Raw genomic sequence first — 56,374 nt, 5'->3', positions numbered from 1 at the left:
CGGGACGGTGGCGTTCATGGCCTCATTCTCCCTTCTGTCCGGTGAGGGGGTTCGTGCCAGAATCCGGCGGGTGGTCACAGTCAACGGAGCACCGGCTCCCTTCGCGTACCTGCAGTCCCTTGCCCTGGCGAACTACGGGCATTTCACCACGATGCGCGTGGAGAACGGAGGAGTCCGGGGCCTGTCCTTGCATCTCGGCCGGTTGCAGCGCGACTGCCGTGCCGTGTTCGGAGCGGATCTGGACCCCGAGCGTGTCGTCGCGTACGTGCGCCAGGCTGTCGGCGAGCACGGGGCCGGGCCGGTCACGGTGCGCGTCACCGTCTTCGATCCGCACCTGGACATGCTCGATCTCGGTGCGCGGGCGGACCCTCACGTCATGGTGACGCTCCGGCCCGCCGGAGGGACGGCCCCGCCGCCGTTGAGGGCGAAGCTGTGCGCCTTCAGCCGTGATGCACCCGCGGTGAAGCATGTCGGGCTGTTCAGCCAGTTCAGGCTGCGGAGGGAGGCACAACTGGCCGGTTTCGACGACGCGTTGTTCGTCGGGCCCGGTGAGTGCGTCTCGGAGGGCGTCACGTGGAACGTGGGGTTCGTGGACGCGGCGGGGCGGGTGGTGTGGCCGGAGGCCGATGTGCTGGCCGGGGTCACCCTGCAGTTGCTGCAGGGTGCCGGCGCGGGTTTCGTCACGGCTCCGGTGACGGTCCGGGATGTTCCGCGGATGCGGGCGGCGTTCGCCACGAACGCCTCGGTGGGGGTGCGGGCGATCGGTGCGATCGACGAGACGGCGTTCCCGGGCGACGACGAGACCGTCGGGCGGCTGCGCGAGCTGTACGCACGCGTCCCGCTCGAATCCGTCTGAACGTGGCGACGGCATTTGCGGCGGGTGTTCGCGCCCGGGAACGCGGGGGCTAGAGGACAACCTGGTCCGGGCCCGACTCCAGGCGGGTGATCGCCGTGCGGCAGGCGGCGGTGAAGCGCCAGAACGTGTCGGTGGTCGTCGTCGGGCGGCCCTGCCGGGTGAAGGTGCCGAACATGCTCCGGCGCAGCTCCGTCGTGAGCTCCAGCTGGCCGCCCTTGCCCAGCATGGTGCGGTTGCAGAGGTTGTCGGGGTGGTCTCCGTTGAGGCCGGGAACCCCGGCACCGTCGATCGTCCGGAAGCCGGCGTTGCGCAGTGCGTCGTGGAGGTGGCGCTGGAAGTCGGTGTTGAGGCCGCCGACGACCACCGCTTCGGGGCGCGAGGCCGGGGCGCCGGCCTGGGCCGCGGTGCAGCCGTGCAGGCTCAGGACGTTGAGGCTGCTCGCGGCCATGGAGAGGGCGACGCGGTCGTCGCAGTGCTTCGCGGTGACGTGGAGTTCGCGGTTGTCGGACGTACGCAGGCCTTCGAACATCCAGTAGTCGTGGACGGGGCCGTCGGGGCCGTCGGCCCGGGCCGGTTCGAGGGTGGCGGGGTGGTAGCCGGCGATGCCGAGGCAGAGTTCGGACGTGCCGGCCTCGATGCCGCCGCCATGCAGGGCCATGACGGTGGTGCGGTGGAAGGGGTGCCGCCGGTCGGGGCTGCTGTCGAGCATCTCGTGGCGCCTGTACCGGCGCGCGTACTCCGTGCCTTCGCCGTCCGGAAGCCGGGTGTACAGCTCGGTGTTCGACTTGTACGTGTCACTGGTGGCGGCGGCGAACGCCGTGCCCGTACCCAGGCCGGACAGCAGGGGTGCGCCTGCTGTCGCCGCCGCGAGGGCGGTGAGGAGCGTCCTGCGGCGAGTGGGGAACGGGGCGGAGTGGGGCGATTGCTGCTGCGACGGGGGCATGCGATTCCATTGCGTTTGCTTGACCGATTGCTGACCGTTCAGTTTCCTGTTCAAGGTGACCACGGGTCAAAACGGGCCTGATGGGGGCGGCTTCGTCAGATGTCGAGGCGGAAGCGCAGCCGGCAGATGACGGCGTCGGTGTGGCGCCGGAGCGCGCGGTCGAGGACGGCGCCGCGCTGGTTCTGCAGCAGGCGGTGCCAGGGTCGTGGCAGGTGGGCCTCGGGGATGAGGACCACCAGGCGGTCCTGGGTGCTCTGTGCCCGGAGGGCGTTCAGGTGGTCGACGACGGGCCGGGTCAGGGAGTGGGTGCGGCTGTGCAGGACGGTCAGCGGGACGTCCGGGTGCCAGGCGTTCCAGGCCGCCGTCACGTCGTCCGCGGTCGCGGGTTCCTCGGGGTGGACGACCGTCACGGCACGCACTTCGTCGCCGAGGGAGAGGGCGGCGCTGATGCCTTCCCGGGTGAGCCGGTTGACCGCGCCGACGGGGACGACGACCAGCGCGTGGCAGTGCTCGGGCGGGCCGGGCACCTCTCCGAGGCGGAGGGCGGCGCCGATGCGCGCGTAGGTGCGGTGCACGGCTTCGAAGAGCGTCACGAGTACGGCGACGGCGAGGAAGACCAGCCAGCCGCCCTCGTGGAATTTCGAGACGAGCTCGATGACGGTGGCGGCCGCGGTGAGCAGCGCGCCCAGGCCGTTGAGGGCGGCGCGGCCGTGCCAGCCGGGCGAGCGCTCCAGGTACCAGTGCCGGACCATGCCGGCCTGGGAGAGGGTGAAGCCGATGAAGACGCCGATGGCGAAGACCGGGACGAGGGCCTGGGTGTCGCCGCGGGCCACGACGAGCAGCAGCAGGGCGAAGGCCGCCAGCACCGCTACGCCGTAGCGGTAGACCTGACGGTCGGCGCGCAGCCAGAAGACGTGGGGCAGGTGGTGGTCGCGGGCCAGCAGGGAGGTGAGGACGGGCATGCCGCCGAAGGAGGTGTTGGCCGCCAGTGCCAGCAGCACCATCGTGGCGAACTGGACCACGTAGAAGGCCGCGTTGTGGCCCAGCGCCGCGTCGGTGAGCTGGGCGAGGACGGTCTTGGTGGGGTTCGGTGCGACGTGGAACTTCCCGATGAGCAGGGACAGGCCGATGAGCATGGCCCCCAGCAGCGCACCGAGCGTGATCTCGGTGCGCTGGGCGCGCCGGACCCGTGGGGTGCGGAAGGTGGGCACCGCGTTGGCGATGGCCTCCACTCCGGTCAGCGCGGAGCAGCCCGAGGCGAAGGCGCGCATCAGCAGGAGTGCGCCGACCGTGGAGGCGCCGGCCGCGGCGGGGTGGGTGGGCGCGGTCACCGGGTGGGAGCGCAGCAGTCCGGCCGCGATCACGGCGAAGACGGCCGCGAGGAAGACCACGGTCGGCAGGATCATCACCTTCGCCGACTCGGCCACCCCGTAGAGGTTGACGGCCGTGATGAGCGCCAGCACGGCTGCGCACAGCCACACCCGGTCGCCGTACAGGCCGGGGAAGGCCGAGGTCAGCGCGGCGACGCCGGCGGAGACCGACACGGCGACGTTGAGGACGTAGTCGATGATCAGTGAGGCGGCCGCGACCAGGCTGACCCGGCGCCCGAGGTGCCGGCCGGCCACCGCGTAGGCGCCGCCGCCGTTGGGGAAGGCCGCGATGACCTGCCGGTAGGAGGCTGTGAGCGCCGCGAGCAGCACCACGATGGCCAGGGTGACCGGCAGGGTGTAGCCGAGCCCGTGGCTGCCGGCCACGGCCAGGACGACCACGATGGCCTCGGGTCCGTAGGCCACCGAGGCCATGGCGTCGAGCGACAGCGCCGCCAGCCCCTGGGGAACGGTCAGCCGGTCCCGCTCCCCCGGCAGGGGTTCGGCGCTCCGTGTCGGTTTCACCCCGCATCACCCGTCCCGTCACCAGGCCACGCATCTCATTGCACCGTGTCAACGCTAGCGACGGTGCGTACACGGATGCGACAAGGCGCGGTCAGGGGAATCCCGAGGAGTCTTCGCCGCCAAGAGGGCATCACGACCGGAAAGAAGCGAATACAAGGGAGAAATTCTGCGTTGCACCGGACGTGGAGGTGAGCCTCATGCTTCGGTACCTCTCGCGGGACCGGGTGACCGCGGTGGCCGCCGTCGTGGTGCCCCTGGCCGTGTGCGCGGCGCTCGTGCCGTTCCGGACGGGGATGTCCAACACCAACGCCGCGCTGGTACTGGTCGTCGCCGTGGTGGCCGTGGCCGTCCTGGGGAACCGCCTGGCCGGTGCTCTGGCGGCGCTGTCCGCGGCCGTGTGGTTCGACTTCTTCCTCACCCGCCCCTACGAGCAGCTCACCATCTCCCGGGGCTCCGACGTCACCACGGCCGTGCTGCTCCTGGTCGTGGGCATCGCCGTCTCGCAGCTCGCCGCGCGGGCGCGGAAGCTGAAGGTGATCGCCATCACCGACGACGACTACCTGGCACAGATCCACCACACCGCCCGCCTGGCCGAGGGCTCCGCCGCTCCCGACACGGTCGTCGACCACGTCACCCGGCAGTTGGTGGGCCTTCTCTCCCTGCGCGGCTGCCGGTTCGAGTACGGCACCCTCATCGGGCACCCGCCGCGGCTGGAGAAGGACGGTACCGTCAGCCGGGGGCACCGGAAGTGGGACGTGGACCGCAACGGACTGCCGGACGAGGAAGTGGAGCTGCGGGTCTTCCACCACGGCCGCTATCACGGCCGGTTCATGCTCCGCCCCACCCCCGGAGCCACGCCCCCGCCGGCCGCCCGGCTGGTCGCGGTGACCCTGGCCGACCGGGTCGGGAGGGCGTTCGGCACGGCGGGGCCCACCGGGACGGCGGAGGACTGATCGGCTCCAGGCATTCCCCTCCACTCCCCCGCAATTCGGTTCGCGGCCGCAGGAGTCGAAAAGCTGCCGCATTCCACCGAACACCTGACCGCGGAATTCGGGGATCCCTGGTTCCCGGGCTGACGGCACGTTAGGAACGTGACATGACCGTTCCGTAGCCTGGCTCGGGATCATGGCCGGTGCTATCACTGTCGAATTGTCGCTCGTCGCAGGCCTTTTCCGAAGGAGGGGGCATATGAAGTTCTGCATCCTGGGGCCGTTGGCCATGGATTCGGATACGACTTCGCTGGCGCCGAGTGCTGTGAAACCGCGAACACTGCTGGCTCTCCTCGTGCTCCGCGCCAACACCGTCGTGCCGACGACGGAACTGGCCCAGGAAATATGGGCGGACGAACCACCGCGTTGTGCCGTCAACACACTGCAGAGCTACGTCGTCCAGCTGCGGAAGCTGATCTGTTCGCTCGCGGATTCCTCGGCACCGGGCACCGACGCCAAGCAGATCCTCTCGACACGGTTCGGCGGATACCTGCTCAGAGTGCAGCAGGACGAGACCGACCTGGACGTCTTCAACCGGAGCGCGAAGCGGGGCACGGACGCCCTGCTGGCCGGGCAGTACGACAGCGCAGCAGCCGAGTTGGCCTCGGCGCTCGGCCTGTGGCGCGGGCCCGCGCTGGCCGACGTGCAACGCGGCCGGCTGCTGGAGCTGCACGCACGCTGCCTGGACCAACGCCGCATGAGCGTGCTGGAGCAACGCATCGAAGCCGATCTGCACCTCGGCCGGCACCATGCCGTGCTCGACGAACTCATGGCGCTGACCGCGGAACAGCCCCTCAGCGAGAACCTGCACGCCCAGTTCATGCTCGCGCTGTACCGCTGCGGGCAGCGGTGGAAGGCCTTGTCCGTCTTCCACGACCTGCGCCGCGCGCTCGTCGAGGAACTGGGCCTGGAACCCGGTGCCGAGCTGGCCCGGCTGCACCACGCCATGCTCAACTCCAGTACCGCCCTCGACGTGGCCGGCCGGACAGGCACCTCGTCCCCCGTGCGCTGAGTGCACCCCGGCGGGGTGCGGTACCCGTGGAGCACCGCACCCCCTGCTGTCGGCCCTCTCAGATGTCGTCCCTGATGACATTGCGGCGGCGCACCGACCAGGTGCCGCCGCAGCGGCCCAGCTCGTCCTCGACGACGGCACTGCCGTGCGTCACGGTCCGGCCGTCCTGCGTGTGCAGGACCAGGGCGTAGAAGCGCGTGCGCACGCTGCCGTCGTCCGACGGTGTCACCGTCAGCATGCCCGTCCAGTGCCGGCGGACCACCTTGGCCTCGATCAGTTCGGCCGTTCCGGCCTGTACGGCCTCCCTGATGGCCGCCCGACCGACCGTGGGACGGTCGTGGGCATTCGTGGTGAAGATGCTGTCCTCGGCGAAGGTCTCCGCCCATTCGTCGACCCGGCCGCAGTCGATGATGTGCATCTGCTGTGTGTAGAACTCCTCGATTTCCGCCCGTATAAGGCCGTCGTCAGCGGCCGGCTCTCCCTGGCTCACCCGGTAGGACACGTTTTCCTCCTCTTCCTCATCGCGATACGGCACTGCCGCACGGAGGCTAACCCCGGGATCTTTGGCGGGGATTGAGCGACGACCGAAAGGGCTTCAGCTCCCTTTCATTCCCGTTCCAGGCCGGCGGGGCACAGTGAGGACATGCCCCACTACCCCGAATCCACGCTGGACGGCCTTCTTTCGGCTGCCGCGTCGTCCGATGCCGACCGTCCGGCAGTCATTGCACCAGCGCAATCGGTGAGCTTCGGTGTGCTGAATGCCCGGGCCGGCCGGTGGGCCGCCGTGGTACGCGACGTCCTGGGCCTGGAACACGGCTCGGTGATCGCCGTCAGCTCCGTCCTGGATCCCTGCTTCGCGGTCTGCTACTACGGCACCTTGCGCGCCGGGAGCATCGCGGCCGTCCTCAATCCCCACCTGCCGCCGCAGACCGTGGTGCGCATGCTGTCCACCGTGCGGGCGCAGGCCGCCGTGGTGACCGCCGACATGGCGCGCCACCTGCAGGACGTCGCAGGAGAACTGCCCGAACTGCGCCACCTCGTACTGTCGGAGCCGAAGGCCGACGGCCCGCTGCCGACGGTGGACGAACTGACCGCCGTCGTGGACCCCGCCGGGGACGACGAGCACTTCTTCACGGCCGCTCCGGACGACGTCGCCTGTGTGCAGTTCACCAGCGGCACCACCGGGACGGCCAAGGCCGTGATGCTCAGTCACCGCAATCTCACGGCCAACGCTCTGCAGACGGCCTGGGCCCACGGGCTGTCGCCCGAAGCGGTCATGGCCAACCATCTGCCCGCCTACCACCCGATGCACCTGAACTCGGCGGTCTCCGCGGGAGCGACCCAGGTCCTGTGCACCACGCCGGACCCGGTGGCGGCGCTGGAGACGGCCGCCCGCCATGGTGCGACGCACTTCTACAGCCTGCCCACGAGGCTGACACGGCTCGCCGACGACAGCCGCATACAGACCCTGCGGGTTCCGACACTGCAGGTCATCGCCTCGGGGGCCGCGCCGTTGCCCCCCTCGGCGGCCGTCGCGCTCGGCACCCGTCTCGGTGTGCCGGTCGTCCAGGGCTACGGCCTGACCGAGGCCTCCCCGCTGACGCACTCGGACAACCCCTCCGCCCCGAAGGCAGGTTCGGTGGGCCGCCCGGTGGGCGACACGGAGTGCCGGGTGGTGGACCTGTCCACCCGCCGGATCCTGGGCCCGGACGCAGCCGGCGAGGTCCAGGTCCGCGGGCCCCAGGTCATGCGCGGCTACCTCGGCGGGGACCAGGGCACCGGCGTCGGCCCGGACGGCTGGCTGGACACCGGCGACGTCGGCCGGATCGACGCGGAGGGCGCCCTGTTCCTCCTCGGCCGTACCGAGGACGTCTTCACCCGCGAAGGCCACCTGGTCTCCCCGGCCGCCGTCGAGGGCGTGCTGGCGGAACGCCCGGAGGTGCAGGACTGCTGCGTCGTCGGCGTGCCCGACGCGGCCGGGACCCCGGCCGCCCACGCCCTGATCGTGCCGAGCGCCGCACAGCCGTCCGACACCGGACTGCGGGATGCGGTGGCGGCGGCGAACCGGCAACTGCTCCGCCACTGCCACATCCAGGACTTCGACATCGTCCCCGAGATCCCCCGGTCCGTCACCGGCAAGGTCTCCCGCGCCGAAGCACGCAGCCGTGTGCTCCACCGGCTCCGCGACCGTACTGCACCCCCGGAGGTTCCGAGCATGGTCACCATGGTCAACAAGTTCGTCGTGCACGGCGATTGCGCGGAATTCGAGAAGGTCTGGCTGGACAGTGCACACTTCATGCGCAACCAGCCCGGCTTCGTCGGCTTCCGGCTGGTGCGCTCGCTGGACGACCCGAAGGTCTACATCAACATCGCCGAGTGGACCGACGCCGAGTCCCACCGCCGCGTGATACGGGGCGCGGAGTTTCAGGCGCACATCGGTGAACTGGCCAGGGTGGCACGCCCGGAGCCGCACCTGTGCGAGGCCGTGGTCGAGCATGGCGCGCTCTGACCACGGCCCCGCGCCGGATACCGCACCGTCCGGCGGCTGGGTGTTCCTCGCCGGTGCCACCGGACGTATCGGGGCCGTGGCCGCCGAGACGTTCGCGCGGCAGGGGGCCGATGTGGTGGTCCACGACAGCGGGCGCACGCCCGCCGCCGGACTGCTCGCGCCGAAGCTGAGCGAGCAGCACCAGGTCCGGGTCCTCGCGGAGACCGCCGAGATCACCGACAGCGGGCAACTCACGGGCCTGCGGCACCGGCTGGAGGACCGGGGCGTGACGGCGCTGCGCGCGCTGGTGGTCTGCACGACCGCGTACGCGGGAACTCCGGTCCCCGTCACCGCCCTGTCGGCCGGAGAGTTCCGCCGGGTCGTCGAGACCGACCTGATCGGGCCCTTCCTGCTGGTGAGGGAGCTGCTCCCGCTGCTGTCCGCGCACGGCGCAGCCAGGGTGGTGCTCTTCTCCGCCCTGGGCGGGTTGCGGGGACGCACCGGTGCGGCCCATGTGTGTGCGGCCAAGGCCGGTGTGCTGGGGCTGACGCTGGCCCTGGCGAAGGAGCTCGAACCGCACGGTGTGGCGGTGAACTCCGTCGCCCCGGGGCCCGTCGCGGACCCCGGCGACGCCCCGCCGTGGCAGCTGCCGGACGGCGTGGCGGTCAGCACGCCGCAGCAGGTGGCCGACATCGCGGCGTACTTGGCGTCCGGCGCCAGTTCCCCGCTGCAGGGCCAGACGCTCGTCGTCAACGGGGGCCGTTCGCAGCAGTTTTGATCACCGTTCCACACAAGGAAGGGGATGTCGCATGACGACCAGCACGCTGGGTCTCGAGGGGAAGGTCGCGGCGGTCACCGGGGCGAGCAGAGGGCTGGGCCTCGCGGTCGCCCGCAAGCTCTGCGCCGGCGGCGCTCACGTCCACCTCAACTATGCGGAGTCCGACGCCGATGCCCGCGCCGCGGTGCAGGAGCTGGCCTCGCTGCCGGGAGGCGTGACACCGGTCAAGGCCGACGTCGCCGACCCCGACGGCTTCGCCCTGCTGCTCGACACGGTACGCGAGCGGCGCGGCCGGCTCGACGTCCTGGTGCACAACGCGGCGGTCTTCCGGCCGATGTCGGCGGTCGCGGCCGACCTTGCGGCCTTCGCCGCGGCACAGGCTCTGGCGCTCAACCCGCTGCTGTACGGCACGGCGGCGCTGACGCAGCTGATGCCCGACGGCGGCAAGATCGTGCTGATCTCCAGCAACGGGGCGGCCAGGGTCGTGCCCGGCTACGTCGGCGTGGGGGTGGCCAAGGCCGCGCTGGAGAGCATGGCCCGCTACCTCGCCGTCGAACTGGCGGGCCGGGGCATCGCGGTCAACGTGGTCTCCACCTCGATGCTGGACAAGGGTGCGGACACGGCCGACCGGCAGACGGCGGCCCTGCTGGCCGCGCGGACCCCGGCGGGCCGGCTGACCAGACCGGCGGATGTGGCCGATGCGGTCGCCCTGTTGTGCGCCCCGGAGGCGCACTGGATACACGGCCAGGTCGTCACGGTCGACGGAGCACTGGGTCTGAGGGCATAGGAGACGGACATGACTCCATCGACCATCGATCTGTACCGGCAGATCGCCAGCTTCTACGCCCGGCAGATGCAACTGCTGGACGACGGCGAGGCCGAGAGGTGGGCGGGAACGTTCACCGAGGACGGCGTCTTCAGCGTGACCGGCGCGGCACCGCCGGTGCAGGGCCGCTCGGACATCGCCGTCGCGACGCGCAGGGCGCTCGACGAACGCACCGCCCGCGGACTGCGTCACCGCCACTGGCTGGGGCAGCTGTTCCTCGACACCGACGGCCACGGCACGGTGCGGGCGCGGTCGCTCGCCCTGGTCTTCGAGATACCCCACGGCGGGGAGCCGAGGCCGCACCGGAGCACGGTGTGCGAGGACGTCCTCGTCCGGCGCGACGGACGCTGGCTGGTACGGGAACGGTGCATCAGCCGTGACGACCTGGCCTAGCACCGTGGAACGGCGCATCGTCATCACCGGCATGGGGGCGGTGGCTCCCGGCGGCATCGGCGTGAAGAACTACTGGGACCTGCTGGTCCATGGGCGCACGGCGACGCGGACGATCAGGGCGTTCGATGCGTCCGCCTTCCGCTCGCGCATCGCCGCGGAGTGCGATTTCGACGCAGAGGCAGAGGGGCTGACGCCCTCTCAGGTCCGCAAGTGGGACCGTGCCACCCAGTTCGCGGTCGTGGCGGCGCGCGAGGCCGTCGCAGGCAGCGGCCTGGACCTCACGAGGGCGGCGCCGGAGCGGATCGCGGTGTCGCTGGGCAGCGCGGTCGGGTGCACCACGAGCATGGAGGCCGGCTACCGGGCACTCAGCGACGACGGGCGCCGCTGGCTGGTCGACCCGTCCCGTGCGGCCCCGGGCCTGTACGAGCACTACGTGCCCGCTTCGATGGCCGCCGAGGTGGCGCGCCTCGTCGGCGCGCAGGGGCCGGTGGCCCTGGTGTCCGACGGGTGCACGTCCGGGCTGGACGCGGTCGGCCACGCAATGGACCTCATCCGTGACGGCAGCGCCGACATCGTCGTCGCGGGAGCGTCGGACGCACCGATCTCCCCGATCACCCTGGCGTCCTTCGACGCGATCAAGGCGACGTCGCCGCGCAACGACGACCCCGGGCACGCCTGCCGCCCGTTCGACGCCACGCGCGACGGACTGGTACTCGGCGAAGGTGCCGCAGTGCTCGTCCTGGAGGAACTGCGCGCCGCCAGAAGGCGCGGGGCGCGCATCCACGCGGAACTCGCCGGGTTCGCCTCGCGGTGCAACGCCCATCACATGACCGGGCTCCGGCCGGACGGTGCGGAGATGGCGGAGGCGATCCGGGCCGCGCTGGACGAGGCGTCGCTGGCCCCGGAGGCGGTCGGTTACGTCAACGCGCACGGCTCCGGTACCCGGCAGAACGACGCGCACGAGACCGCGGCGCTCAAGCGCGCGCTCGGCCCGCACGCCCATGACGTGCCCGTCAGTTCCGTCAAATCGATGATCGGGCATTCGCTCGGTGCCATCGGCGCTCTGGAGCTGGTCGCCTGTGTGTGCGTCATCGAGCACGGCGTCGTTCCGCCCACGGCGAATCTGCACGTCCCGGATCCCGGACTCGGCCTCGACTACGTTCCGTTGCGGGCGCGGGAGCGCCGGGTCGACACCGTGCTGAGCGTGGGCAGCGGATTCGGCGGCTTCCAGAGCGCGGTCGTGCTCACCCGGCCGAAGGGGGCCGCGCCATGCGCACGACCGTGGTGACCGGCATCGGGATCGTCGCCCCGAACGGCGTCGGCACGGAGGCGTGTTGGGAGGCGACGCTCGACGGCCGCAGCGGCATCGGCCCCCTCACCCGCTTCGACACCGGCCCGTATCCGGTGCGGCTGGCGGGCGAGGTGTCGGGCTTCGTTGCCGAGCAGCACCTGCCCGGCCGGCTGCTGCCGCAGACCGACCGGAACACCAGACTGTCGCTGGCCGCGGCGGCGTTCGCCCTGGAGGACAGCAGGATCGGTGCCGCCGCCGGTGCGGGGCCCGGGGTGGGCGTGGCCACGGCCGCGTCCATGGGAGGGTTCGCCTTCGGGCAGCGCGAGCTGCAGAACCTGTGGGGCAAGGGACCCGGGCACGTCAGCGTCTACCAGGCCTTCGCCTGGTTCTATGCGGTCAACACCGGCCAGGTGTCGATCCGTCACGGCCTGCGCGGCCCGGGCGCCGCGCTGGTCTGCGACCAGGCCGGCGGGCTGGACGTGATCGGCCATGCCCGGCGCCGGATCCGCCGGGGTACCACGGCGATGGTGGCGGGCGGCGTGGACGGTGCGCTGTGTCCGCTGGGGCTGACCGGGCAGCTCACCACCGGGGCGCTCAGCCGCTCCGAGGACCCGTCCGCGGCCTACCTCCCCTTCGCCGAGGCCGCCTGCGGGCATCTGCCCGGGGAAGGAGGGGCGTTCCTGGTGCTCGAGGACGCCGTGGCGGCGAACCGGAGGGGTGCCCGGATCCTCGGGGAGGTCGCCGGCTATGCGGCCGCCTTCGATCCGGACCCGGACGACCCGGCGCCGACCGGACTGCTTCGGGCGCTCCGCGGGGCACTCGCCGATGCGCGGGTGCGGCCGTCGCAGGTCGACGTGGTGTTCGCGGACGGTGCGGGCCGCAGGGGGCCGGACCGTCAGGAGGCGGGGGCGCTGGCGGCCGTCTTCGGCGCCGGCGCGGTTCCGGTCACCGTCCCGAAGAGCATGACGGGGCGGCTGTGCGCAGGGAGCGGGGCGCTCGACGTGGCGTGGGCCCTGCTGAGCATGCGCGACGGGCTCGTGCCGCCGACGGCGAACGTGGACCGGCCTGCCGCCGGCTGCCCCGTCGACCTGGTCACCGGTGCGGCCCGCACGGGTGACATCCGTTGTGCCGTGGTCCTCGCCCGGGGGCACGGCGGGTTCAACGCGGCGGTGGTCGTCCGGCGGCCGCCCGGGAGGAGGAGCGTGTGAAGGAACTGACGCTCGGCGAGCTGACGCGCATCCTGCGCGAGTGCGCCGGCCAGGACGAGACGGTGGATCTGGACCGGGACATCCTCGACGTCCCGTTCGCGGACCTCGGCTACGACTCGCTGGCGCTGCTGGAGACGGCGGCGCGTATCCGGCGCGACCACGGGATCACCCTCGCCGACGACGGGCCGGGGCGCCCGACGACCCCGCGCGCTCTTCTCGACGAGGCCAACTCCGGTGCGGACGGCGCCGATTGCACAGGACGGGAGGGAGCGGTCTCATGACGGACAAGGAGCGGCGGGTCGCCTTCGTCACGGGCGCGACGAGCGGCATCGGTCTCGCCGTCGCCAGGGCCCTGGCGGCCGAGGGCATCGCGGTGTTCGGCTGTGCCCGGTCCTCGGACGACGTGTACGCCATGGTCAAACGACTGCGCGAGGAGGGCTTCGAGGCCGACGGGGCCGCCTGCGACGTGACGTCGGCCCATCAGGTGCACGCCACGGTCGACGGAGTGACCCAGCGGTACGGGACCATCGACATCCTCGTCAACAATGCGGGCCGCAACGGCGGCGGCGACACGGCGAAGATCGACGAGGCCCTGTGGCTCGACGTCGTCGACACCAACCTCAACAGCGTCTTCCGGGTCACCCGTGAAGTCCTGCGCAGCGGCGGCATGCTGGCGGCCGGCCAGGGACGCATCGTCAACATCGCCTCCACTGCGGGCAAGCAGGGGGTGGCCCTGGGTGCGCCCTACTCCGCCTCCAAGCACGGCGTGGTGGGGTTCACCAAGGCGCTCGGTCTGGAGCTGGCCAGGACCGGCATCACCGTCAACGCGGTCTGTCCGGGCTATGTCGAGACGCCGATGGCCCGGCGGATACGCCTCGGTTACGCCGACTACTGGGACGTCTCCGAGCAGGAGGTCCGGGAGAAACTCGAGGCGAAGATCCCGCAGGGCAGGTACGTCACCCCCGAGGAAGTGGCCGGTCTCGTCACTTACCTCGTGTCCGGCACCGCTTCCTCGATCACCGCCCAGGCGCTCAACGTCTGCGGCGGGCTGGGAACGTACTGACGTGGAAAGGAAGGTACGGACGATGAGCGGTTCCGAGCCGGCCGGCCGGATCCACACCACGCGGCACACCGTCACGGTGCAGGCGGAGCCTGCCGCCGTCTACGGTCTGATCGCCGACGTGGACCGCTGGCCCTGCGTCTTCTCCCCCACGGTCCATGTGGAGCGGCTGACTCCGGCGGGGCCCGAGGAGCGGCTGCGGCTGTGGGCGTTCGCCAACGGCGAGGTCCGCAGCTGGACTTCGCGGCGCTCCCTGGAGCCCGACCGCCACCGGATCCGCTTCTGGCAGGAGAAGTCGCCCGCACCGGTCCAGGCCATGGGCGGGGCGTGGCGGCTGAGCCGGCTGCCGAGCGGCGGCACCAGGGTGGTGCTCCTGCACTACTTCCGCACCGAGGGCGACGACCGCGACGGCACCGAGTGGATCAGGCGGGCCGTCGACCACAACAGCGAGGCCGAGCTGGCAGCGCTGAAGCGCGTGGCCGAGCTGGGGACGGCGTTCGAGGACCTGGTGGTGTCGTTCTCCGACTCCGTGGTGGTGGACGCCCCTGCCGAGCCGGTGTACGCCTTTCTCCACCGGGCCGACAGGTGGCCGGGGCTGCTCCCCCACGTGGCCCGGGTCACCCTGCAGGAGCCCGCGCCCGACGTGCAGTTCGTGGACATGGACACCCGCGGGACGGGCGGATCCGTGCACACCACCCGTTCGGTGCGTCTGTGCTTCCCGCACCACGGCATCGTCTACAAGCAGACCGGGCTCCCCGATCTCCTGGCCGCGCACGTCGGCAGGTGGACCCTGCGGGCCGTGGCTGCGGGGGTCGAGGCCACCGCCCACCACACCGTGATCGTCCGGCCGGAGGCGATCGGCCCGTCCCTCGGCGAGGGCACCGGCCTCGCCGAGGCGAGGAACGTGATCCGGCGGACCCTGGGCGCGAACAGTCTCGCCACGCTGCACCACGCACAGCGGGCCGCGGAGGCCGCCGTGGGGCGGGGGACGGCGTGACGGTCCCCGCGCTGTGCGAAGTGGCCGACGGTGTCTTCGCCTACGTCCAGCCGGACGGCGGCTGGTGTGTGAACAACGCCGGTCTGGTCGTGTCCGGCGACGCGTCCGTGCTCATCGACACGGCGGCGACGCAGGCACGGGCACGACGGCTGCACGAGGCCGTGGCCGAAGTCGCCGCCGCGGGCCCCGGTGTGCTCGTCAACACCCACCATCACGGCGACCACGTCTTCGGCAACGGCCTGTTCGTGCCCGCGGCCACGGTCGTCGCGCACGAACTCGCCCGTACCGCGATGCTGGAGACCGGCCTGGGGCTGCAACGGCTGTGGCCGGACGTGCCGTGGGGCGAGACCCGCCTCGCCCCGCCCGGCCTGACCTTCCGCGACGCGGTCACCCTGCACGCCGGAGAGCTGCGCATCGAGCTGTTCCACGTCGGCCCGGCCCACACCACGAACGACATCGTGGCGTGGGTGCCCGACCGCCAGGTGCTCTTCAGCGGCGACGTCCTCATGTCGGGAACCACGCCGTTCTGCCTGATGGGCTCGGTGGAAGGATCGTTGCGCGCGGTCGAGCGGCTGCGGGCGCTCGGCGCCGCCACGGTCGTGACCGGCCACGGGCCGGTGGCCGGTCCCGAGGTGTTCGACGTGACCGCCGCGTATCTGCGGCGGCTGCAACGGCTGGCGGAGGACGGCGCGGCTTGCGGGCTGTCCCCGTTGGAGGCGGCGAGGGAGGCCGGGCCCGGCGAGTTCGCGGACCTGCTGGACGCCGAGCGGCTCGTCTGCAATCTGCATCGCGCCTATGCCGAGGTCCGGGGTCTGCCGCCGGGGGCGGCGCTGGACGTCCTCGGCGCGTTCCGCGAGATGGTCGTGTACCACGGCGGACTGCCGTCCTGTCACGCGTGATGCGGGCGTTGCGCGCTGCTCACGCGGTGGGGGTCAGTCCCGTCCTGCCCGGCTGCACCGGTCCGTTCCGCGGCACCGGTCGCGCTCCCCGATGACGTAGAGGACGGCCGGGTGCGTCGCGCCGAAGGCGAGGACGAAACGGTTGAGCCCCATGACCTGGCCGATGCCCACGTGGAAGGCGGCCATGCTCCCCAGGTAGGCCCGTGCTGCGGGGGCGGGAAGGAGGAACACCAGCGGAAAGGCGACCTCGGCGGCGATGGTGCCCCATGAGACGAGCTTCCCGGCCGTCGGATACCTGCGGACCAGCCGGTGGACACGCCGGTCGCCGTACTGCCGGGTGCGGATGATCCGCTCGAAGGCGTGGCCCTGGAGCCACACCGGGGACACCAGTTTCACCACGCCGGACGCCACGTAGCAGAGCGTGGTCTCCAGGGCCAGCATCCGCATGGCCACGTCCCGGGCCCGGTCGGGGTCCCGGAAGGTGGCGGTGGCGGCCAGGGTGACATTGATGACCTGCTGCAGTTGGTCGGCGCCGTCGCCGCCGTAGGGATTGCGCACCGGGGCGAAGGCGCCGGTCACCGCCAGGGCCGTGCCGCCGGCCAGCTGGACGCCGCGCTTCTGCGGCCACATCAGGGTCGCGGCGGAGGCCGCGGTACGCGTGGCGTACAGGGCGGTGGCCGTGGTCCGCGAGCTCAGGACGCGGGTCAGGCGGGGGAAGCGCTCGGCGAATTGCGGGTACCGGTTCTCCAACTGTGCACTCAGCAGCTCGCCTTGGGCGAATCTCTTGGACTGGCTGAGCAGCTCCAGCGAGGACACCAGCGTGCCCAGGGAGGCGAGCCGCCGGGTGGCGACCTCGGGTGGGACTCGGCGGAACACGGCAGGCACATCTCCTCGGGGGTGGCGGGGTCGGGGAAGGGACCGGCCGCCGGGCATCGCCCGGCGGCCGGTGGGGTGTCAGTGCTCGCCGTAGGCGGTGGCGAAGACGAAGGTCGCGTGCTGCCACTGCTGGACGACGGCCGGGCAGGTGATGTTGGCCTGCTGGGCGGCCAGCACCGGCACCTCGTTCTTCTGCTCGGTGATCAGCCCGGGGGTGACGTCGGTCAGTTCGGCGTTGGCGAACTCGGCGATGGCGGACATGGGATATCTCCTTCTCGGAATTTTGTCGGCAATGGGATTCGGCTCTTCGACCGTCCGGCCGAAGGCGGCCCGCTCACTCACCCGGTGAGGCGTATTCCCGGAGTGAGCGGGCCGCGTCCGGTCGGCCGCTCCGGCCGCTCAACGGGCCACGGCCCGGCCCAGCGGGAGCTCCTCGGAGGCGAAAACGGGATCGAACTCCGTCCGGTCACCCGTTCCCGGGAAGGATTCCATCAGCAGGAACTGCGTGGCCGTGGCACCCGGTTCGTGCGGAAGGTGCCGGGTGACGTACTGCTCCAGAAATCGGTAGGCCGGATTCCCGGCGAGCCTGTCGACGTCGGTCCCACCCCGCTGGGCGTGGGCGGCGAGCTTGATGCCCTGCAGTGCGTCGATCAGGGCCTTGGGGCAGCGGTTCCGCGCGTTCCACGCCGGCCCGTACCACGGCCGGTCCTCCACCACCGGGACTTCTTCCCACTCCCCCGGCCCCGCGTGGCCGATGTCGCGGTACAGCAGATGGGAATCCTTGGTGCCGGGGTTGGGCCCGAAGAAGCGCCAGTTGGGGGTGGGGATGCGCCATCTGCCGCGCTGCAGCAGTCCGTCGAAGCGGAAGTCGGGCAGCTGCCCGGCGGCAGTCGCGGTCAGCCAGAGGGCGAGCCCGCCGGTGACGACCGTCGTCTTCACGCGTTCGGAGTTCATTGCGGCACTCCTTCCGCCCGTTCGGCGACGCGCCGTTCGGCCGGCTCCGCTGCCGGCGGCCGGCCGATCACCTCCGCGCACCGGACCGCGTGGGCATGCTCCTGCAGCAACGAGACGTGGTCGGCGCCCTCCACCACATGGTGACGGGAGTGCCCGGACAGGCCCAGGAGTTCGGACTGCGCTACGAGGTGCGGCCTGCCGCTGCTCAGCGGGTTGGAGGCGGTCACCACATCCAGGGGGACGCCCACGTCGTCCACATCGGGGAGCGTCAGCGAGGTGCGGTATTCGCGGTAGGCGGTGACCCAGGTCCGCCGGTGGGCCATGAACGCGTCATGACTGCGGTTGACGTGCTCGCGATAGCTCCGCCGCTGGTTCCCGGTCGGACGGAGCGCGGCCAGACCCATGGCCGACCAGACCTGCTCCAGCAGCAGGAACTGCCGTTGCCAGAGGTCGGTCTCGGTGCCGGCCGACGCGCGCAGCCGGCCGATGTGGGTGGAGTCGACCAGCACGAGCCGGGCCAGCAGCGGATCGGTTCCCCGGTGCGCGGCGGCATACGCGGCGCACAGGTACCCGCCCAGTGAGTGTCCGGCGAGCGTGACGGGCAGCGAGCCGAGGTAGGTGCTGCGCAGCTCGTCGAGCAGGACGCGGTGCGCATCGAGCGAAAGGGGCACCGGAGTGGACAGGCCGTAGCCGGGGCGGTTGTAGCGCAAGTATCCGGCGTCGTCCGGGAGTTCGGAGCAGACCTGGTCCCAGTATTCGTGGGGCATGCCCAGGCCGGATTCGAAGAGGACGACGCGTTCGGCGTGCCGGGGCAGGTGAAGGTCGAACTCCACCAGGGATCCGTCGGACCGGCGGTGCTGCCGGTAGCGGCGGCTGCGCTCCCGCAGCCCTCGGATGCGCGTCACCGCGCCCGTGACCACGGCGGTGGTGGTCAGGGCGGCGACGCCGTATCCGAATTGACGCTCAAGGGATGACACGAGGTTCCCGTTCTCTGGTCGGCGGCCCGGCGGTTTCTCCCGTCGCCGGGGCCCGGCTGCCGTGCGGGGTGGCAGCCGCGCCAAGTCTCACCGCCGTGAGCTGGGAATTTCCCTAGCTTCGGGCTGTCGCGCGAGGCAAGTGACGGTCGGCACGGACCCGTTCACCGGGCCGTCGCCGAACGTTCGCCGGATCCCGGTGGGGTATCCGTACCGGACGTGCATCGCCGGATTCACGGTTTCCCGGTGAGCGCCTCGGCCGCCGCTGCCGCGACGGCGTCCGCGGCTGCGGCGAGGGCCGGGGAGCCGAGCTTCCACTGCTGCCAGTACAGGGGGACGTCCACCGGGCGGTCCGGGGCGAGGTTGACGAGCGTGCCTGCGCGCAGGTGCGGTGCGGCGTGCATGGTGGGGACGAGGCCCCAGCCCATGCCGGCCACCACGGCCTCGACGTAGCCCTCGCTCGTCGGCACGTAGTGGCGCAGCGGGCTCGCGTCCTTGCCGCGTGCGATGGTGCGTACGAAGGCGTCCTGGAGGTCGTCGCGGCGGTCGAACATGATGACGGGGGCGTCGGGAAGCGCCCGGTGGAGCGGGGCGTCGGCGAGCCGTCGGGCGGTGAAGTCCGGGCTCGCGGCGGCCAGGTAGCGCATGCGGCCGAGTTCGCGTACGGAGCAGCCGGCCACGGGGTCGGGCGAGGAGGTGACCGCGGCCATGACCTGGCCCTCGCGCAGCAGGGCGGTGGTGTGTTCCTGGTCCTCGCGGCGGAGTTCGAAGTAGATCCGCAGGTCGTGCGGGACCCGGGTGAGTGCCGGGAAGAACCAGGTGGCCAGGGAGTCGGAGTTCACGGCGATCGTCAGGCGGGCGGGTGCGCCGGACTCGGCCATGCCCAGGTCGGCGCGGGCGTCGCTCTCGAGGCGGGCGAGCTGGCGGGCGAAGCGCACGACGATCTGGCCGGACTCGGTCGGCTGCACGGGTTTGGTGCGCATCAGCAGTACGCGTCCGGTGCGCTGTTCCAGTGCCTTGACGCGCTGGCTGACGGCGGACGGCGTGATGTGGAGGGCTGCGGCTGCGGCGTCGAAGGTGCCCTCGTCCACCACGGTGAGCAGGGTGCGGACCAGGTCGTGGGGCAGGCTCGTCATCACAGCTGCTAATGATACCTAAGAAACTTTAGCTGTACTGTCGGCCGGTCGATCTTTAGCGTCGAGGCATGCACAACGTTTTCACCGCCGGAGCCGCGGGCTTCGGCACCGGACTCTCCTTGATCGTCGCCATCGGTGCGCAGAACGCCTTCGTGCTGCGCCAGGGCATCCGGCGCGACGCGGTCGTGCCCGTGGTGGCCATCTGCGCCCTGTCGGACGCCGTGCTCATCACCCTCGGCGTCGCCGGCCTCGGCTCCCTGGTCACGGCCTGGCCGCCGGCCATGACCGCCGTGCGCTGGCTCGGCGCCGCCTTCCTGCTCGGCTACGGGCTGCGTGCCGCGGTGCGCGCCTACCGCTCCTCGGAGGCGGCGATGCGCACGGAGGGCTCGTCGGTGCGCTCACGGCGGCGTGCCGTGCTCAACTGTCTGGCGATGACCTGGCTCAACCCGCACGTCTACCTCGACACCGTGCTGCTGCTCGGTGCGATCGCCGCGGCGAAGGGGCCGCTGCGCTGGGAGTTCGGCATCGGTGCGGCTCTGGCCAGCCTGTGCTGGTTCAGTGCGCTGGGCTTCGGTGCCCGGCTGCTCAGCGGGGTCTTCGCCCGGCCGTCGGCCTGGCGCGTCATCGACGTGCTGATGGCGGCGACGATGCTGTTCGTCGGCGTGATGCTGCTGGCCGGGGCCTGAGGGCCCTGCGCCCACAGGTCGGAGGCGAAGAGGGCCACCGGGACCCCCTGCCGTTCGTCCTTCGTCGCGGGTGCCGTGCCGACGTCAAGGACGAATCAATTGCGCACCTCTGCGCATGTCACCACGCGGGCGAACGACTACGCTGCCAACGGCGGGAAAACACGGAAGAAACGTCAAGTGCCCCGTCGGTGAGACGTCTTCACGGGTTCGGACCATGTGTGCCCCGCGGCGGCGATGAGGTGAGAGACATGCAGCGCATCCGGAGCAGCCCCCGTTGCCTTCGGCGTCGCATCCGTATGTCTTCGTTGAACTGCGGTATGTGGTAGCCGCGTTCCCCGCGCGCCACAGACTGTCCGCCCTTCCTCCTCGACCGGCCCACTCGAATGCCCGGCCGCGCCATGCTCTTTCACAGAGGTGGTATCCCGTGTCCCTCCTCACGTTCTTCCACTCCCACCACGTGCCCCGCGTCGGCCTCCGTGTCCGCGTCTCGCGGCACGAGGTCGTCCGGCGCATCGCCTCCGGTGCCGTCGACAGTCCTGTCCTCCAGGCCCTGGGGCTCGAGACCGGCCCTCGCACTGCGGTGAACCGCCCCCGGCCCCGGGCCCACTGGCGCGTGGTCACCGGAACCGACGGCCGCAAGCACCTCGAAGCCGACTGGCACGTCGAGCCCTGACGGCGCACAAGGGCTCACGCGCGCCCGTCTTGACGCTCCCCTGACGCCGTCCCGCCTCCGTTGCACCCGGGGCGTTCCTACGCTGTCCGCAGTGGTCGCGCGGCCGCCGGAAGGAGCGCCATGGCACCAGCGGACGGGCAGGCCGTGGCACCCGCCTACGACGAACGGGCCCTCGTCCAGGGCACGGCGTGGATCCTCGTGTTCCTGGCCCTGGGGATGGACCTCTTCCACCAGTCGTGGAAGCCCCTGGCCATCGCGGCAGGGGCGATCCTCCTGGTCAGCACCGGCTTCGCCGCGCGGCTGCGCAGCGTCAACCTCGTCGCCTTCCTGAAGAAGACCGGCATCTGGTTCGCCCTGATCGTCCTCGTGCTCGTCGTGGAACTGGGAGTCCACGCGCACTGGGACATCGGCGCGGTGACCGGCAAGGAGGTCACGACGGCCACGGTCCTCGTCATGGTCGGGGACCTCGTCGCCGAAGCCCGCGACCACCTCAGCGAGAAGATCTCCGTCCACCAGCGGGACGACCTGATCCGCGACTCCGTCAACACCATCGGCCTGGTGATCGCGAAGGTCCGGCACTGCCTGTCCCACCGGAAGCGGGCGCGGAAATTCGATTGACGCTCCACCGGCACCCCCGTACGTTACGTAACGCCCCTGTTGCCGTCGATCGGAGAAGGACGTTGCTCGTCTGAGGTCCTGAGACACCGCGCCGCTGCGCTGCCCGGCCGTCATGGCCCCGCTCCGCCGCTCGCGTTCCGTGTGCGACCTCGACGCATCGAGCCGTCCTCCCGCCGGTGACGGGGATCCCGTTCCCCTCTCTCGCCGATCACGGCCGTCGCCTCTGCGGTGTCTCCACGTGTTGCCCCGATCACCCTTCCCACGCAACCACGCGAGGCCCGCATGTCAGCAACCCCCACCTTCATCACCTGCACGTCGCTCTCCTACGCCTGGCCGGACGGCACCCCCGTCCTCGACGGCCTCCAGGCGGCCTTCGGCCCCGGCCGGACCGGGCTCATCGGCCTCAACGGGTCGGGAAAGTCCACCCTGTTGAGGCTGATCGCAGGAGAGCTCTCCCCGGCCGACGGCACCGTGCGCGTGGCCGGCGGGACCGGCTATCTGCCGCAGAACGCCACGCTCGACACCTCGCTGCGCGTCGACGAGGTCCTCGGTGTCGCCGCAGCGCGCGCCGCGCTGCACGCCATCGAGGCGGGCGACGTGCGCGAGGAGCACTTCGCGGCCGTCGGCGACGACTGGGACGTCGAGGAGCGCGCCACGGCGACGCTCGACGGGCTGGGGCTGGGCCGCATCGGCCTGGACCGCACCGTCGGCGAGGTGTCCGGCGGCGAGTCGGTCCTGCTGCGCCTGGCCGCGCTGCTGCTGCGCCGGCCCGATGTGCTCCTGCTCGACGAACCCACCAACAACCTCGACCTGTCCGCCCGTCGCCGCCTGTACGCGGCCGTCGAGGCGTGGCCCGGCGTCATGGTCGTGGTCAGCCACGACCGTGAACTCCTCGACCGCGTCGACCGGATCGCGGACCTGCGGGCGGACGGCATCACCTGGTACGGGGGCAACTTCTCGGCCTACGAGGAGGCGCTCGCCGCCGAACAGGAGGCGGCCGAACGGCTGGTCCGCACCGCCGAGTCCGACGTGCGCAAGCAGAAGCGCGAACTGGCCGACGCCCGCGTGAAGCTGGCCCGCCGCAAGCGGTACGGGCAGAAGATGTGGGACAGCAAGCGCGAACCCAAGATCGTCATGGGCGCGCGCAAGCGGCAGGCCCAGGTCTCCGCGGGCAAGCATCTCGTCCTGCACGAGGACAGGCTGTCCGAGGCGAAGGAGCGGCTCGACGAGGCGGTGGACGCCGTGCGCGACGACGACGTGATCCGTATCGACCTCCCGGCCACGGCGGTGCCGCCGGGCCGCTCCGTGCTCACCCTGCGGGAGCTCCGGCTGACGTACGGGGCCCGGGTCGAGGGCGAGTTCGAGCTGCGCGGCCCCGAGCGGATCGCCCTCGTCGGGCGCAACGGCGCGGGCAAGACGACGCTGCTGCGCACGATCGCCGGAGAGCTGGAACCGCTCTCCGGCACGGCCGACGTCCATGTGCCGCTGCGGTTCCTGCCACAGCGCCTCGACGTGCTCGACGAGGAGTCGAGCATCGCCGAGAACGTCGCGCGCTTCGCGCCCGAGGCGACCGGGAACCACATCCGGGCCCGGCTGGCCCGCTTCCTGTTCAAGGGGCAACGGGCCGACCAGCAGGCAGGGACCCTCTCCGGCGGGGAGCGCTTCCGCGCCACGCTGGCGGCCCTGATGCTGGCCGAGCCCGCCCCGCAGCTCCTGCTGCTCGACGAGCCGACGAACAACCTCGACATGGCGAGCGTCCGCCGGCTCACCACGGCCCTGGAGTCGTACGAGGGCGCGCTGGTCGTGGCCAGTCACGACCTGCCGTTCCTGGAGTCGCTCGGCGTGACGCGCTGGCTGCTGCTGGACGGTGGGCTGCGGGACACCACGGCGGAGGAGGTGCGGGCGGAGACGGGCGGGTAGGTCAGGGCCTGTGCGGCCAGAACGGCCGGCTCAGTGGGCCGCGCTCCTGACCACTGCGAACGGTGCCCCGAACGGGTCGAGCACCATGGCCAGGCGGCCCACGCCCGGGGCGTCCATCGCGGGGATGATGGTGGTGGCGCCCAGTTCCTCGGCCCGGGCCAGGGCGGTGTCGCAGTCCTCGACCTCGAAGTAGGGATGCCACTCGGAGGTCGAGCCCCGTTGCATGTGCTCCTCGGGCAGCTGCATGAGGCCGCCGTGCATCCTCTTCTCGCCGCCGCCCGCGGGGCCCGCGATGGTGTAGCCGAGGCCCTCCCCCATGCCCAGGTCGCGGGTGTCCCAGCCGAACACCTTGCGGTAGAAGTCCGTCGCCGCGGCGGCGTCGGTGCTGTACAGCTCGATCCAGCTGACGGAGCCGGGGTCGTTGACCGCCTCCAGGCCGTCGGTGTCGCCGGGCTGCCACACCGCGAACTCCGCGCCCGCGGGATCGGTGAACCCTGCCATGCGGCCGGCCGTGAGGACGTCCATCGGCGGGAAGCGGACCGAGCCGCCGGCCCGCTGCACCGCGTCGGCGGTGTCGTCGGCGTTCTCGGTGCGGAAGTACACCGTCCACGCCGGATGCGCGCCCTCCTCCATCAGCGGACCGAGGCCGGCGGCGGTCTTGCCGTCCTTCAGGAGGAAGCCGTATCCGCCGGCGTCCGGCCCGGCGGAACGGAACTCCCATCCGAACAGTCCCCCGTAGAAGGCGACGGCGGCATCCATGTCGGGTGTGCCCAGGTCGAGCCAGGCCGGGCCGCCCGGTACGTGTGTCGAGGTCAGCATCGCATGCTCCTGGTGCAAGTCGTCCCGGCGTCACGGGAGCCGGGGAGGCATCGTGGTCACGGAGTCTGTATGCGTATCGGGCGGGCTGCAAACATCTGACGGACCGTGCACGATCCGGTTCACCGGCTGGGGCCTCCTCAGGGCGCCCCTCCCCCGAGCGGGACGCCCGTGCGGGTGGACTGGGCGACGGATGCCGGGGAGTCCTGGCTGCGCGCCGCGTCCAGGGGGAGCTCGGCGGCCGGTGCGGGCCGGGCGGGCGGTGGTGTGTAGCCGGGGAGGTGCAGGGTGCCCCACACGTAGGGGTCGGCCTGGGCGCTGCCGTAAGGGGACCAGGCCAGGCGGGACTTGCCCGTCCTGTCCTGGGTGTCGGAGTCGTAGACGAGGATGTTCGCGGTGAGGTGTGCGGGGTCGACGGGGCCCGGCAGGTCGGCGAGCGGGATCTTCGCCTCGACCGTGTAGCCGTGGTACGGGTCGGTCACCGTGGAGGCGACCGTCATGCCGGGTGCGGTGCCGGCCGCCGGGCCCTGGTGGTTGTCGCCGTCGCGCTCGGCGCAGGGGCCGCCGCCGTGGGCGGTGAAGGGCAGGATGCCGGTCCTGAAGGTGGCCGAGGTGTCGTCGGCGCGGCCCCGGGGGTCGAGGTCGATCTCGACGGAGTCGGTGCGCCAGTGGCGTTTGCAGTCGTTGCGGGCGTCGAGTGCGGCGCCCTTCTTGTCGTCGGTGACATGGACGAGGACGTACAGGTCGTCGCCGTGGCGGGCGAGGCGGGCGTCCGCCGAGCAGTCGTCGGGGGTGCACTCCTTGCCCTCCCAGTATCTGAGGCGGAGCGTTTCGCCGGGGTATTCGCCCGGGCCCGCCGCGCCGTCGACGACCGGGGCCTCGGCGACTTCGGGGACCGTGGTGGCGGGGGCGGGCGGGTAGGCGGGCTGGGCGTCGTCGGCCAGCCACGGCATGTGCGCCTTCTGCGCCCAGTCGCGGAACTCGGCGTACAGCGGGCGCAGTCCGGACTGGGGGTGCACCGGGGCGGTGACGGGTCTGCCGTTCTCGGCCAGGACGGTGAACCACTCGCAGGGGAGGCGGTCCGCGGGGGTGTCGACGGTGGGCGGGAGGGCGCCGAAGCCCTGGGTGACGTAGGTACGGGCGGCGTCCCGTTCCACCTGTGCCCACGTCTTCCCGTGGTCGCGGGAGCGTGCTCCGGGCCACACGCCGAGGACCGGCAGCCCGGTGTGCGGGTCGGTGGCCCGCCGTGCGGCGCACTGCTCCCCCACCGGTCCGTCGAACTTCCAGCTCTGGGCGAGGAGTTGCGAGGCCTTCCAGGGGGCGCGCTTCTCCTTGGTGATCTGTTCGGGGAATGCCGTCGGGTCGCCGGCCAGGCGGAAGGCCTCGACGGCCAGGCGGCCGGCCTCCTGGTGGCCGCCGTGCTGGTTGAACGGGCGCGGGTCCATGGTGACCACGGTCCTGGGGGTGGTCGCCCGGATCAGGCGGACGAGCCGGGCGAGGGTGTCCGTCGGCTGTCGGGGGGTGCGGTTCCAGGCCTTGGCGGTCAGGGGTGCCGAGAGCGTGTACCAGAAGTCCGGCTTGTCGAGGTAGAAGACGTTGCGGATGCCGACGTGTGCGACGGCGGCGCGTTCCTCGCGTTCGCGGATGAGGCCGAGCGCGGGGCCCTCCTCGGGGCCGGCGGCGTTCCCGCCGCCTTCGCCGCGGGTGATGGTGACGACGCCCGTGCTCAGCCCCTGCCGCTCGCTCCACTGTCCGAAGGTCGCGAGGGACTGGAACTCGTCGTCCGGGTGGGCGCCGATGAACAGCACGTCGGTGTGGGCCGCCGTCCGGCCCGCCGGGGACGTGGTGTCGCCGCCGTCCGGTTCCGTGTGCGTACTGCACGCGCCGGTGGCGAGCGCTGCGGCGACGAGTGCGGCGGGGAGGAGGCGTAGGGGCTTGTACGGCGTCACGGGACCTCGTCCTTCCCTCTGGGCTCCGGCGGGCGGGAAACCCATGATGCCGTGGGGGCGAGGCGGGGGACATGGGGCACGTGAGCGACATCCGGTCACCCGATACGGCTACTCGGTGACGGCGAGGAAGTCCCTGATGTCGTCGACCAGTTGCCGGCCCGTGTCCTCCAGGACGAAGTGCCCGGCGCGGGGGTGGAGGTGGAGCGACGCCCGGGGCAGGCGGCGGGTCCATTCGGCGAGGACGAGGTCGTCGTGGAGGGGGTCGCGCATGCCCCAGCCGATGAAGACGGGCAGTTGGGTGAAGGTGATGAGGGCCTGGCCGAGGCGGCGGGCGCGGGGCCAGCCGGGGTCGGCCGGGCCGAGGGGGATGTCCCGGGCGAAGTGCACCAGTGCCGTTCGGTCGCGGCGGTGCCGGTAGGGGGCGAGGTAGGCGTCGCGGACGGCCCGGGGCAGCGGGTGGCACGGGGCCTGCCGCAGGGTCAGGTGCGTCACGGCGTTGGCGGCGTGGGCGATCCTGCCCAGCGCGGGCCGCCTCAGGGCCTGCACGGCCCGCGGGAGCCGGTACCCCGGGGGCAGCGGGAACGCGGCGGTGTTGAGGACGACGAGGCGGTCGACGACGCCGGGGTGCAGGTGGGACCACCACAGGCCGACCGGGCCGCCCCAGTCGTGCACGACCAGCGTCCAGCCCCGTGCGGGTGCGCCGCGGTCGGCGACGAGGTGGTCGACGAGGCGGCCGAGGTCCTGGGCGCAGGTGTCGGCGAGGAGTTCGCCGTCCGGTTCGCGGGTGCGGTCGGAGAGGCCCATGCCTCTGAGGTCGGGGGCGATGCAGCGGTGGCGGTCGCGCAGGGCGAGGACGAGGTGGCGCCACATGTAGCTCCAGGTGGGACTGCCGTGCACCATGAGGACGGGGCTGCCCCGGCCCTCGTCCAGGTAGTGCTGGTGCCAGGCGCCGTGGCCGAACCAATGCCCCTGGAAGGGGTAGTCCGGCAGGCGGCGCGCCTGTGCGGCGGTGAGGGGCGGCCGGGGGCTCATGGTGTCCGCCGCAGGCGTTCGAGCCCTTCCGGGGTGCTGACGAGGGGGGCGTAGCCGAGGTGGGTGCGGGCGGCGGTGATGTCGAACCAGTTCGCGCGGGCCGCTCCCGCCACCAGGCACCGGTCGAGCGGCGGTCCTCCGGGCAGGCGGAGCAGCCGCCAGCCGTCCTCGCACAGCCTGCCGGCGGCGCGGGCGAGCGGGACGGGCACGGGCTGCAGGCGCGGGCTGCGGCCCAGGGCGCGGAAGAAGACGGTCAGGGTGCGGGCGAGGGTGCACGGCCTGCCCTGGGTGATGAAGTACGGGCGGCCGGCCGCGGGGGTGCCGGGGCGGACGCGGTCGAGGGCCAGGAGGTGGGCGTGGGCGGCGTTGTCGACGTAGACGGTGTCGATGCGTTTGCGTCCGCCGCCGGGGAGCGGGACGACGCCGAGGCGGGCGGCGCGCAGCAGCCGGGGGGCGAAGTGCGGGTCGCCGGGGCCCCAGATGCAGTGGGGGCGCAGAGCGACGGTGGCGAAGTCCGGTCCGTCGGCGGCCAGGACGAGGCGTTCGGCGGCGGCCTTGGTGGCCGGGTAGGGGCCGAGGGGCCGGCGCGGGTAGGGCAGGGTTTCGTCGCCGCCGTCGATGTCGGTGTCGTCGAAGACGACGCTGGGGCTGGAGGTGTGGACGAGGATGCCGATGCCGTGTCGTCGGCAGGCGTCCAGGACGTGCCGGGTTCCGGTGACGTTGACGTCGTGGAACGGCCGTGGGCTGGCGGCCGCGCCGACACGGGCGGCGGTGTGCACGACCGCGTCGCAGCCGGCGGTGGCGCGGTGGACGGCGGCGGCGTCGCGGATGTCGCCCAGGCGCTGGTCGACGCCAAGTGCGGCGAGGGGTTCGCTGAAGCGGCGGTGCAGGGACCTGACGTCGTGTCCGGCTGCGGCGAGTTGGCGGCACACGGCGCTGCCGAGGAAGCCGTTGCCGCCGGTGACGAGAACCTTCACCGCCGCTCCCCCGTGGTGTCGAGCGTGGTGTCGAGGAAGTGCCGGACGGCCGGGACGAGTTCGGCGCGTGCGTCCTCCAGGACGTAGTGGCCGGCCTCGGGGTAGCGGAGCACGCGGGCGTGGGGGAAGCGCTGCTGCCAGGCGTCGGCCAGCGGCGGGCGCAGGACCGGGTCGCGCATGCCCCAGGCGACGAGCATCGGTGTGCGGTCGAGGGCGGGCAGCATGCGTTCGACGACGGCCAGCAGCGCCCAGCCGGGGTCGCCGCGCGTGAGCGGGACGTCCCGGACGAAGCGGGCCAGGGCGGCGCGCCGGCGCCGTCGGCGGTAGGGCGCGGTGAAGGCGCGGCGGACCGGCGGGGGCATCGGGGTGGTCACGCCGAGCCGGGCGGCTCCGTGGGCCCAGCCGGGTGTCCAGTGCGCGGCGGGGGTGCTGACGGCGCGCAGGTGCAGCAGGCGGAACCACCAGGGGGGCAGGCCGTGTTCGGGGAAGCGGAAGACGGCGGTGTTCAGGACGACGACCCGGTCCACCTTGTCGGCGTTCAGGCAGGCCCAGGTCAGGGCGATGGGGCCACCCCAGTCGTGGGCGACGACGGTCCACCCGTGCTGCGGTGCTCCGTGCTCGTCGGTCAGGTGGCGGACGAGGTCGTCGAGTGCGGCGATCTGGTGTCCGGCCAGGAGGGCGGGCAGGGGCGGAGGGAGGCGTTCGGAGAGGCCCATGCCGAGCAGGTCCGGGGCGATGCACCGGTAGGCGTCGCGCAGTCCGGCTATCAGGTGGCGCCAGGCGTAGCTCCAGGACGGGTTGCCGTGGACCATCAGCACCGGGGGGCCGGCGCCTTCGTCCACGTAGTGCTGGCGGCTGCCGTCGGTGTGCGTGAACCACTGCGAGGTGAAGGGGTAGTCGGGCCAGCGGGGGCGGTCGGCTGCTGCGCACACGGGCGGCCCTTCCGGCGGATTCCGGCGACGGGTTCCGTCAAGTTCGCTGCTGTGGTGGGGAGTTCATGCCCGGAGCCGGGGCGCATTGCGCCCGTACGTACCCGAATCACTCATGTAGGTGATGCCGGGCCCACGGCGTCGCCCTCATGCTGAGGAAGCGCCCCTACCGCACCGGAGGTGTCCGCCCGTGGCCCCGCTGGCCCGTACCGTCCTGGGTGCCCTGCAGGAGGTGCCCGAGGGCGTGTGCCTGCGCTACCCGCAGGGCCGGCGGAGGTTCGCGGCGCTCGGCAACGCCGAGGCCGCCGGTCTGAGCCTGGCGACCGCGGCAGCCCTGGCCCGGGTGGGGATCCGGCCCGGGTACCGCGTGGCCGTGCTGACCCGGGACCCGGTGGAGCTGGGGACGTGTGTGCTGACCCTGGCCGGCATGGGCGCCGTCCCGGTCCTCGTCGACGGCTCGCTCCCGCTGCGTGTGATGGGCCGGTGTCTGGCGGCCGCCGCGCCGGACGTCCTGCTGGCCGAGCCGCTCGCGCACCTCGCCGGGCGTCTGCTGGGCTGGGGCGGGGACGCGGTGAGCCACCGTGTGGTGGCAGGGCCCCGGTTGTGGCCCGGCCGGACGCTTCAGCGGCTGCGGCGCTCCGTCACTCCGTGGCGGACGCTGGCCGGCCCGCCGGACGACGCCCCGGCGATGGTCGTGTTCACCTCCGGTGCGACGGGGCCGCCCAAGGGGGTCGTCCACCGGCACAGCACGGTGCAGGCGCAGGTGCGCGCGCTGCCGGAGGGTGTGGAGCTGGCGGGGCGGACGGTGGTGGCCGCGTTCGTGCCGGCCGCGGTGCTCGGGCCGCTGCTCGGCGCCACCACGGTGGTGCCGCGCGTGGACCTGACCCGTCCCACGCGCATGCGTGCCCGTGACCTGGCGCAGGCCGTGAACAGCACGGAGGCCGGCGTGCTCATGGGCTCGCCCGCGCTTCTGGACCGGCTGGCCCGCTACTGCATCCGCACGCTCACTCCCCTGCCGACGCTGCGTCATGTCGCCTCTTTCGGCGCGTCGTTGCCGTACGCGGTACTGGACCGGCTGCGGGTGTGCCTGCCCGCCGGCGCGACGGTCTCCAGCGTGTACGGCGCCACCGAGGCCCTGCCGGTCAGCATGATCGACCACCGGGAGCTGCTCCCGCTGCGCACGGCCACGGCCCGCGGGGAGGGCGTGTGCCTGGGCCGTCCCGTGCCGGGGGTCACCGTCCGCGTCCTGCCGCTGGACGCGCCGTACACCGCACCGGACGGCGATGCGGACGTGCCCTGCGGGACGGTGGGCGAGCTCGCCGTCTCCGGGCCGAACGTCAGCCCCGCCTATCTGGACCCGGCGGCCACCCTGGCGGCGAAGCGGTACGAGGCGGACGGCGTGATCGTGCACCGCATGGGCGATGCGGGACGGCTGGACGAGCAGGGCCGCATCTGGTTCTACGGCCGTCTCGCGCACCGGCTGCGCACGGCGGAGGGCCCGTTGTTCACCGAGCAGGTGGAGCCGGCCCTCGACGCGGTGCCCGGCGTGCGCCGCACCGCGCTCGTGGGCGTCGGGCCGGCCACCGCACAGTGGCCGGTGGTGGTCGTGGAGTTGGAGCGGGCGGCCTCGCGCGCAGGCCGCGCGGCGGTGTGCCGCGGCATCCGGGAGGTGCTGAACGGCCTGGAGCTGCCGGTGACGGGTTCGGTGCCGGTGCTGTTCCACCGGTCGCTGCCGGTGGACCACCGGCACGCGGCGAAGATCGACCGTACGCGGCTGGCGGGTTGGGCCGCTTCGCGGCTCGGCCGGTCCTTCCGGCGCGGGGGCCGGTGACCGCGTCACGGTCCCGGCGGCGGGGCGCCCTGGGGTGAGTGGATGCCCAGGCGGTCGTGGATCAGGCGGGCGAAGTGGGTCAGGGTCCGTCCACCGCCCATGAGTTCGCCGGGCGGGATGTGGATGCCGAAGTATTCGCGGGCCTGGAGGATGAACTCGGCGCCCATGAGGGAGTCGACGCCGAAGTCCTCCAGGTTGCGGTCGGGGTCCAGCTCCGACGGGTCGATGTGCAGGACGCCGGCGAGGTGGCGGGCCAGGGCCTCGGTGATGGCGCGGACGGCGTCCTCGGTGCTCATCGCGGCCAGGGAGCGCAGCAGTTCCTCGCGGGTCCCGTCCGCGTCCGCGGCGCCGGCGGGGACGAGCGCGGCGTAGCGGGGTGCGGCCAGGGAGGGCAGCAGGCGGCGTGCGCGGCCCCAGCGGTAGCGGCCGATGCCGGCGACGTCGGTGCCGGCGGCGAGGAGGTGGTCGGCGGCGCCGAACGCGTCGGCGGAGGTGACGGGTTCGAAGCCGAGGCCGGTCATGGTGGCCGCCAGGCTGCTGCGGGCGACGTATCCGGTGTCGGCGATCGGTCCCCATGCGATGGCGGCAGCGGGACGTCCGGCGCGGCGGCGGGCGCGGGCGAGGGCCTCCAGGTAGGCGTTGGCGGCGACGTAGGGGGCCTGCGCGAGGTTGCCGGTGGCCGCGGTGACCGAGGAGTACAGCAGGAAGAGGTCCAACTCCCGGTCCGCGGTGAGACGGTCGAGGACGTCCGCTCCGGCGGCCTTGGGGGCGAACACGGCGGCGAACCGGTCGTCGGTGAGGTCGGCCAGCGGGGCGTCGTCCAGCTGCATGGCGCAGTGCACCACCCCGCGCAGCGGGTGCCCGCCGGCGTCCACGGCGGCGAGCACCTCACGCACGGCCGCCTCGTCGGTGACGTCGGCGGCGTACGGAGTGGCCACCGCCCCTCGCGCGGCGAGGCGTTCGAGGACGGCGGCGGCTTCGGGGGCGTCGGCTCCGCGGCGGCCGAGCAGGGCGAGGTGGCGGGCGCCGCGGTCGGCGAGCCACTCGGCGGTGGCGGCGCCGAAGCCGCCGAGCCCGCCGGTGATCAGGTAGGTGCCGTCCGGGTTCAACGCGGGGGTGACGAGGGCCGGTTCGACGGGGACCGGTTCGTCCAGCGGGTCGAGGGCGACGACGACCTTCCCGACGTGGCGGGAGTGCTGGAGCTGCCGGAAGGCCTCGTCGACGCGGGCCGCGGAGTGGACGGTGTGTGGGAGGGGACGGTAGTGGCCGGTCGCCGCGTGCGCCGCGGTTGCGAGCACCAGCCGCGGGCCGCGTACGGGGTCGAAGACGATGCTGTCGAGGTTGAAGCCGATGAAGGTGATGCTGCGGTGGAACGGCCGCAGCAGGAGCGGGTTGTTGAGGAAGATGTCGCGTTTGCCGAGTTCGATGAAGCGGCCGTTGGGGCGCAGCAGGTCGAGGCTCTGGGCGATGGCCTCGCCGCTGAGGGAGTTGATGACGATGTCGACGCCCTTGCCGTCGGTCAGTTCGCGCACACGGGGGGCGAAATCGAGGCTGCGGGAGTCCAGAACGTGCTCGACGCCGAGGGTGCGCAGCAGGTCGCGCTTGGTCTCGGTGCCTGCCGTGGCGATCACGCGGAGGCCCAGGACGCGGGCGCACTGGAGGGCGGCCAGGCCGACGGCCCCGGATCCGCCGTGCACGAGCAGTGTCTCGCCGGGAAGCGGCCTGGCCTCGTCGACGAGGGTGTGGTGGACGGTGAGGAAGGCCACCGGGAAGGTGGCCGCCTCGGCGAAGCTCATGCCGTCGGGGACGGGGCCGACGGTGGCGACGTGCGTGAGGGCGTGGGAGGCCAGGGCTGCGGCCATCAGGCCGCTGACGCGGTCGCCGACCGCGTACGCGGTGACCCCGGGGCCGACGGCGCTGACGACGCCCGCTCCGTCGGTGCCCAGTCCGCGGCTGAGCGGCGTGCCCTCGACGGCCTCGGGCGGGAGCAGCCCGTTGGCGCGCATCGGGTCGCGGTAGTTGAGCGCGACGGCCTTCACTTCCACCACGATCTCGTCGGGCCCCGGCCGCAGAGGTTCCGTCTGCCGCCACACCAGGCGGCGTGAGAAGCCCGGGTCCCGTACCTCCAGGGCGAACGGTGTGCTCGCGGGCAGGGCGGCGGGCTGGTCCGCCGGGCGTTGGGTCTCGCGGGGGACGAACCGGCCGCCCCGGGTGAGGACGATCTCGTCCTCGTCGGTGGGCGCGAGCAGTTCGCGGGCCAGGCGCAGGGCGTCGGCGGCCGGGTCGCCGCTGCGGTCCAGTGAGATGCGGCGCAGGTGCAGGTCGGGCTGTTCGTTGGCCAGAGTGCGGGCGGTCCCCCAGGCGGCCGCGTCGAGGGGGTGGTCCGGGCGTTCGGGGGCGGGGAACAGGCCGGTGGGCCGGGTGACCAGCCACACCTGCGGGCGGGTCGCCTCGGTGCGTTCGGCGCAGGCGGTGGCCAGGGTTCGCAGGACGGCTGCGCGGTGTGTCGTCCGGGCAACGGCTTCTTCGTGGTTCTCGGGCGCGCTCAACAGCAGGACGACGCCGCCGGGTTCGGCGGGCAGGGCGGTGGCCCAGGCGGAGGAGTCGTCGGGGGCGGTGATGGTCTCCGTGGTGCCCAGGAGGGCGGCGAGCGCCTGTGCGGCCGGTGTCTCGTCGGCCGTCTCGGCGGCGACGGTCCAGGCGGTGCCCGGCTCCGGTGCGGGCGGGGCGGGTTCGGCGGCGGGGAGGCGGTCGGCGGCGGCCAGGAGGACGGTGCGGTCGTCGGTGCCGGTCTGTACGGTGCCGCTGAAGCCGCACTGTTCCAGGAGCGGCGCCCACCGGTCCCGGGGCAGCAGCACGGTGTCGGGGCGCAGGGTGCGGTCGTGGCGCTGCCAGAAGTCCTCGGTGCCGCCGAGGAGGAGGGCTCGGTGCTGTGCGTCGTGCGACTCGACGGCGAGCAGGTGTCCGCCGGGGGCGAGCAAGGTGTGTACGCGGCCGAGTGTCTTGGCCAGGTCGGCGGAGGTGTGCAGGGCGTCGTCGGCGACGACCAGGTCGAATCCGCCGTCGCAGAAGCCCTGGGCCGTGGGGTCGGTGTCCGGGTCGAGGGTGCGGTAGTCGACGAAGTCGTGGGCGGCGAAGCGGTGTCCGGCGGCGGCGAAGGCGGTCTCGGACCGGTCGGTGCACGTGTAGCGGGTGCGGTCCGCCGGCAGCAGGGGCAGCAGGGCCTCGGTGAGGGCGTGGGGTGCGGCGCCGAGTTCCAGGACGCGCAGGGGGCGGTCGTCGGGCCAGCGGCGGACGATCTCGCCGAGCAGGGTCTGGGCGACGCGGTGGGTGAAGCGGTGGGCGGGCGCGGCGGCGTACATCTGCTCGTAGGCCGTGGCGCCGGCCCCCAGGAGTTGCTGTGTGCCCGAGGTGTCGCGCAGCAGTTCGGGCAGGTGCCGCAGGTGTGCGTTGAGGTGGAGGGTCTCGGCGACGAAGGCCGGGTGGTCCTCGGCCAGGGCCTTGAGAAGGTGTTCGGGGCGGGGTGCGGTGCCGGTCAGCTGCCAGTGGTCGCCGTCGGCGGGCTCGGCCAGTCCGTGCCGGGCGAGGAGGGGGAGCATCAGCCGCACCAGCCTGCGGTGGCGCGGCTGGAGTCCGCCGTGAAGAAGGTCGGGGAGGGCGAACGCGGCGGAGGCGTCGTCGAGCAGTCCGGCGAGGACGGCGGCCCAGCAGTGGGCCGCGGTTTCGTCGACGGCGGCCCGGAAGCGGTCGTGGCCGGTCTCCTGGAGGGCGGCGTGCAGCCGGCCGATCCGTTCGTGGACGGCGTTCGCCAGGCCGGCGGGGGGCGGCAGCGGTGAGGGGGCGGCCGGGACCGCGGGGTGCGATGCGGCGCGCAGGACGGTGTGCTGGACGGTCAGCGGGGTCCGGTCGGTGTTGTACGCCCGCCGGGTGCGGAAGCCCTCGATCTCCGCGGTGACGGTGCCGTCGGTGTCGGCGTAGGTGACGTCCCAGCAGAACTCGGTCTCGGTGTGGCTGCGTTGGTGCAGGTGGACGATGCCGTGCGGGGAGGGTGTGCGCCATACCTTCACCGAGTCGAAGGTCGACGGCAGGTAGGCGCGGCCGGCCCGCATGTGCTGTTCGACGAGGGCGACGGTGGCCTGGAAGGGGCCGTCGAGCAGGACCGGGTGGACGGTGTAGGCCTCGGCCAGGTGTGCGTTGCGGTAGTCGGCGAGCAACTCGTTGTCGCCGACCCGCAGTTCGTGCAGGAGCTGGAAGGAGGGTCCGACGTTGAGGCCGACGCTGTGGCAGGTCGCGTAGAAGTCCGGTCCGCTGACGGTGCGCGGGCACCGGGCGCGGATCGCCTCGGGGTCGACGGGGGCGGGGGCGGCGCCGAGCAGGGTGCGGACCTGGGCGCGGACGACGGGGTGGCAGGCGGTGCCGCGGCCCTCGCTGCTGCTGATGGTCACTGCCCCGTCCTCCGGGGTGACGGCGGTCTGCAGCCGTGCGGTGCCGGTGTCGGGCCAGGCGATCGGGAGCGGGCTGGCGATGCCCAGGTGGCGTACCTCCACGGGCCGGTCCAGCGCGCGGCGTCCGGCCGACAGCGCCATCTCGACGTACGCGGCGGCGGGCATGAGCACGGCTCCGGCGATCCTGTGGTCGCCGAGCCAGGGCACGAGTTGCGGCTCGACGGCGCCCTCCCACACCGGGTGCGGCGCCGGGAGGCGTTCACCCAGCAGCGGATGGTCCAGCAGCCCGGTCCCACTGGTGCGCAGGACCAGGTCCTGGGGGGTGCCGAGCCAGTGGCGTTCGCGCTGCCAGGGGTAGGCGGGGAGGTCGGTCACCCGGGCCGGGCGCGGGAAATGCGTGTGCCGGTCGACGGCCGCGCCCGAGGCCAGCAGGGCGGCGACGGCGGTGGCGGTCTCGCGCGGGCCGTCGCCGTCGCGGTGCAGGGTGGGGATGTACGTGGCGTCGGTGCGCTGCAGGTAGGGGCGCAGCACGGGGTGCGGGCCGATCTCGACGACGATGTCGGCGTGTCCGTCGAGGATGCGGGTGACGGCTTCGTGGAAGCGGACCGGTTCGCGGACGTTGCGCCACCAGTAGTCGGCGGTCAGGGCCTCGCCGGGCAGTGCCGTGCCGGTGACGGTGGAGAGGAAGGGGATGCGGGCGGCGGTGGGTTCCAGCCCGGCCAGTGCGGCGCGCAGCGGGCTTGCGACGACGTCCATGGCGGGGCTGTGGAAGGCGTAGTCGAGGTCGAGTTCGCGGAAGAAGACGTCCCTGGCCGTCAGTTCGGCGCCGAGGGCGGCCAGGGCGTGCGGGTCGCCCGCGACGGTGACGTCCCGGTCGCTGTTGATTCCGGCGATCTCCAGCCCGTCGGTGTACGGGACGAGTTCTTCCCGTGCCGCGTGCTCGGACAGGCCGACGGCGGCCATCCGTCCGGTGCCCGCGGTGGTGCCCTGGGTGCGGCTGCGTTCGGCGATCACGCGGGCGGCCTGCTGCAGGGTGAGGGCTCCGGCGGTGTGGGCGGCGGCCACTTCGCCGACGCTGTGCCCGGCGACGGCCGCCGGGTGCAGTCCGTTGGCGGCCAGGACGGCCACCAGGCCCACCTGCACGGCGAACAAAGCGGGTTGGGCGATCTCGGTGCGCCGCCAGCGGGCCGCTTCCGGTTCGGCCAGCTCTTTCGTCACCGACCAGCCGAGGTGCGGGGCGAGTGCGGCGTCGGCCTGCTCGACGGCTGCGCGGAAGACCGGGTCGCCGGCCAGGAGGCCGGCGGCCATGCCGGGCCATTGGGAGGCGTTGCCGGAGAAGACGTAGGCCACCGTGGCCCGTTCGGCCTTGCGGGCCCTGGCCGCGTGGGCGGGGGTGCCGGTGAAGAGCAGGTCGAGCCGGTCGGCGGCCTCGTGGGGTCCGTCGGCCAGGACGGCGGCGCGGTGCGGGTGGGCGCTGCGGCGCAGGGTGGTGGTGTGGGCGAGGTCGTAGAAGTCCTCGGGGGGCGCCTCCCGCAGGTGCGTGGCGACGCGTCCGGCCAGCTCGCGCAGGGCCTTGGCCGAGCGGGCGGAGATCACCACGGGCAGCGTGCCGGCCGGTTCGTCGTCCCGCTGCACAGGGACCGGTGGCGTGGTGAGGACGGCGTGGGCGTTGGCTCCGCCGAAGCCGAAGGAGTTGACGCCCACCGCCGCCCGTTCCGGGCGCGGGAGTTCGACGGGGTCGACGGTGGGGGCCAGGCCGAGCCCGGTGAAGTCGATGCCGGGGTTGAGGTTTCGGGCGTGCAGGGTGGCGGGGGCCAGGCCGTGCCGGAGGACGAGCATGGCCTTGAACAGGCTCGGCATGGCGGAGGCCGGTTCCAGGTGGCCCAGGTTGGACTTGACGGAGCCGATCGGCAGCGGCCCGACGGTGCGGCACCGTCCGAGGGCGCGCCCGATGGCCTCCGCCTCGGCCGGGTCGCCGGCGGGGGTGCCGGTGCCGTGGGCCTCGAAGTACACCAGCTCGTCCGGGTCCACCGCGGCCTGCTCGTACACGGTGCGCAGAAGTGCTTCCTGGATCCGGGTGCTGGGCAGGGCCACACCGCGGGTGCGGCCGTCGCAGTTGATTCCGGTTCCGAGGATCACCGCGTAGATCCGGTCGCCGTCGGCCAGGGCGTCGGCGAGCCGTTTGAGGACGACCATTCCGCCGCCCTCGGCCCGCACGAATCCGTCGGCCTCGGCGGAGAAGGCGGCGCAGCGTCCGCTGGGCGAGAGCATGCCCGCGTGCGAGAACCCGGCGAAGGCGTAGGGATGTCCCAGGACGTTGACGCCGCCGGCGAGGGCGGTACGGCTGGTGCCGTCCAGCAGGGTGCGGCAGGCCCGGTCGAGGGCCACCAGCGCGGAGGAGCAGGCGGTGTCGACGGCCATGCTGGGGCCGTGCAGGTCGAAGCAGTACGACACGCGGTTCGCGGCGACGGACAGCGTGGACCCGCTCATGGTGTAGGGGTTGGCGTACTGCTCGATGGTTCCCTGGACCGTTCCGTAGAAGGGGTCGGAGATGCCGACGAAGACGCAGGCGTCGGATCCGGCCAGCGATTCGGCGGGGATTCCGGCGTCGTCCACGGCTTCCGCGGCCATTTCCAGCACCAGCCGCTGCTGCGGGTCCATGGCCTCGGCTTCCTTCGGGGCGATGCCGAAGTAGGCGGCGTCGAAGCCGGCCACGTCGTCGAGGAAGCCGCCGGCCGCCGTGTAGCTCCGGCAGGCGCGCAGGCCTCCGGGATCGACGAAACGGTTCTTGTCGAACCGGTCCGGCGGGATCTCGCCGACCGCGTCCCTGCCTTCGGAGAGGGCCTGCCACAGCCCCCGCAGGTCCGAGATGCCGCCGGGCAGCCGGCAGCCGACGCCGACGACGGCCACCGCACGGTCGTTGGATTCCATCGTCGGCCCCCGTCCGCTCCCCGATGCGGCCTGTCCCGGCGCAGGTTGTCATCCCTACCCCGGTGCGGAGCCGGTCAGCGTGGACGGAACGGGCCGATTATGGGGTGATCTCCGCCTAAAGTGCGGAATCCGTGGACACTCGGTGAGTGTTCTCCGGTGGCGCGGTCCTGCCCGCGCCGCCGCCGTACGGTGCTGGGGTGCCGCCTTCCTGCCGTGCCCGGCTGCTGTCGAACGCCGTGCACCTGCCGCCGCAGTACCGGACGATGGAGCAGGTCCGGGCGGGCATGATCGCGGCGGGGAGTCCCTTCGTTCCCCCGCCCGGAGCGCTGGAGAACCTCACCGGTGTCCGGGGCGTGCACGTCAGATCCGACGACGTGCAGGCGTCCGACCTCGCGGTGGCGGCCGCCGTCGAGGCGCTGGACATGGCGGGGACGGGCATCGGCGAGGTGGACCTGCTGCTGTTCGCCTCCACGTCGCAGGATCTCGTCGAACCCGCCACCGGGCACATCGTGGCGGCCAAACTCGGCGCCCTCTGCCCGGTGTTCGACGTGAAGAACGCCTGCAACAGCGTGCTCAACGCCGTGGAGACGGCGGCGGCCTTCATCGAGACCGGCCGGCACCGCACCGTGCTGATCGCCTGCGGGGAGACGACGACGCTCACCACCCGCTGGCACGCGCCCGACCAGGAGACGTTCATGCGTCACCTGCCCGGCTACACCGTCTCCGACGCCGGCGCCGCCCTCCTCCTGACCGCCGGGCCGGCCGGCCCGGACGATCCCGGAGTGCTGCACGCGGTGTTCGCCGCCGACTCCTCCGCCTGGGAGGCGTGCACGGTGAAGGCCGGCGGCTCGATGTATCCGCGTTCCACGGACGACGAGCACTACTGTCTGCGGCTCAACGAGAACCAGTTGTCCCGGACGGGCCGCGGCATGGCCCAGTTGGTGCTGGAGCAGGCCCCGGAGCAGATGGCAATGGTGCGCGAGAGCGCGTTCGTCGCCGTCCACCAGATCTCCATGCCGCAGTTCCACGAAGCCTGTGCGCTGCTCGGTCTGCCGGAGAGCCGGTTCCTGGCCACGGTGGACCGCTACGGCAACGCCGCGTCCGCCTCCCTCCCGCTGCAACTGGTCCTGGCGCAGCGGTCCGACCGCGTCATGCCCGGTGACGTCGTCGCCCTTATCGGTCTGGCCAGCGGGTTCAGCATGGGGCTCGTCCTGATCCGGCTATGACCGCGCCGCCGCCCAGTGGCGCTCGAAGGCCGCGAAGGCCTTCTCCTGCCGCCATTCCACCTGCGCCTTGGGGCTCGCGGCCAGCAGGCGCGCGCACGCGGCGGAGGGGTTCCGGTCCCCCGGGAGGTCGTGTGCGCACTGCGGGACGGGTGTGAAGCCGTCGCGGTTCGTCCACAGGCTGCGGCCGGGCAGGAACGCGTACTCCAGGGAGGTGCGGGCCAGGTCCTTGAGGGTGCGGTAGTCCAGGCCGTAGGCCGTCGTCGCCTTCACGTACTCGGTGGTGATGTCGCTGCGCGAGACGCCCTCGTCGTCGGTGGCGAGGGCGACGGGCACGTGATGGGCGCGGTAGAAGGCGAAGGGGTGCCTGCTGCCGGAGACGTTGAGGATCTGGTCGTTGCTGGTCAGTGGCACCTCCACCAGCACGTGCCGGTCGGCCAGCGTGCGCTGCAGGTTCTCCGGGTCGTCCTCCCAGCGTGCGTCGACGCCGTGGCCGATGCGCTCGGCATGACCGGTGAGCACCGCCTGGCGGATGTGGAAGCGCAGGTCCTCGGGCTGGACGAGGCCCGGCGCGAGTTCACCGGCGTGCAGGGTGATGTGCGTGGCGGGGTACCGCGCGTGCAGGTATTCCAGCATGCGCATGTGCAGGTCGTAGTCGCGCAGGGCGACGGTCCCGTCCTCGGGTGCCACGAGGTTGACGGACACGAAACGCTCGTCCTGCCGGGCCAGTTCGAAGCCGAGCAGCAGCTCGGCGAAGACCTGGGCGGGAGGGGCCGAACGCTCGACCTGGGTGATGAAGCGGACCGGCAGCGCGCAACCGGCGTGCGGTGCGGAGGTGTTGCAGCGCGAGGCGGTCCGGAACGCGGCCATCGCCCGGTCCGTCTGCTTCCTGGTGCGCTCCACCACCCGGCGCAGGCCGTCGCCGGCCGACACCCTCTCCAGCAGGCGGGCCGGGGAGACGTCGGAGCCGGAGTCGGGGCCGGCGTTGCGGACCAGGGCGGCGAGTTCGTCCTCGTCGGGAGAGACCATGGTCTCCAGGTAGAACTGGTGCTGCTCTGCGGCCTTGTCCGCCACCTCGCTCAGCATCTGACCGGTGTGGCCGGCCGTCGCTTCGTCGAACTTTCCGAACGTGGCGAAGAAATGATCGTGCCCGGATTCCGGGCCGGGCACGAAGTCCTGCATGGACCAGGCCCGGAGGATCCGGTTCCGGAACTCCCGGTCGTGGCCGGCGTCGGAGGCCGGGCGGCTGCCGGGGGCGCACGGGGGCCGGACGGCGCGCAGCGAGCCTTCTTCGATGCAGAGGCCGTCGTGCGCGGCGAAGCCCATCAGCAGCTCGGTGGATGCAGCGCCGCTGAGGTGGTTGTGCAGGTCCGCGCCCTTCGGCATCTCGTGCAGGAAGGCCCTCAGCCTGCCCTCGTCCCCGCGGATGCGGTCGAGACGGGCGGCCGTGGCTGCGGTCGGATCCGTCGCGGCCGCGGCCGGAGCCGGTGCCCCGCCGGCCAGCAGGGCACTGGTGCACAGCACGGCCGCCACGGCCGCGCGCAGCGGTCTGCGGCGGCTGCCGTGGGTCGAACGGCCCGGTCGGGTCCGATGGTCGGCGAGGGTCACTCGTCCTCCTGACGGCAGTTGCCGGTTGGTGATGTGAACGTCACGGTACGAGTTCGTCGTACAGGCGGGCGCAGGCCGACGTTTCGTCGGCGTAGCGTGCGACGGTCCGTTCCTTGCCGCGCTCCGTCAGGCCGACGACCCACTGGCCTGCGGTCCGGTGCAGCACGTAGTACTCCGTGGCGGGCAGCCGGGGTTCGTGGACTCCGTCGATGCGGTAGGACGCGTCGGGCACCCCGGCCCGTCGCAGATCGGCGCGCAGGGTTGCGCGGTTCGTCGCGTGCAGCGCGGGGGCGGCCACGTGCCGGGGCGCCCTGCCCTTCCGGCCGGCGGGCGTGACCTCGGCCAGGACGTCGGCCGCGATCAGGTCGCGGACCGGCTTGTCGAGCTTGATCTGCGTTCCGCCGCCGGGCTGTCCGAACCACGCGGCGATCGAGCCCTGCAGACCGGTGAAGGACTTGCCCGGAAGCAGCTTGTAGACGTGGTAGTTGCAGGTTGCACCGTACGTTCCGTCGTCATTCCGGTACGTGTGCAGATTCGACGGCGGTATGGAGCGCTGCGCATAGGACGCGGGCGCGGACTTCGCGTCCGGTGAGACGAACGTGCCCGTGGCCGCGCCGAAGCGGTCGACGTACACCTCGTGATGGGCGTCGTAGGTCACGGTGACGCGGTTCGGGGTGCCGGCGAAACCGTCGTCGTCGGGATAGTGCCAGTCCCAGTTGTCGTTTTTCCATGCGTCCAGGAACTCTTTGGCGCTGTCGGCTCCCCCGAGCTTGTCGTAGCCCGTGACGAGCGGGCCCACCGGGGCCGTGACCGGGAGTTTGTCCGGCCCGAGGGACCAGTCGCCGTGGTCGGCCACCGCGCATTCCGGGGCCGGGGCCGCGGGGGTGGCGGCCTGTGCCGTGCCCGCCAGGGCCGGGCCCGCGAACAGTGCCGCGCACACGGCAGCCGATATCCGGACGACGCCCTTCACTTCGGCCTCCTGGTGCCGCATTCGGGCCCACGGACCGCAGGCCTCCCACAAGATGCAATGGCCACGGAACTTAGCAGCGGGGCGGACAGCGAAGGGCTGAATTCCGCCATCGCCGGACCGGGCATTCGGTACGCGAGGTGGCTCGATCGCTCCGCGTACGATGAGCGACGACGCCGAAGGGAGCCGCCGCCGTGCCCGAACCGAACGATGCAGGCGTTCCCGGGGCGGAGCTCGTGGTGCTGGTGGGCCTGCAGGCCTCGGGCAAGTCCACCTTCCACGGCCGGACCTTCGCCGGTACGCACGCCCTCGTCAGCAAGGACCTCTTCCGCCGGGCCAAGCACCGGCAGCGCCGTCAGATGCGGCTGATCGACGAGGCGTTGGACCAGGACGTGCCGGTGGTGGTCGACAACACCAACCCCTCGCCCGCCGAATGGGATCCGCTGGTCGCGGCCGCGCGCTCGCACGGTGTCCCGGTCGTCGCCTACTGGTTCCCGCCGGATCCGATCGGTTCGCTGCTGCGCAACGCCGTGCGCGAGGGCCCGGCCCGGGTGCCCGAAGCGGGCGTCTACGCAACCCTGAAGAAGCTGCGCCGGCCGCGGACGGCGGACGGCTTCGACGCGGTGCACGAGGTGCGGCTCGACGGGCACGGCGGCTTCCTGGTGCGCCCCGCAGAGGACGAACCAGAGGTTCCGCGGACACGGGCCACGGTGGTGTTCGACCTGGACGGCACGCTGGCCGACGTCCGGCACCGGCTGCACCTGGTGCGGGCCCGCCCCCGCGACTGGGAGGCCTTCTTCGCCGCCGCCCCCGCCGATCCGCCACTGCCCGAAGGGGTCCGGCTCGCACTCGCCTGCGCCCGGCACTGCGACCTGGCGTACGTCACCGGCCGCCCGGAGAACTGCCGCCGCGGGACGGTGGACTGGCTGGCCCGGCAGGGCCTGCCCGCCGGCCCGCTCCTGATGCGCCGGGACGGCGACCGCAGACCGGCCCGTACGGTCAAGCCCGAACTGCTGCACTCCTTGGCGCAGGAGCGGTGCGTCACCGCCGTGGTCGACGACGACGAGCAGGTCTGCACCGCTTACGAGGCCGCGGGGTTCCGGGTGCTGCACGCGCCCTGGATGGAGCCGCAGCCGCTCCTGGAGTTCGTCCAGGAGCGCGAGGGCCGCACGTGAGGGCATGTGCGGCCCGCTTCAGGACCGCATGGTTCCGAACTCCTTGACGTCCGCCGCCGTGCGGTACGGCTGCCAGGGGGCGAGGCCCGGCCCGTTGGGCGAGCCCGTGGCGGTGAAGGCCGCGAGTGCTCCGCCGAAGGCGCGGGCCAGGGCGTGGTCGTCGGCGGTCACGGCGCCGAGCATCGGGGCCTCGGGGTAGGCGTCGAACGTGCCGTGGAGGAAGGGGAGTTCGGCACAGTGCGTGGCTCCGAGCCCGAGCGGGTCCGGGGCCGGCCGCCGGGTGAAGCGGTAGACGTAGGCCGCAAGGCCCTGGCGGGCACGGCCGGTGGCGAGCGCGGTGACGCCGCGCTGGAAGACACGGTCGCCGGCCCGGTCGGCGAGGCGGGCGGCCGGGGCGCCGGGGTCGAGCGCGCGGAAGGCGGTCAACTCGTCGCTGACCGTGCCGAGCAGCAGATCCTTGTCGTCGAGCGCGCCCGCGGCGACGGCCTGGCGCCAGGGGTGGGGGTGGCCGGGGCCGCCGAGCACCGGGTACATCGCCGGGGCGATGCTGCCGGGGCGCGCCCGTTCGGTGGCCAGTCGGCGGTGGGCGGCGAGCAGGCGCTCGACGGGCAGTTCACGCAGAGCCGGGCCCGGATCCGTGCCGGTGATGCCGAGAATCTGCAGGTAGTCGCGGGCCGTTGCGGCGGCCTCGGCCGGGTCCTGCGGCGGGAGGCCCCACGGGCCGCTCTGTGCGATCACCCGCTGCACCAGGTCGCGGGTCCGCGGGGCGATGGCGAGGGAGAACGCCGAGTGGGCGCCGGCGGACTGGCCGCCGACCGTCACCGCGTCGGGGTCTCCGCCGAAGCCCGCGATGTTCTCCCGGACCCAGCCGAGCACCGCGGCCTGGTCCTGGGAGCCGAGGTTGCTCGCGCCGATCTCGGGAAGGTACAGGTAACCGAGGGCGCCCAGGCGGTAGTTGGCGGTGACCACGACGACCGGCCCGAGCGCGGCGAGCCGCGCACCGTCGTACCAGTCCCAGCCGCCGGAGCCACTGCTGAAGCCGCCGCCGTGGAACCACACGAGCACCGGCAGCCCGGCTCCGCCGCCGAGAGCCGCGGCCGGGGTCCAGACGTTGAGGGTCAGGCAGCCGTCCTCGTCCCAGTCCGGCACGCGGGGCCCCATGACCGCCTCCAGGCGGGACGGGCCCTGCGGCGCCGACGGCCCGGCGTGGGCCGCGTCCCGGACGCCGCTCCAGCCCGGGGGCCGCGCCGGGGGCGCGAAGCGCAGCGCGCCGACCGGGGATGCCGCGTACGGGATGCCCCGGAACGCCGCCACCTCGCCCTCCGCCGTTCCCCGCACCCGGCCCTGACCGGTCCCCACCACAAGATCCTGCTCGTCCGACGCCACGTCCGTCTCCCTCTCCTCGCCGGCTTCTCCGTCCTCGGGCAGGACCTGTCTACGCCCGGCACACCGTGTGTGGCCAACGGGAGCGGGGAGCGGGCGGAAAGTGTGTCACGGACGGGGCCTACTGTTGCGGATGTGCGCCACCCACTCCGCGAACTCGACGGCACGGAACGCCGGATCGCCGCAGCCCTGCTGCTCGCGCCCCGCGCCACCTGGCGCACTCTCGCCCGGGTCCTGGGGCTGTCCGAACGCACCGTCGTCCGGCGGGCCGTACCGCTCTACGGCAGCCGCACGCTGCGCGCCACCGCCGTCCGCAGCCCGGCCCGCTTCCCCGGGCTGGTCCCGCTCGTGCTGCGCATCCGCTGCCGTCCGGGCCGCGTCCGCGCGGTCGCCGCCGCCCTCGCCCGCCGTCCCGACACCACCTGGGTCGACGTCCTCGGCGGCGGGGACGAGGTCAGCGCCGTCGTCTTCCTCGACGGGCCGGACGCACGCGACCGTCTGCTCCTGCGCGACCTCCCGGCCACCGCGGCTGCGGACTCCTGGACCGTGCATTCCCTCCTGCACGTCTTTCCGGCCGCGTTCACCTGGCACGCGGGACTGCTGTCCGCACCCGAGGCGGCCGAGCTGCGCGCCGTTCCGGACGACCCCGCTCCCCCGCCGGCGCCGCTGGACATCGACCGCGCGCTGATCGGGGCGCTGACCGAGGACGCCCGCAGCCCGTACACCGCGCTCGCCGGGCGCGCCGGGGTCAGCCCGCTCACCGCGCGGCGGCGGCTCGACGCCCTCGTGCAGGGCCATGTCGTACGCCTGGCGACCGAAGTCGACGTGGCCCTCCTCGGCATCCGCGCCGAGACCCTGCTGTGGCTGTCCGTCGCCCCCGGGGACCTGCCGGCGGCGGGCCGCGTCCTGAGCCACCACCCCTGTGTGCGGTTCGCGGCGGCCGTCACCGGCCGCGCCAATCTCCTGGCCGCGGTGGCCACCGACGATCCCGGCGGCCTGTACGGCTTCCTGACGGACACCCTGGGCGCCCTCGACGGGGTCGGCTCCGTCGAGACGACGCCGCTCCTGGCCACCGTCAAGCGCACGGGGCTGACGCGGGCCGGGCTGCCTGCGGCATGACCCTGCGACGGGGAGCCCCGCCGCCCGGCTCCCGGCGCACCGCCGCTCAGCCGACGCGCCATTGCTGCTGTGAACTGCCGTTGCAGTCCCGCATCTGGACGGCCGCGGCCCTCCACGGCTTCGCGCCCGGGCGGGAAGTCGCTTGCCGGCCGCGGCCGTTGCAGGAGCGCGCGCTGAGGCCTCTCAGAGCGCGAGGGCCTCCGGGAGGGACAGCGCGCCCGTGTACAGGGCGCGGCCGACGACCGCGCCCGTCACCCCGTGCGGGGCGAGTGCGGCGACGGCCCGCAGATCGTCGAGGCCGCGGATGCCTCCGGCGGCGAGGACCGGCATGGCCGTGCGGGCGCAGACCTCCCGGAACAGGGAGAGGTTGGGGCCCGTCAACATGCCCTCCCTGCTGATGTCGGTGACCAGGCACCGCGCGCAGCCGGCGCCGTCCAGCCGGCCGAGGATCGGCCACAGGCCGCCGACGTCGCCGGCTCCGCCGTCGGCGGCCACGCGGGGGCCCTGCGGTGTCGTACGGACCAGGGTGCTGACCCCGATGCGGTCGCCGTGTGCGGCGACGGCCCCGGCGCACCAGTCCATGTCGGACAGGGCCGCGCTGCCCAGGTTCAGCCGCGCGCAGCCGGTGCGCAGGGCACGGCGCAGCGTGTCGTCGTCGGTCACGGAGCAGAACAGCGCCTGGACGCCGATGCGGAGGCAGCCGACGATGCGTACGACCGTCGCGAGGTCCGCCTCGTGGAGCCGCTCCGACACCGCGACGACGTGGACCCAGGACGCGCCCTGGCGCTGGAACTTCAGGGCCACGGCGAGCGGGTCCGTCTCCACCGCCTCCGGCACCACCTGGTCCTCCACCAGGTGGACGACTTTCCCTTGGTCGATGTGGATCGACGGGAACACCGTCAACGACAAGACCGCCTCCTCACCGGAGCTCCAGCCCGAAGGAACAGCATGACCGCGGGGGCCGCGTCTGTACACCACGGCGACGGCCGCCCGACCCCGCCGCGGCCGCCGGGACCGGAATGCCGGGTACGGTACGGGCGTACAGCACTGCTTCCCCGGACCACAGGAGCGCCCAGCATGGCCGCCGACCAGCCCGCCCGGCGCCGCCGCGACCCCGCCCGGCGGATCGAGGAGATCGCCGCGGCCACGGAGCGGGTCATCGCCGCCCGTGGCATCGAAGGCCTGACCCACCGTGCGGTGGCCGAGGTGGCCGACGTCCCGCTGGGGGCGACCACCTACCACTTCGCCACCAAGGACGACCTCATCCAGGCCGCTCTGCAACGCGCGTACGACCGTTACGCGGCCGCCCTCGGGGAATGGACCGCCCGACGCCCGCAGTTGACCGCCACCCAGCTGACCGTCCTGCTCACCGACGCCCTCATGGGCTGTTTCGGCTCCCACCGCGACCAGCAGATCGTCCAGTTCGAGCTCTACCTGGCCGCCCTGCGGCGCCCCGCCCTGCGGCCTCTCGCCGACCGGTACGCCGAGACCATGACCGGCCTTCTGCTCACCTACGTCGACCCCGTCACCGCGCAGGCCGCCACGGCCGCCGTGAACGGCCTCACCCTGCGCGGGCTGGCCGGTACCCGGCTTCCCACGCGCGCCGAGGTCGAGGGGGTCCTCGGGCGCATCCTCACTCCCAACCCCGCACTCGTCGGGGCCACCACGGGCTGACCGGAGGCGGGCAGGTGGACGAACGGCTGGCACAGCGGGTCCGCACGTTCCGCGAGGGCGGTCATGTCCCGCTCCCCGTCGTGGAGTTCGTCGTGAACGAACTCCACGCGCTGGCGGCCGAGGGGCGGTGCGTCACGGAGGACACGGCGGGGATGCTGACGAGCCATCTGATGATGGCGCTGACCCGCCTGGCCGGCGGGCCGCCGGTCGGGCAGTGTGTCCCGGACGCGCAGGTGACGGCCGAGCTGAGGGCCCATCCCGGGGCCGTCGCCGGCGCCCGGGCCGTGGCGGCCCGCGCACGTGCGGAGCTGGGGGTGGCGCTGCCGGAGCCGGAGATCGGTTTCCTGGGGCTGCACCTGGCCGTTCTCTCACAGCGCTCCTGCACCGGTGATGGCGACGGCGACGGAAGGCGGCGACAGCCCGTGACGAGGATCCTCACCGGCGGCCTCGGCAGGACCGATGTCGCGCACATCGTGCAGCGGCTCGCCCCGGACGGCATCGACGTCGCCGAGTCCAGCGACATGGACGCGGCCTCGGAGCTCCGCTCCGGGCGGGCCGACTACTACCTGGGCACCTGCCACACCGGGGCCGGAGCCTCCCTGGGGGTGCTGGTGGGTGTGCTGGGCAGCGGCGCCTGCCACACCTTCGGCCGCACCGTTCCGCAGGAGGACCGGGTCGCGGCGTTGCTCGCCGCGGGCGTCAAGGTCTTCGGCTTCGCCGTCGACTGCATCGAGTCCGTGACTCCCGTCATCGTCCGGGCGGTCGCGGGTGTGCAGGGGACGCCCGGTTTGCATGCGCCGTAACGGGATGTGGTCCTGTGCAGGAAGGGTCCCGCGCACCGGGAGGAGTCGGGTTGCAACCGGACGGCGTCGCTGCGGCCACCGTCGCCAGTGGTCATCTGGGTTTCACGCTCGCGCAGAGGCTGACGGTCATCGTGCTGTGTGCGCTGACGTCCTGGGTCGCGCAGCGTGCGGCGGCCGTGTTCCACGACGGTGTGCGGCCGTTCCTGCTCGACTTCGTCCAGGGGCGGTCGACGCGCGGTGCCACCGCCGCGGTGTCGTTCGGGCTGTCGGCCGGTTTCGTCTTCGGTCTGGGGGCGCCGTTGGCGCTGTCCACGGGAGTGCTCAATCCGTGGCTGGTGTTCCTGCCGACCGACGTTCTCGGGCTGGTGTCCCCGAAGCGGTGGCTCGCCGCCGTGCTCGGCGCGGCCTGGGGGGCGGTCGTGGTGTTCGGGGTCGGGGGCGCGGACTCGCTGGTGCACGAGCTGCCGGTGGACTTTGTGACGGCCATGCAGCAGATGGCGACGCCGATCCTCTACCTGTTCGCGCTGTTCCCGGTGCTCGCCGTCACGCAGCAGTTCGGCCGGCTGAGCGGCGGCCTGTGCGGCGTGCTCGAACTGGCGCTGGTGGTCGTGTCCTTGAAGCTGTGGCCGAAGGTCTTTCCCGGGTCGATCGCGATGGCGGCCGGTGTGCTCGTCCTCGTCGGCCTCGCCCTGCGCAGGGACGTGCGGCGGCGCCGGACCGCCGGCACGCCTGCCGGACCCGAGGAGGACCCGACGGCCGGTCTGTTCCGGGCCGGTGCCGTGCGGCTGCGCTCGCACCTGCCGCTGTTGATGGTGCTCGGTGCGGGCGTGTGTCTGCTGTGCCAGGCGCACGTCTTCGGCGGTGGCGAGGCGTCCGGCTTCCTGGTCGCGAAGGGGGACTACGGCGGCGCGGCCCAGGTCGACTTCTACCGTGCCTTCGGTTTCATCCCGTTGATCGCGACGACCGCGCTGGCGTCGGGTGCGTACGGCATCGCGGGCTTCACCCTCGTCTACCCGGTCGGCTACCTGCTGCCGAGCCCGTGGCTCGCGCCGGCCGCGGGCGCTCTGCTGTTCGCCGTCGAAGTGATGCTGTTGTCCTGGGCGGGCAGGGCCCTCGGCGGGCTGCCCTCGGTGCGTGACGCCTCCGGGCACCTGCGCAATGCGATCACGCAGACTCTTCAACTGGCCGTGCTCTTCGGCTCCCTCGCGGCGGCGAATGCGATGGGCGGCGGGCTGGGGATTCTCGTCGTCGGCGGGCTGTACCTGTTCAACGAGGCGGTGGGCCGGCCGGTGACGCGGGTGGCCGCGGCTCCGGCCGCGGTGGTCGTCGGCGGGGTGCTTCTCAACGTCCTGTACTGGATGCACCTGTTCACCCCGGTCGCCCGGTGACGATCCGGAGCGTCTCCGGCCCGCTGTGCACCTCCGCCGTCCGGGGTCCGGTCCTCGCCCACGAGCACCTGGCCCTCGACCTGCGCCGCCCCGGTCGTCCTGAGGCCGTCCTCGATGCGCGGCACGAAGGAGCAGTCACGGCCGAACTGACCTCCCTGCGGGAGCAGTTCGGCCTGTCCCTGGTCGTCGAGCAGACGTGCCGGGGCATGGGGCGGGACGTGGCCGCCCTCGCCCGCGTCTCCGCCGCTTCGGGCGTGGCGGTGGTGGCGGCCACCGGCTGGTACTACGAAGCGTTCCAACCGCCCGGCGTGCGCCGGGCAGATACCGGCCGGCTCGTCGAGATGCTGACCCGTGACGTGGAGGAGGGGGTCGGGCCGGCGCGGATCCGGCCCGGTCTCATCGGCGAGGCCGGCAGCCACGGCGAGCGTCCCAGCGCGCCGGAGCGCCGGACGCTCACCGCCGCCGCGCGCACGGCGGTCGGCACCGGGCTCTCCGTGGCCACGCACACCTGCCTCGGCCGCGGCGGGCTCGCGCAGCTCGCCCTGCTGACCGCCCGGGGCCTGGCTCCCCACCGCATCGCCATCGGGCACCAGGACCTGCTCGACGACCCTGCCGTGCACCGCCGGATCGCCTCGGAAGGCGCGTACGTCACCTTCGACACCGTCGGCAAGACGGCCTACCAGGATGATGCGACCCGGCTGCGGCTCCTGCTCGCTCTGATCGATGCGGGGCATGCCGACCGGATCCTGCTCTCCTGCGACATCTCGCGCCACACCTACCTGACCGGCCAGGGAGGCCAGGGCTACGGGCACTTGTTCCGTACCTTTCTGCCGCGGGTACGGGCCGCGGGAGTGGGTGACGATCTCATCGACCAGCTGACGCGCCGCAATCCGCTGCGCTTTCTGGAAGACCGCCGTCCGGTCTTCTGAAGCATGCATGTTCCCTCTACCGTGGGGATCATGACGCTGCTGCACGTTCGTGACCATGGGGGCGACGGCACGCCTCTTGTTCTGCTGCACGGTGCGGGACGGTCGCTCGTCGACTGGGACGCCTCGGCCGCCGTGCTCACCGCCGGGCACCGCGTCCTCGCCGTCGACCTTCCCGGACACGGCCGCTCCCCCGGCATTTCGCCGTGGACGATTCCCACCGCGGTACGGCGCATCGCGGACGCGCTCGACGCGCATGGCGTGCCGGAGGCCGTGGTGGTGGGGCATTCCCTCGGCGGGATGGTCGCGGTCGAGTACGCGCGGGCGTACGCGGACCGTGTCCGTGCGGCCGTGAACCTGGACTGCTTCTGGTGGGGACGGCCCGGCGAGTATCCCGGCGCCGAGCGGGTGGGCGACCTGCTCCGCTCGGCGGCCGGGGCCGTCGCGCCTCCCGAGTACATCGAGGCGCAGGTCGCCCACGCCGCCCGGTACGGGATTCCGTCCGGCCGCGCCGAGGCTGCCGCCCGTGCGGCCGTACGTCAGCTGCCCGACGGCCGGTGGCAGACGCTGCCGGAGCGGGCGGCGGCGCTGGAGATGTACGACGAGCTCGACCGGCTCGGCGCGCTCGGTGTCACCGCCTGGCTGGACGGGGTGACGTGCCCGCTCCTGCTGGTGCAGGCGGGCCGGCCGGAACCGCCGAGGCCGTCGATGGCGTGGTTCGACGAGCTCTCCGCCCGGTTCGCCCGCGGGCTCGCGGCGGAGCTGGCCGAGCTCTCGCGCAACCGGGCGACGGTCACCGTCGCCCGGATCGACGCCGGCCACCCCATGGTCCTGGAGGCCCCGGACACCGTGGCGGCGCTGGTCGCCGGGTTCGTCCGGGGCCTGCCGGACGGTCAGGCGAGCGAGACCAGCTCCCGGTAGTCCTCGCTCCACAGATCCTCGTCCGCGTCCGGCAGGAGCAGGACGCGGTCGGGGCGCAGGGCGTCGATGGCGCCCTCGTCGTGGGTGACCATCACGATCGCGCCCGGGTACGAACCGACGGCGGCCAGGACCTCGTTGCGGGAGGCGGGGTCGAGGTTGTTGGTGGGTTCGTCCAGCAGCAGGACGTTCGCTCCGGAGTGGACGAGGGCGGCGAGGGCGAGGCGGGTCTTCTCCCCGCCGGACAGGACGCCGGCGGGCTTGTCGGCGTCGTCCCCGGCGAAGAGGAACGAGCCCAGCACGCGCCGCACTTCGCCGTCCGTGAGGTGCGGCGCGGCGTCGGCGAGGTTCTCGCGCACGGTCCGTCCGGTGCGGAGGGTGTCGTGTTCCTGGGCGAAGTAGCCCAGACGCAGTCCGTGTCCGTGCACCACGCGGCCGCTGTCGGGGGTCTCCTGGCCGGCCAGGAGGCGCAACAGGGTGGTCTTTCCGGCGCCGTTGAGGCCGAGGATCACCAGGCGGCTGCCCCGGTCCACGGCCAGGTCCACACCGCCGAGGACCCGGCGGCCGCCGTAGGACTTGGCGAGGCTGACCGCGCCGAGCGGCATGCGGCCGCACGGCGCCGGTTCCGGCAGGCGGATCTTCGCGACCTTCTCCGTGCGCCGGGCCGGTTCGAGGCCGGCGAGCATGCGGTCGGCGCGGCGCGCCATGCTCTTGGCCATCACGGCGGTGGCCGAGCGGGCCTTCATCTTGTCCGCCTGGGCGTGCAGGGAGGCGGCCTTGCGCTCGGCGTTGGCCCGTTCCCGGGCGCGGCGCCGTTCGTCGGTCTCGCGCTGGGCGAGGTAGGTGTGCCAGCCGGTGTTGTGGATGTCGATCGTCGCGCGGGTGGCGTCGACGTGGAAGACGCGGTTGACCGCGTCCGCGAGGAGGCCGGTGTCGTGGCTGATGACGACGAGGCCGCCCTGGTGGCCCTGGAGGAAGGTGCGCAGCCAGGCGACGGAGTCGGCGTCGAGGTGGTTGGTGGGCTCGTCGAGCAGCAGGGTGCCGTCGTGTCCGGCGAACAGGATGCGTGCGAGCTCGACGCGGCGGCGCTGGCCGCCGGACAGGGCTCCGACGGGCTCGGTCAGCACGCGGTCGGGCAGGCCGAGCCCGGCCGCGACCCGGGCGGCCTCGGCCTCGGCGGCGTATCCGCCGCCGGCCTGGAAGGCGGCTTCGGCGCGGGCGTAGGCGTTCATCGCCCGCTCCAGTGCGGCGGGTCCGCCGGCCTCCGCCATGGCGGCCTCGGCGGCGCGCAGCCGGTGCAGGGCCCGGTCCAGGCCGCGGGCGGAGAGGATCCGGTCGGTGACGGTCACGGCCGGGTCGGCGGCGCGGGAGTCCTGGGCGAGGAAGCCGACGGGGCCGGTGTGCGTGACGCTCCCGGCGGCGGGCTTCGAGCGGCCCGCGAGGGCCGTCATGAGGGTGGTCTTTCCGGCTCCGTTGCGGCCGACCAGGCCGATGCGGTCGCCGGGAGAGACGGTGAAGGAGAGGCCGGACAGCAGCAGGCGCGCGCCCGCGCGCAGCTCGACATCGCGAACGGTAATCATGAAATGACGCTCCGAAAAAGCAAAAGGACACACTTCTGGCGTGGAAGCGGGTCCTCGGCTAGGAAATTCGGGGCGTAGACATGCGGCTACCGTAACCGAAGGCTCGTGAGCCGTGCATCCGTATTTCTGCGGTGCCGGTTCACTGCCCTGCGTCGCCCCTCGTCGGTGCCCCCGCCAGCTCCGCGCCCCGGGCCAGGACGTCGCGCAGCATGGCGGGGGTGAGTCTGCCGGTGAAGATGTTGCGCCGGCTGGGGTGGTAGCAGCCCAGCAGGTGCAGTTCCCGGCCGGATTCGGTATGCCGCAGGGTCACTCGGGTGCCGTGCCCGAACGCCGGGCGTGGGCGGGGAAGTTGCCGGCCGGCGTCGCGGAGCACGGGGAGCAGGGCCTGCCAGGCGAAGCCGCCGAGCACCACGATCGCCTGCAAGGAGGGCTGCAGCAGGGCCAGTTCGCGGGCGAGCCAGGGGCGGCAGGTGTCCCGCTCGGCCGGGGTGGGGCGGTTGGCGGGCGGTGCGCAGTGCACCGGGGCCGTGATGCGGACGCCGTGCAGTTCCAGCCCGTCCCCGCGGTGCGAGGCCGTGGGCCGGGACGCGAGTCCGACGGCGTGCAGGGCGGCGTAGAGGACGTCGCCGGAGGGGTCGCCGGTGAACATCCGGCCGGTGCGGTTGCCGCCGTGGGCGGCGGGGGCCAGTCCGACGATGGCGAGTGGCGCGTCCGTCGGGCCGAAGCCGGGCACCGGTCTGGCCCAGTACTCCCAGTCCTGGTACGCCCGGCGCCTGACCCGCGCGACCTCTTCGCGCCAGGCCACCAGCCGGGGGCAGGCCCGGCAGGTGGTGACGGCGGCGTCGAGGCGGTCGAGGCTGTCCAGCCGCGCAGCGGTGAGCGCGGGGAAGTCCGGTTCCTCCGGGCCTGTTCCGCCGCTCACGTCCGTCCTCCCGGCGGGCTCGCTGCCGTGCCGGATCCGCCCGCAGCGGCGATCCTACGCAGGCCGGGGTCCGGGAGGGGTGCGGCGACCCGGACCATGCACCCGCCCGGACGCGGTGCGCGTCGCGCAAGCGATCACCACCCGACCGCTTCTGCAACCGTGTTGCAGCTGGTCAGCCGCCGTACGACGGTTGTAGCCGCAATCGAATCCGTGTGCCACGGTGGCCCCATGGCAGGCAACCGCGTCCACGCGATACGTCACCGGCTCGCTCATCTCCTCACCCCGCACCGGCACGAGGCCATGGACAAGGTCGACGCCGCGATGGAGACCTCCCGCGAGGGCATGCGCACGCTCTGGATCTCCCTCGCCGTGCTCGGGCTGACGGCCGTCGTCCAGGCGGTCGTCGTGGCCCTGTCCGGGTCCGTCGCCCTCCTCGGGGACACCGTGCACAATGCGGCGGACGCCCTGACCGCCGTCCCGCTGGGCGTCGCCTTCGTGCTGGGGCGCAGGGCGGCCAACCGGCGCTTCACGTACGGCTACGGGCGTGCCGAGGACCTCGCCGGCGTCGCCGTCGTGCTGACCATCGCCGCCTCCTCCGGCTTCGCCGCCTACGAGGCGGTCGACCGTCTGCTGCATCCGCGTGACGTCACGCACCTGGGGGCGGTGGCCGTGGCCGCATGCGCGGGGTTCGTCGGCAACGAGTGGGTGGCCCGGTACAGGATCCGCACCGGCCGGCGGATCGGCTCCGCCGCTCTGGTCGCCGACGGTCTGCACGCCCGTACCGACGGCTTCACCTCCCTCGCCGTCCTCCTCGGTGCGGGCGGCGCCGCCCTCGGCTGGCGCTTCGCGGACCCGCTCGTCGGCCTGTTCGTCACGGCCGCGATCCTCATGGTGCTGCGGGACGCCGCCCGCGAGGTCTGCCGGCGTCTGATGGATTCCGTGGACCCCGCGCTCGTCGACACGGCCGAGGCGGCGCTGCGGGCCGTGGACGGTGTACGCGGCGTCGGCCAGGTCCGGATGCGCTGGATCGGCCACACGCTGCGGGCCGAGGCCGACATCGTCGTCGACCCCGGCCTGACGGTGGTGCGCGCGCACGGCCTCGCCGTCGCCGCGGAGCACGCCCTGATCCACGCCCTCCCCCGGCTGACGGCCGCGACCGTGCACACGGATCACACGCCTACGGGCGCCGATCCGCACGCGGCCCTCGCCCACCACGGGGCCTGAGGGGCCTGGGCGGTCAGCTGCCGAACGGCTTGCCGTCCAGGGTCCAGTGCGGGTCGATGGCGCAGCCGAGCGAGGCGTAGACCTGGGCCGCGACGTCGGCGTGGCGGACGGTGCCGACGGGCCGGCCCGGGGTGAACTGCGGGCCGGTGCAGGCGAGCCAGGCGGTGCGCTCCTCGGGGGTGTCGCCGCCGTGGCCGCCGGCGTCCACGTGTCCGTGGTCGGTGACGACGATGACGGTCCACGCCTCGGCGGCGTACGAGGGGCGGTTGCGGACCGCGGCGAGGAGCCGGCCGAGGCGTTCGTCGGCGCGCACCACCGCGTCGCGGTACTCGTCGCCGCAGCCCAGCGAGTGGCCGGTCTCGTCGACGGCACCGAGGTAGACGAAGGACGCCTCCGGGTCGGTGGTCGCGAGGACGTGCTCGGCCTCGGCGGTGACCTGTTCGTCGCAGTCGTCCCAGGCCTTGGGGGTGTGGTCGGCGGGCGCGACGAAGGACAGCCGGCCGGGGGCCCGGAACAGCGCACCGCCGTCCTGCTGGATCATCAGGGGCGCCCAGCCGCCCGCCACGAAGGTGCGGCGCCCGTCGGCGCGGGCCAGCCGGGTGGCGAAGTCGGGGAAGGCCTCCAGGCGGTGGCCGGTGAAGTTGTTGGCCCAGATGCCGTGTTTGGCCGGGCCGACGCCGGTGGCGATGGTGGCCCAGCAGGGTCCGGACATGGTGGGCGTGCCGGGGTCGACCTCGACGGGGGTCAGGAAGCCGGCCTGCGCGACCGAGTCCAGGTGCGGGGTGGGCAGTTCCCGGAGGAGGTCGTGGCGGACCCCGTCGATCCCGACGACGAGGACGCGGGGTGCGGGGCTGCTGGAGTGGTCGGGCATGGCCGGGTGGTTCCCTTCGGTGGTGCTGATCGGCACCACCATGCGCCGGGCAGGTACCGGGTGTTGGCGCGGAGGGAAACGGCGGGTGTCGGGCACGTGTCGGTTCAGGCGGGCTCGGCGATGCCGGGTCCGGCCTGCCGGGCCAGGGGGTTGGCGCCGATGGAGTTGTGCACGCTGAAGTTGACGGTGTCGGAGCGGTAGCGGTCGTCGGACC

The 56,374-nt window shown here is 73.0% G+C and carries 50 protein-coding genes and 2 pseudogenes (2 of these 52 cut by a window edge); 29 read left to right on the top strand and 23 right to left on the bottom strand.

The annotated features are described in order from the left end of the window. A protein-coding gene (locus ACLHRZ_RS41590; RefSeq protein ID WP_490423826.1) for a DUF6314 family protein crosses the window boundary here: on the bottom strand, positions 1–18 show its 5' portion. The gene continues 459 nt to the left of window position 1, outside the view; 18 of the gene's 477 nt are visible here — the first part of the coding sequence; it begins with the start codon at positions 16–18; the stop codon falls past the left edge of the window. Between the two features lie 52 nt (positions 19–70). On the opposite strand from ACLHRZ_RS41590, the gene ACLHRZ_RS41585 reads away from it, so the two are divergent. After that, positions 71–856, top strand: a complete 786-nt coding sequence (locus tag ACLHRZ_RS41585) for an aminotransferase class IV (RefSeq protein ID WP_490423825.1) — start codon at positions 71–73, stop codon at positions 854–856. A 49-nt stretch (positions 857–905) separates the two neighbouring features. Here the strand turns inward: ACLHRZ_RS41585 and ACLHRZ_RS41580 are convergent, their stop codons facing one another. Further along, entirely contained in the window at positions 906–1,799 is an 894-nt protein-coding gene (locus ACLHRZ_RS41580) for a poly-gamma-glutamate hydrolase family protein (protein ID WP_490423824.1), read from the bottom strand. A gap of 95 nt (positions 1,800–1,894) precedes the next feature. Further along, positions 1,895–3,691 carry an APC family permease gene (locus ACLHRZ_RS41575; RefSeq protein WP_490423823.1) on the bottom strand — a complete coding sequence of 599 codons (1,797 nt, stop codon included), beginning with the start codon at positions 3,689–3,691 and terminating at the stop codon, positions 1,895–1,897. 197 nt (positions 3,692–3,888) lie between these two features. Between ACLHRZ_RS41575 and ACLHRZ_RS41570 the strand changes: the two genes are divergently transcribed. Together ACLHRZ_RS41570 and ACLHRZ_RS41565 are read left to right on the top strand one after the other, a co-directional pair. Beyond that, a complete protein-coding gene (locus ACLHRZ_RS41570; RefSeq protein WP_490423822.1) occupies positions 3,889–4,644 on the top strand; it encodes a DUF4118 domain-containing protein in 756 nt (251 codons plus the stop codon). A 235-nt stretch (positions 4,645–4,879) separates the two neighbouring features. Continuing rightward, positions 4,880–5,692, top strand: a complete 813-nt coding sequence (locus ACLHRZ_RS41565; RefSeq protein ID WP_490423821.1) for an AfsR/SARP family transcriptional regulator — start codon at positions 4,880–4,882, stop codon at positions 5,690–5,692. A gap of 58 nt (positions 5,693–5,750) precedes the next feature. On the opposite strand, the gene ACLHRZ_RS41560 is transcribed toward ACLHRZ_RS41565, so the two are convergent. Beyond that, positions 5,751–6,194, bottom strand: a complete 444-nt coding sequence (locus ACLHRZ_RS41560; RefSeq protein ID WP_490423820.1) for a nuclear transport factor 2 family protein — start codon at positions 6,192–6,194, stop codon at positions 5,751–5,753. A gap of 141 nt (positions 6,195–6,335) precedes the next feature. On the opposite strand from ACLHRZ_RS41560, the gene ACLHRZ_RS41555 reads away from it, so the two are divergent. Genes ACLHRZ_RS41555 through ACLHRZ_RS41510 form a run of 10 tightly spaced genes read left to right on the top strand, consistent with a single transcriptional unit; the run spans position 6,336 to position 15,632 of the window. Further along, positions 6,336–8,201 (top strand): AMP-binding protein, encoded by a 1,866-nt coding sequence (locus tag ACLHRZ_RS41555; RefSeq protein WP_490423819.1) that lies wholly within the window; start codon positions 6,336–6,338, stop codon positions 8,199–8,201. After that, positions 8,188–8,958, top strand: coding sequence for an SDR family NAD(P)-dependent oxidoreductase (locus ACLHRZ_RS41550; RefSeq protein WP_490423818.1), 771 nt, complete (start codon positions 8,188–8,190; stop codon positions 8,956–8,958). Before ACLHRZ_RS41555 ends, ACLHRZ_RS41550 begins: the two co-directional genes overlap by 14 nt. 31 nt (positions 8,959–8,989) lie before the next feature. Continuing rightward, entirely contained in the window at positions 8,990–9,745 is a 756-nt protein-coding gene (locus ACLHRZ_RS41545; RefSeq protein ID WP_490423817.1) for an SDR family oxidoreductase, read from the top strand. Between the two features lie 9 nt (positions 9,746–9,754). After that, a complete protein-coding gene (locus ACLHRZ_RS41540) occupies positions 9,755–10,177 on the top strand; it encodes a nuclear transport factor 2 family protein (protein ID WP_490423816.1) in 423 nt (140 codons plus the stop codon). Next, the gene (locus ACLHRZ_RS41535) at positions 10,161–11,465 is read left to right on the top strand and encodes a beta-ketoacyl-[acyl-carrier-protein] synthase family protein (RefSeq protein ID WP_490423815.1); all 1,305 of its coding nucleotides are present in this window, start codon (positions 10,161–10,163) and stop codon (positions 11,463–11,465) included. Before ACLHRZ_RS41540 ends, ACLHRZ_RS41535 begins: the two co-directional genes overlap by 17 nt. Then, positions 11,447–12,676: a ketosynthase chain-length factor gene (locus ACLHRZ_RS41530; protein WP_490423814.1), complete on the top strand. Its 1,230-nt coding sequence runs from the start codon at positions 11,447–11,449 to the stop codon at positions 12,674–12,676. The genes ACLHRZ_RS41535 and ACLHRZ_RS41530 overlap by 19 nt, the downstream gene beginning before the upstream one ends. Then, positions 12,673–12,957 carry an acyl carrier protein gene (locus tag ACLHRZ_RS41525; protein ID WP_490423813.1) on the top strand — a complete coding sequence of 95 codons (285 nt, stop codon included), beginning with the start codon at positions 12,673–12,675 and terminating at the stop codon, positions 12,955–12,957. The genes ACLHRZ_RS41530 and ACLHRZ_RS41525 overlap by 4 nt, the downstream gene beginning before the upstream one ends. Then, the gene (locus ACLHRZ_RS41520; protein WP_490423812.1) at positions 12,954–13,739 is read left to right on the top strand and encodes an SDR family NAD(P)-dependent oxidoreductase; all 786 of its coding nucleotides are present in this window, start codon (positions 12,954–12,956) and stop codon (positions 13,737–13,739) included. Before ACLHRZ_RS41525 ends, ACLHRZ_RS41520 begins: the two co-directional genes overlap by 4 nt. Before the next feature lie 22 nt (positions 13,740–13,761). Further along, positions 13,762–14,733 (top strand): aromatase/cyclase, encoded by a 972-nt coding sequence (locus ACLHRZ_RS41515; protein WP_490423811.1) that lies wholly within the window; start codon positions 13,762–13,764, stop codon positions 14,731–14,733. Next, complete coding sequence (locus ACLHRZ_RS41510; protein ID WP_490423810.1) at positions 14,730–15,632, top strand: MBL fold metallo-hydrolase; 903 nt, start codon at positions 14,730–14,732, stop codon at positions 15,630–15,632. Before ACLHRZ_RS41515 ends, ACLHRZ_RS41510 begins: the two co-directional genes overlap by 4 nt. A gap of 33 nt (positions 15,633–15,665) precedes the next feature. Here the strand turns inward: ACLHRZ_RS41510 and ACLHRZ_RS41505 are convergent, their stop codons facing one another. The 5 genes from ACLHRZ_RS41505 to ACLHRZ_RS41485 form a co-directional block, all read right to left on the bottom strand. Continuing rightward, on the bottom strand, positions 15,666–16,508 hold the full coding sequence (locus ACLHRZ_RS41505; protein ID WP_490423809.1) for an HTTM domain-containing protein: 843 nt from the start codon (positions 16,506–16,508) through the stop codon (positions 15,666–15,668). A 78-nt stretch (positions 16,509–16,586) separates the two neighbouring features. Next, on the bottom strand, positions 16,587–16,769 hold the full coding sequence (locus tag ACLHRZ_RS41500; protein WP_490423808.1) for a hypothetical protein: 183 nt from the start codon (positions 16,767–16,769) through the stop codon (positions 16,587–16,589). A 138-nt stretch (positions 16,770–16,907) separates the two neighbouring features. Further along, on the bottom strand, positions 16,908–17,462 hold the full coding sequence (locus ACLHRZ_RS41495; protein ID WP_490423807.1) for a hypothetical protein: 555 nt from the start codon (positions 17,460–17,462) through the stop codon (positions 16,908–16,910). Then, complete coding sequence (locus ACLHRZ_RS41490) at positions 17,459–18,439, bottom strand: alpha/beta hydrolase (RefSeq protein ID WP_490423806.1); 981 nt, start codon at positions 18,437–18,439, stop codon at positions 17,459–17,461. The genes ACLHRZ_RS41495 and ACLHRZ_RS41490 overlap by 4 nt, the downstream gene beginning before the upstream one ends. Positions 18,440–18,669: 230 nt before the next feature. Then, the gene (locus ACLHRZ_RS41485) at positions 18,670–19,572 is read right to left on the bottom strand and encodes a LysR family transcriptional regulator ArgP (protein ID WP_490423805.1); all 903 of its coding nucleotides are present in this window, start codon (positions 19,570–19,572) and stop codon (positions 18,670–18,672) included. A gap of 68 nt (positions 19,573–19,640) precedes the next feature. On the opposite strand from ACLHRZ_RS41485, the gene ACLHRZ_RS41480 reads away from it, so the two are divergent. From ACLHRZ_RS41480 to ACLHRZ_RS41465, 4 genes are all read left to right on the top strand, one after another. After that, positions 19,641–20,258 (top strand): LysE/ArgO family amino acid transporter, encoded by a 618-nt coding sequence (locus ACLHRZ_RS41480; RefSeq protein ID WP_490423804.1) that lies wholly within the window; start codon positions 19,641–19,643, stop codon positions 20,256–20,258. Between the two features lie 424 nt (positions 20,259–20,682). Beyond that, positions 20,683–20,931, top strand: coding sequence for a hypothetical protein (locus tag ACLHRZ_RS41475; protein WP_490423803.1), 249 nt, complete (start codon positions 20,683–20,685; stop codon positions 20,929–20,931). A gap of 120 nt (positions 20,932–21,051) precedes the next feature. Then, entirely contained in the window at positions 21,052–21,549 is a 498-nt protein-coding gene (locus tag ACLHRZ_RS41470) for a hypothetical protein (RefSeq protein WP_490423802.1), read from the top strand. A gap of 282 nt (positions 21,550–21,831) precedes the next feature. Continuing rightward, on the top strand, positions 21,832–23,469 hold the full coding sequence (locus ACLHRZ_RS41465) for an ABC-F family ATP-binding cassette domain-containing protein (protein WP_490423801.1): 1,638 nt from the start codon (positions 21,832–21,834) through the stop codon (positions 23,467–23,469). Between the two features lie 30 nt (positions 23,470–23,499). Here the strand turns inward: ACLHRZ_RS41465 and ACLHRZ_RS41460 are convergent, their stop codons facing one another. The 5 genes from ACLHRZ_RS41460 to ACLHRZ_RS41440 all read right to left on the bottom strand — a co-directional run bounded on the left by ACLHRZ_RS41460 (position 23,500) and on the right by ACLHRZ_RS41440 (position 29,175). After that, a complete protein-coding gene (locus ACLHRZ_RS41460; protein ID WP_490423800.1) occupies positions 23,500–24,288 on the bottom strand; it encodes a VOC family protein in 789 nt (262 codons plus the stop codon). 137 nt (positions 24,289–24,425) lie between these two features. After that, complete coding sequence (locus tag ACLHRZ_RS41455) at positions 24,426–26,234, bottom strand: sugar-binding protein (protein WP_490423799.1); 1,809 nt, start codon at positions 26,232–26,234, stop codon at positions 24,426–24,428. 108 nt (positions 26,235–26,342) lie between these two features. Continuing rightward, positions 26,343–27,266 (bottom strand): alpha/beta fold hydrolase, encoded by a 924-nt coding sequence (locus tag ACLHRZ_RS41450; RefSeq protein ID WP_490423798.1) that lies wholly within the window; start codon positions 27,264–27,266, stop codon positions 26,343–26,345. Further along, positions 27,263–28,243: an NAD-dependent epimerase/dehydratase family protein gene (locus ACLHRZ_RS41445; protein WP_490423797.1), complete on the bottom strand. Its 981-nt coding sequence runs from the start codon at positions 28,241–28,243 to the stop codon at positions 27,263–27,265. The genes ACLHRZ_RS41450 and ACLHRZ_RS41445 overlap by 4 nt, the downstream gene beginning before the upstream one ends. Next, positions 28,240–29,175, bottom strand: coding sequence for an alpha/beta fold hydrolase (locus ACLHRZ_RS41440; protein WP_490423796.1), 936 nt, complete (start codon positions 29,173–29,175; stop codon positions 28,240–28,242). Before ACLHRZ_RS41440 ends, ACLHRZ_RS41445 begins: the two co-directional genes overlap by 4 nt. A 187-nt stretch (positions 29,176–29,362) precedes the next feature. Between ACLHRZ_RS41440 and ACLHRZ_RS41435 the strand changes: the two genes are divergently transcribed. Next, positions 29,363–31,003, top strand: coding sequence for an AMP-binding protein (locus ACLHRZ_RS41435; protein ID WP_490423795.1), 1,641 nt, complete (start codon positions 29,363–29,365; stop codon positions 31,001–31,003). A gap of 5 nt (positions 31,004–31,008) precedes the next feature. On the opposite strand, the gene ACLHRZ_RS41430 is transcribed toward ACLHRZ_RS41435, so the two are convergent. Then, on the bottom strand, positions 31,009–38,379 hold the full coding sequence (locus ACLHRZ_RS41430) for an SDR family NAD(P)-dependent oxidoreductase (RefSeq protein WP_490423794.1): 7,371 nt from the start codon (positions 38,377–38,379) through the stop codon (positions 31,009–31,011). A 197-nt stretch (positions 38,380–38,576) separates the two neighbouring features. Between ACLHRZ_RS41430 and ACLHRZ_RS41425 the strand changes: the two genes are divergently transcribed. Beyond that, complete coding sequence (locus ACLHRZ_RS41425; RefSeq protein ID WP_490423793.1) at positions 38,577–39,605, top strand: 3-oxoacyl-ACP synthase III family protein; 1,029 nt, start codon at positions 38,577–38,579, stop codon at positions 39,603–39,605. Here ACLHRZ_RS41425 and ACLHRZ_RS41420 read toward each other — a convergent pair. Both ACLHRZ_RS41420 and ACLHRZ_RS41415 read right to left on the bottom strand, forming a co-directional pair. Then, positions 39,600–41,210 (bottom strand): adenosine deaminase family protein, encoded by a 1,611-nt coding sequence (locus ACLHRZ_RS41420; RefSeq protein WP_490423792.1) that lies wholly within the window; start codon positions 41,208–41,210, stop codon positions 39,600–39,602. The genes ACLHRZ_RS41425 and ACLHRZ_RS41420 overlap by 6 nt on opposite strands. Before the next feature lie 40 nt (positions 41,211–41,250). Continuing rightward, the gene (locus ACLHRZ_RS41415) at positions 41,251–42,180 is read right to left on the bottom strand and encodes a TNT domain-containing protein (protein ID WP_490423791.1); all 930 of its coding nucleotides are present in this window, start codon (positions 42,178–42,180) and stop codon (positions 41,251–41,253) included. A gap of 191 nt (positions 42,181–42,371) precedes the next feature. Here ACLHRZ_RS41415 and ACLHRZ_RS41410 point away from each other — a divergent pair. Together ACLHRZ_RS41410 and ACLHRZ_RS41405 are read left to right on the top strand one after the other, a co-directional pair. Continuing rightward, a pseudogene (locus tag ACLHRZ_RS41410) lies at positions 42,372–42,758 on the top strand (AAA family ATPase); the annotation flags it as partial. An 81-nt stretch (positions 42,759–42,839) separates the two neighbouring features. Further along, complete coding sequence (locus ACLHRZ_RS41405; protein WP_490423839.1) at positions 42,840–43,352, top strand: phosphatase domain-containing protein; 513 nt, start codon at positions 42,840–42,842, stop codon at positions 43,350–43,352. A gap of 18 nt (positions 43,353–43,370) precedes the next feature. On the opposite strand, the gene ACLHRZ_RS41400 is transcribed toward ACLHRZ_RS41405, so the two are convergent. Continuing rightward, positions 43,371–44,738, bottom strand: coding sequence for a carboxylesterase/lipase family protein (locus ACLHRZ_RS41400; RefSeq protein ID WP_490423790.1), 1,368 nt, complete (start codon positions 44,736–44,738; stop codon positions 43,371–43,373). A 132-nt stretch (positions 44,739–44,870) separates the two neighbouring features. Here ACLHRZ_RS41400 and ACLHRZ_RS41395 point away from each other — a divergent pair, with 132 nt between their 5' ends. Further along, on the top strand, positions 44,871–45,854 hold the full coding sequence (locus tag ACLHRZ_RS41395) for an Lrp/AsnC family transcriptional regulator (RefSeq protein WP_490423789.1): 984 nt from the start codon (positions 44,871–44,873) through the stop codon (positions 45,852–45,854). A gap of 183 nt (positions 45,855–46,037) precedes the next feature. Here ACLHRZ_RS41395 and ACLHRZ_RS41390 read toward each other — a convergent pair whose 3' ends face one another. Next, entirely contained in the window at positions 46,038–46,763 is a 726-nt protein-coding gene (locus ACLHRZ_RS41390; RefSeq protein WP_490423788.1) for a HisA/HisF-related TIM barrel protein, read from the bottom strand. A 168-nt stretch (positions 46,764–46,931) separates the two neighbouring features. Here ACLHRZ_RS41390 and ACLHRZ_RS41385 point away from each other — a divergent pair, with 168 nt between their 5' ends. The 6 genes and pseudogenes from ACLHRZ_RS41385 (at position 46,932) to ACLHRZ_RS41360 (ending at position 51,566) form a co-directional block, all read left to right on the top strand. Further along, positions 46,932–47,528, top strand: coding sequence for a TetR/AcrR family transcriptional regulator (locus ACLHRZ_RS41385; protein WP_490423787.1), 597 nt, complete (start codon positions 46,932–46,934; stop codon positions 47,526–47,528). A 14-nt stretch (positions 47,529–47,542) separates the two neighbouring features. Continuing rightward, a pseudogene (locus ACLHRZ_RS41380) lies at positions 47,543–47,908 on the top strand (transcriptional antiterminator); the annotation flags it as partial. Positions 47,909–47,950: 42 nt separating this feature from the next. Beyond that, positions 47,951–48,331, top strand: a complete 381-nt coding sequence (locus ACLHRZ_RS41375; protein WP_490423838.1) for a DUF2620 domain-containing protein — start codon at positions 47,951–47,953, stop codon at positions 48,329–48,331. 50 nt (positions 48,332–48,381) lie between these two features. Further along, a complete protein-coding gene (locus ACLHRZ_RS41370; RefSeq protein ID WP_490423786.1) occupies positions 48,382–49,719 on the top strand; it encodes a YhfT family protein in 1,338 nt (445 codons plus the stop codon). After that, positions 49,716–50,648 carry a phosphotriesterase family protein gene (locus ACLHRZ_RS41365; protein ID WP_490423785.1) on the top strand — a complete coding sequence of 311 codons (933 nt, stop codon included), beginning with the start codon at positions 49,716–49,718 and terminating at the stop codon, positions 50,646–50,648. Before ACLHRZ_RS41370 ends, ACLHRZ_RS41365 begins: the two co-directional genes overlap by 4 nt. A gap of 30 nt (positions 50,649–50,678) precedes the next feature. Then, positions 50,679–51,566: an alpha/beta fold hydrolase gene (locus ACLHRZ_RS41360; RefSeq protein ID WP_490423784.1), complete on the top strand. Its 888-nt coding sequence runs from the start codon at positions 50,679–50,681 to the stop codon at positions 51,564–51,566. Here ACLHRZ_RS41360 and ACLHRZ_RS41355 read toward each other — a convergent pair. Both ACLHRZ_RS41355 and ACLHRZ_RS41350 read right to left on the bottom strand, forming a co-directional pair. Continuing rightward, positions 51,539–53,143, bottom strand: a complete 1,605-nt coding sequence (locus tag ACLHRZ_RS41355; protein WP_490423783.1) for an ABC-F family ATP-binding cassette domain-containing protein — start codon at positions 53,141–53,143, stop codon at positions 51,539–51,541. The two genes, ACLHRZ_RS41360 and ACLHRZ_RS41355, sit on opposite strands and share 28 nt — an antisense overlap. A 139-nt stretch (positions 53,144–53,282) precedes the next feature. Then, complete coding sequence (locus ACLHRZ_RS41350) at positions 53,283–54,065, bottom strand: uracil-DNA glycosylase (protein WP_490423782.1); 783 nt, start codon at positions 54,063–54,065, stop codon at positions 53,283–53,285. A 228-nt stretch (positions 54,066–54,293) separates the two neighbouring features. On the opposite strand from ACLHRZ_RS41350, the gene ACLHRZ_RS41345 reads away from it, so the two are divergent. Beyond that, entirely contained in the window at positions 54,294–55,289 is a 996-nt protein-coding gene (locus ACLHRZ_RS41345) for a cation diffusion facilitator family transporter (protein ID WP_490423781.1), read from the top strand. Between the two features lie 13 nt (positions 55,290–55,302). On the opposite strand, the gene ACLHRZ_RS41340 is transcribed toward ACLHRZ_RS41345, so the two are convergent. Together ACLHRZ_RS41340 and ACLHRZ_RS41335 are read right to left on the bottom strand one after the other, a co-directional pair. Next, positions 55,303–56,202, bottom strand: coding sequence for an alkaline phosphatase family protein (locus tag ACLHRZ_RS41340; RefSeq protein ID WP_490423780.1), 900 nt, complete (start codon positions 56,200–56,202; stop codon positions 55,303–55,305). Between the two features lie 62 nt (positions 56,203–56,264). Then, positions 56,265–56,374, bottom strand: partial view of a GntR family transcriptional regulator gene (locus ACLHRZ_RS41335; protein ID WP_490423779.1) — the 3' portion only. 649 nt of this gene lie beyond the right edge of the window; the window shows 110 of its 759 coding nt (coding positions 650–759); the start codon falls outside the window, past its right edge; it ends in the stop codon at positions 56,265–56,267.

It is taken from the genome of Streptomyces sp. AM25 (assembly GCF_058146165.1).
This window is presented reverse-complemented; position numbering and strand designations above follow the sequence as displayed.

Bases quoted from the DNA above. Each gene is read 5' to 3' on its own strand.
- ACLHRZ_RS41565 (WP_490423821.1), top strand. From the start codon at position 4,880: ATGAAGTTCTGCATCCTGGGGCCGTTGGCCATGGATTCGGATACGACT.
- ACLHRZ_RS41580 (WP_490423824.1), bottom strand. From the start codon at position 1,799: ATGCCCCCGTCGCAGCAGCAATCGCCCCACTCCGCCCCGTTCCCCACT.
- ACLHRZ_RS41550 (WP_490423818.1), top strand. From the start codon at position 8,188: ATGGCGCGCTCTGACCACGGCCCCGCGCCGGATACCGCACCGTCCGGC.
- ACLHRZ_RS41555 (WP_490423819.1), top strand. From the start codon at position 6,336: ATGCCCCACTACCCCGAATCCACGCTGGACGGCCTTCTTTCGGCTGCC.
- ACLHRZ_RS41485 (WP_490423805.1), bottom strand. From the start codon at position 19,572: ATGACGAGCCTGCCCCACGACCTGGTCCGCACCCTGCTCACCGTGGTG.
- ACLHRZ_RS41545 (WP_490423817.1), top strand. From the start codon at position 8,990: ATGACGACCAGCACGCTGGGTCTCGAGGGGAAGGTCGCGGCGGTCACC.
- ACLHRZ_RS41355 (WP_490423783.1), bottom strand. From the start codon at position 53,143: ATGATTACCGTTCGCGATGTCGAGCTGCGCGCGGGCGCGCGCCTGCTG.
- ACLHRZ_RS41570 (WP_490423822.1), top strand. From the start codon at position 3,889: ATGCTTCGGTACCTCTCGCGGGACCGGGTGACCGCGGTGGCCGCCGTC.
- ACLHRZ_RS41340 (WP_490423780.1), bottom strand. From the start codon at position 56,202: ATGGTGGTGCCGATCAGCACCACCGAAGGGAACCACCCGGCCATGCCC.
- ACLHRZ_RS41530 (WP_490423814.1), top strand. From the start codon at position 11,447: ATGCGCACGACCGTGGTGACCGGCATCGGGATCGTCGCCCCGAACGGC.
- ACLHRZ_RS41450 (WP_490423798.1), bottom strand. From the start codon at position 27,266: ATGAGCCCCCGGCCGCCCCTCACCGCCGCACAGGCGCGCCGCCTGCCG.
- ACLHRZ_RS41465 (WP_490423801.1), top strand. From the start codon at position 21,832: ATGTCAGCAACCCCCACCTTCATCACCTGCACGTCGCTCTCCTACGCC.
- ACLHRZ_RS41500 (WP_490423808.1), bottom strand. From the start codon at position 16,769: ATGTCCGCCATCGCCGAGTTCGCCAACGCCGAACTGACCGACGTCACC.
- ACLHRZ_RS41520 (WP_490423812.1), top strand. From the start codon at position 12,954: ATGACGGACAAGGAGCGGCGGGTCGCCTTCGTCACGGGCGCGACGAGC.
- ACLHRZ_RS41430 (WP_490423794.1), bottom strand. From the start codon at position 38,379: ATGGAATCCAACGACCGTGCGGTGGCCGTCGTCGGCGTCGGCTGCCGG.
- ACLHRZ_RS41470 (WP_490423802.1), top strand. From the start codon at position 21,052: ATGGCACCAGCGGACGGGCAGGCCGTGGCACCCGCCTACGACGAACGG.
- ACLHRZ_RS41515 (WP_490423811.1), top strand. From the start codon at position 13,762: ATGAGCGGTTCCGAGCCGGCCGGCCGGATCCACACCACGCGGCACACC.
- ACLHRZ_RS41345 (WP_490423781.1), top strand. From the start codon at position 54,294: ATGGCAGGCAACCGCGTCCACGCGATACGTCACCGGCTCGCTCATCTC.
- ACLHRZ_RS41460 (WP_490423800.1), bottom strand. From the start codon at position 24,288: ATGCTGACCTCGACACACGTACCGGGCGGCCCGGCCTGGCTCGACCTG.
- ACLHRZ_RS41385 (WP_490423787.1), top strand. From the start codon at position 46,932: ATGGCCGCCGACCAGCCCGCCCGGCGCCGCCGCGACCCCGCCCGGCGG.
- ACLHRZ_RS41495 (WP_490423807.1), bottom strand. From the start codon at position 17,462: ATGAACTCCGAACGCGTGAAGACGACGGTCGTCACCGGCGGGCTCGCC.
- ACLHRZ_RS41540 (WP_490423816.1), top strand. From the start codon at position 9,755: ATGACTCCATCGACCATCGATCTGTACCGGCAGATCGCCAGCTTCTAC.
- ACLHRZ_RS41360 (WP_490423784.1), top strand. From the start codon at position 50,679: ATGACGCTGCTGCACGTTCGTGACCATGGGGGCGACGGCACGCCTCTT.
- ACLHRZ_RS41480 (WP_490423804.1), top strand. From the start codon at position 19,641: ATGCACAACGTTTTCACCGCCGGAGCCGCGGGCTTCGGCACCGGACTC.